The sequence below is a fragment of the uncultured Anaerococcus sp. genome (genome assembly GCF_963512375.1).
GTDB lineage: Bacteria > Bacillota > Clostridia > Tissierellales > Peptoniphilaceae > Anaerococcus.
Genome location: NZ_CAUPMI010000009.1, coordinates 1 through 57,671, shown reverse-complemented (window position 1 = coordinate 57,671; position 57,671 = coordinate 1). Strand labels below are relative to the sequence as shown.

Annotated in this window: 54 protein-coding genes, 2 tRNA genes, 1 pseudogene, 1 riboswitch and 1 other annotated feature (1 of these 59 running past the window's edge); of the genes and pseudogenes, 41 read left to right on the top strand and 16 right to left on the bottom strand. The window is 34.4% G+C overall.

All coding sequences use genetic code 11. The features are described from left to right. Positions 1–886: the 5' portion of an ATP-binding cassette domain-containing protein gene (locus RRB46_RS05415; RefSeq protein WP_311537774.1), read on the bottom strand. 1,826 nt of this gene lie to the left of the window's left edge; only the first 886 of its 2,712 coding nucleotides appear in the window; it begins with the start codon at positions 884–886; the stop codon falls past the left edge of the window. Between the two features lie 105 nt (positions 887–991). Between RRB46_RS05415 and RRB46_RS05410 the strand changes: the two genes are divergently transcribed. From RRB46_RS05410 to RRB46_RS05380, 7 genes are all read left to right on the top strand, one after another. After that, a complete protein-coding gene (locus tag RRB46_RS05410; RefSeq protein WP_311537773.1) occupies positions 992–1,615 on the top strand; it encodes a class I SAM-dependent methyltransferase in 624 nt (207 codons plus the stop codon). Between the two features lie 18 nt (positions 1,616–1,633). Further along, on the top strand, positions 1,634–2,641 hold the full coding sequence (locus tag RRB46_RS05405; protein WP_311537772.1) for a hypothetical protein: 1,008 nt from the start codon (positions 1,634–1,636) through the stop codon (positions 2,639–2,641). Positions 2,642–2,705: 64 nt separating this feature from the next. Beyond that, on the top strand, positions 2,706–3,866 hold the full coding sequence (locus RRB46_RS05400) for a nucleotide sugar dehydrogenase (protein WP_297690286.1): 1,161 nt from the start codon (positions 2,706–2,708) through the stop codon (positions 3,864–3,866). Positions 3,867–3,870: 4 nt separating this feature from the next. Beyond that, entirely contained in the window at positions 3,871–4,548 is a 678-nt protein-coding gene (locus tag RRB46_RS05395) for a hydrolase (RefSeq protein WP_311537771.1), read from the top strand. Beyond that, positions 4,548–5,480, top strand: coding sequence for a P1 family peptidase (locus tag RRB46_RS05390; RefSeq protein ID WP_311537770.1), 933 nt, complete (start codon positions 4,548–4,550; stop codon positions 5,478–5,480). Before RRB46_RS05395 ends, RRB46_RS05390 begins: the two co-directional genes overlap by 1 nt. 364 nt (positions 5,481–5,844) lie before the next feature. Beyond that, positions 5,845–7,047 (top strand): cation:proton antiporter, encoded by a 1,203-nt coding sequence (locus tag RRB46_RS05385; RefSeq protein ID WP_311537769.1) that lies wholly within the window; start codon positions 5,845–5,847, stop codon positions 7,045–7,047. Then, positions 7,044–7,373, top strand: a complete 330-nt coding sequence (locus RRB46_RS05380; protein WP_265237587.1) for a P-II family nitrogen regulator — start codon at positions 7,044–7,046, stop codon at positions 7,371–7,373. The genes RRB46_RS05385 and RRB46_RS05380 overlap by 4 nt, the downstream gene beginning before the upstream one ends. 84 nt (positions 7,374–7,457) lie before the next feature. Here the strand turns inward: RRB46_RS05380 and RRB46_RS05375 are convergent, their stop codons facing one another. After that, complete coding sequence (locus tag RRB46_RS05375; protein WP_311537768.1) at positions 7,458–8,207, bottom strand: SDR family oxidoreductase; 750 nt, start codon at positions 8,205–8,207, stop codon at positions 7,458–7,460. Between the two features lie 158 nt (positions 8,208–8,365). Between RRB46_RS05375 and rpsF the strand changes: the two genes are divergently transcribed. The 5 genes from rpsF (at position 8,366) to RRB46_RS05350 (ending at position 12,119) form a co-directional block, all read left to right on the top strand. Further along, positions 8,366–8,650, top strand: a complete 285-nt coding sequence (gene rpsF, locus RRB46_RS05370; protein ID WP_106459874.1) for a 30S ribosomal protein S6 — start codon at positions 8,366–8,368, stop codon at positions 8,648–8,650. A 1-nt stretch (position 8,651) separates the two neighbouring features. Further along, the gene (locus RRB46_RS05365; RefSeq protein WP_311537767.1) at positions 8,652–9,194 is read left to right on the top strand and encodes a single-stranded DNA-binding protein; all 543 of its coding nucleotides are present in this window, start codon (positions 8,652–8,654) and stop codon (positions 9,192–9,194) included. A gap of 21 nt (positions 9,195–9,215) precedes the next feature. After that, on the top strand, positions 9,216–9,443 hold the full coding sequence (gene rpsR, locus RRB46_RS05360; RefSeq protein ID WP_106459876.1) for a 30S ribosomal protein S18: 228 nt from the start codon (positions 9,216–9,218) through the stop codon (positions 9,441–9,443). A gap of 310 nt (positions 9,444–9,753) precedes the next feature. Further along, positions 9,754–11,718: a sodium-translocating pyrophosphatase gene (locus RRB46_RS05355; protein WP_296127939.1), complete on the top strand. Its 1,965-nt coding sequence runs from the start codon at positions 9,754–9,756 to the stop codon at positions 11,716–11,718. 62 nt (positions 11,719–11,780) lie between these two features. Beyond that, the gene (locus RRB46_RS05350; protein ID WP_296127936.1) at positions 11,781–12,119 is read left to right on the top strand and encodes a hypothetical protein; all 339 of its coding nucleotides are present in this window, start codon (positions 11,781–11,783) and stop codon (positions 12,117–12,119) included. A 47-nt stretch (positions 12,120–12,166) separates the two neighbouring features. Here RRB46_RS05350 and RRB46_RS05345 read toward each other — a convergent pair whose 3' ends face one another. The 6 genes from RRB46_RS05345 to RRB46_RS05320 all read right to left on the bottom strand — a co-directional run bounded on the left by RRB46_RS05345 (position 12,167) and on the right by RRB46_RS05320 (position 15,159). Continuing rightward, the gene (locus tag RRB46_RS05345; protein ID WP_296127933.1) at positions 12,167–12,478 is read right to left on the bottom strand and encodes a type II toxin-antitoxin system RelE/ParE family toxin; all 312 of its coding nucleotides are present in this window, start codon (positions 12,476–12,478) and stop codon (positions 12,167–12,169) included. Further along, positions 12,462–12,731, bottom strand: coding sequence for a type II toxin-antitoxin system Phd/YefM family antitoxin (locus RRB46_RS05340; RefSeq protein WP_296127931.1), 270 nt, complete (start codon positions 12,729–12,731; stop codon positions 12,462–12,464). The genes RRB46_RS05345 and RRB46_RS05340 overlap by 17 nt, the downstream gene beginning before the upstream one ends. Positions 12,732–12,843: 112 nt before the next feature. After that, positions 12,844–12,933 (bottom strand) — tRNA-Leu (locus RRB46_RS05335). A gap of 41 nt (positions 12,934–12,974) precedes the next feature. Next, entirely contained in the window at positions 12,975–13,694 is a 720-nt protein-coding gene (locus tag RRB46_RS05330) for an amino acid ABC transporter ATP-binding protein (RefSeq protein ID WP_296127928.1), read from the bottom strand. After that, positions 13,681–14,385: an amino acid ABC transporter permease gene (locus tag RRB46_RS05325; RefSeq protein ID WP_296127926.1), complete on the bottom strand. Its 705-nt coding sequence runs from the start codon at positions 14,383–14,385 to the stop codon at positions 13,681–13,683. The genes RRB46_RS05330 and RRB46_RS05325 overlap by 14 nt, the downstream gene beginning before the upstream one ends. A 6-nt stretch (positions 14,386–14,391) precedes the next feature. Then, positions 14,392–15,159 (bottom strand): transporter substrate-binding domain-containing protein, encoded by a 768-nt coding sequence (locus RRB46_RS05320; RefSeq protein ID WP_311537766.1) that lies wholly within the window; start codon positions 15,157–15,159, stop codon positions 14,392–14,394. Positions 15,160–15,201: 42 nt separating this feature from the next. Further along, positions 15,202–15,433 (bottom strand) — a binding site (T-box leader). A gap of 94 nt (positions 15,434–15,527) precedes the next feature. Here RRB46_RS05320 and ispE point away from each other — a divergent pair. From ispE to thiE, 10 genes are all read left to right on the top strand, one after another. After that, a complete protein-coding gene (gene ispE, locus RRB46_RS05315) occupies positions 15,528–16,373 on the top strand; it encodes a 4-(cytidine 5'-diphospho)-2-C-methyl-D-erythritol kinase (protein WP_311537765.1) in 846 nt (281 codons plus the stop codon). Beyond that, on the top strand, positions 16,366–17,118 hold the full coding sequence (murI, locus tag RRB46_RS05310; protein ID WP_311537764.1) for a glutamate racemase: 753 nt from the start codon (positions 16,366–16,368) through the stop codon (positions 17,116–17,118). The genes ispE and murI overlap by 8 nt, the downstream gene beginning before the upstream one ends. Continuing rightward, positions 17,115–18,020, top strand: a complete 906-nt coding sequence (locus RRB46_RS05305; protein WP_311537763.1) for an exopolyphosphatase — start codon at positions 17,115–17,117, stop codon at positions 18,018–18,020. The genes murI and RRB46_RS05305 overlap by 4 nt, the downstream gene beginning before the upstream one ends. A 2-nt stretch (positions 18,021–18,022) precedes the next feature. After that, on the top strand, positions 18,023–20,206 hold the full coding sequence (gene ppk1 / locus RRB46_RS05300) for a polyphosphate kinase 1 (protein ID WP_311537762.1): 2,184 nt from the start codon (positions 18,023–18,025) through the stop codon (positions 20,204–20,206). A 229-nt stretch (positions 20,207–20,435) separates the two neighbouring features. Further along, on the top strand, positions 20,436–21,434 hold the full coding sequence (locus tag RRB46_RS05295; RefSeq protein ID WP_311537761.1) for a M15 family metallopeptidase: 999 nt from the start codon (positions 20,436–20,438) through the stop codon (positions 21,432–21,434). 8 nt (positions 21,435–21,442) lie between these two features. After that, complete coding sequence (locus RRB46_RS05290) at positions 21,443–21,814, top strand: RidA family protein (RefSeq protein WP_311537760.1); 372 nt, start codon at positions 21,443–21,445, stop codon at positions 21,812–21,814. A 624-nt stretch (positions 21,815–22,438) separates the two neighbouring features. After that, positions 22,439–22,924 (top strand): NUDIX hydrolase, encoded by a 486-nt coding sequence (locus RRB46_RS05285; protein WP_311537759.1) that lies wholly within the window; start codon positions 22,439–22,441, stop codon positions 22,922–22,924. Between the two features lie 137 nt (positions 22,925–23,061). Then, positions 23,062–23,163: riboswitch (TPP riboswitch) on the top strand. 405 nt (positions 23,164–23,568) lie between these two features. After that, positions 23,569–24,114 (top strand): energy coupling factor transporter S component ThiW, encoded by a 546-nt coding sequence (thiW, locus tag RRB46_RS05280; protein ID WP_106459889.1) that lies wholly within the window; start codon positions 23,569–23,571, stop codon positions 24,112–24,114. Beyond that, positions 24,083–24,898, top strand: coding sequence for a hydroxyethylthiazole kinase (gene thiM, locus RRB46_RS05275; RefSeq protein WP_311537758.1), 816 nt, complete (start codon positions 24,083–24,085; stop codon positions 24,896–24,898). The genes thiW and thiM overlap by 32 nt, the downstream gene beginning before the upstream one ends. After that, entirely contained in the window at positions 24,895–25,509 is a 615-nt protein-coding gene (thiE, locus tag RRB46_RS05270) for a thiamine phosphate synthase (protein WP_311537757.1), read from the top strand. Before thiM ends, thiE begins: the two co-directional genes overlap by 4 nt. Positions 25,510–25,573: 64 nt before the next feature. On the opposite strand, the gene RRB46_RS05265 is transcribed toward thiE, so the two are convergent. Beyond that, the gene (locus RRB46_RS05265) at positions 25,574–26,791 is read right to left on the bottom strand and encodes an FprA family A-type flavoprotein (protein WP_311537756.1); all 1,218 of its coding nucleotides are present in this window, start codon (positions 26,789–26,791) and stop codon (positions 25,574–25,576) included. A 203-nt stretch (positions 26,792–26,994) separates the two neighbouring features. Between RRB46_RS05265 and RRB46_RS05260 the strand changes: the two genes are divergently transcribed. The 5 genes from RRB46_RS05260 (at position 26,995) to RRB46_RS05240 (ending at position 32,317) form a co-directional block, all read left to right on the top strand. Then, on the top strand, positions 26,995–28,671 hold the full coding sequence (locus RRB46_RS05260; RefSeq protein ID WP_311537755.1) for an acyl-CoA dehydrogenase family protein: 1,677 nt from the start codon (positions 26,995–26,997) through the stop codon (positions 28,669–28,671). 71 nt (positions 28,672–28,742) lie between these two features. Then, complete coding sequence (nadE, locus tag RRB46_RS05255) at positions 28,743–30,536, top strand: NAD(+) synthase (RefSeq protein WP_311537754.1); 1,794 nt, start codon at positions 28,743–28,745, stop codon at positions 30,534–30,536. Continuing rightward, positions 30,526–31,326 carry a metallophosphoesterase gene (locus RRB46_RS05250; protein ID WP_311537753.1) on the top strand — a complete coding sequence of 267 codons (801 nt, stop codon included), beginning with the start codon at positions 30,526–30,528 and terminating at the stop codon, positions 31,324–31,326. Before nadE ends, RRB46_RS05250 begins: the two co-directional genes overlap by 11 nt. Beyond that, positions 31,317–31,390, top strand: a tRNA-Arg gene (locus RRB46_RS05245). Before RRB46_RS05250 ends, RRB46_RS05245 begins: the two co-directional genes overlap by 10 nt. Positions 31,391–31,807: 417 nt before the next feature. Then, the gene (locus RRB46_RS05240) at positions 31,808–32,317 is read left to right on the top strand and encodes a hypothetical protein (protein ID WP_311531524.1); all 510 of its coding nucleotides are present in this window, start codon (positions 31,808–31,810) and stop codon (positions 32,315–32,317) included. Positions 32,318–32,574: 257 nt separating this feature from the next. On the opposite strand, the gene RRB46_RS05235 is transcribed toward RRB46_RS05240, so the two are convergent. The 4 genes from RRB46_RS05235 to RRB46_RS05220 all read right to left on the bottom strand — a co-directional run bounded on the left by RRB46_RS05235 (position 32,575) and on the right by RRB46_RS05220 (position 36,897). Further along, positions 32,575–33,219: an ATP-binding cassette domain-containing protein gene (locus RRB46_RS05235; protein ID WP_296127887.1), complete on the bottom strand. Its 645-nt coding sequence runs from the start codon at positions 33,217–33,219 to the stop codon at positions 32,575–32,577. An 11-nt stretch (positions 33,220–33,230) separates the two neighbouring features. After that, positions 33,231–35,450 carry a hypothetical protein gene (locus RRB46_RS05230; RefSeq protein WP_311537752.1) on the bottom strand — a complete coding sequence of 740 codons (2,220 nt, stop codon included), beginning with the start codon at positions 35,448–35,450 and terminating at the stop codon, positions 33,231–33,233. A gap of 16 nt (positions 35,451–35,466) precedes the next feature. Then, positions 35,467–35,763: a hypothetical protein gene (locus RRB46_RS05225; protein WP_296127882.1), complete on the bottom strand. Its 297-nt coding sequence runs from the start codon at positions 35,761–35,763 to the stop codon at positions 35,467–35,469. Positions 35,764–35,979: 216 nt separating this feature from the next. Beyond that, complete coding sequence (locus RRB46_RS05220) at positions 35,980–36,897, bottom strand: helix-turn-helix transcriptional regulator (RefSeq protein ID WP_311537751.1); 918 nt, start codon at positions 36,895–36,897, stop codon at positions 35,980–35,982. 560 nt (positions 36,898–37,457) lie between these two features. Here RRB46_RS05220 and RRB46_RS05215 point away from each other — a divergent pair. The 5 genes and pseudogenes from RRB46_RS05215 to RRB46_RS05195 all read left to right on the top strand — a co-directional run bounded on the left by RRB46_RS05215 (position 37,458) and on the right by RRB46_RS05195 (position 39,848). After that, a complete protein-coding gene (locus RRB46_RS05215) occupies positions 37,458–37,823 on the top strand; it encodes a transposase (protein ID WP_311531531.1) in 366 nt (121 codons plus the stop codon). Positions 37,824–38,254: 431 nt separating this feature from the next. Then, positions 38,255–38,656, top strand: a pseudogene (locus tag RRB46_RS05210) (transposase); the annotation flags it as partial. 357 nt (positions 38,657–39,013) lie between these two features. Next, positions 39,014–39,433, top strand: a complete 420-nt coding sequence (locus tag RRB46_RS05205; RefSeq protein ID WP_296129367.1) for a GTP pyrophosphokinase — start codon at positions 39,014–39,016, stop codon at positions 39,431–39,433. A 52-nt stretch (positions 39,434–39,485) separates the two neighbouring features. Then, on the top strand, positions 39,486–39,659 hold the full coding sequence (locus RRB46_RS05200; RefSeq protein ID WP_311531533.1) for a hypothetical protein: 174 nt from the start codon (positions 39,486–39,488) through the stop codon (positions 39,657–39,659). Positions 39,660–39,674: 15 nt separating this feature from the next. Then, the gene (locus RRB46_RS05195) at positions 39,675–39,848 is read left to right on the top strand and encodes a hypothetical protein (RefSeq protein WP_296129365.1); all 174 of its coding nucleotides are present in this window, start codon (positions 39,675–39,677) and stop codon (positions 39,846–39,848) included. A gap of 56 nt (positions 39,849–39,904) precedes the next feature. Here the strand turns inward: RRB46_RS05195 and RRB46_RS05190 are convergent, their stop codons facing one another. Together RRB46_RS05190 and RRB46_RS05185 are read right to left on the bottom strand one after the other, a co-directional pair. Continuing rightward, entirely contained in the window at positions 39,905–40,591 is a 687-nt protein-coding gene (locus RRB46_RS05190; protein ID WP_311537750.1) for a thermonuclease family protein, read from the bottom strand. Beyond that, positions 40,584–41,003: a Fur family transcriptional regulator gene (locus RRB46_RS05185; protein ID WP_296129358.1), complete on the bottom strand. Its 420-nt coding sequence runs from the start codon at positions 41,001–41,003 to the stop codon at positions 40,584–40,586. The genes RRB46_RS05190 and RRB46_RS05185 overlap by 8 nt, the downstream gene beginning before the upstream one ends. 98 nt (positions 41,004–41,101) lie before the next feature. On the opposite strand from RRB46_RS05185, the gene RRB46_RS05180 reads away from it, so the two are divergent. The 9 genes from RRB46_RS05180 to RRB46_RS05140 all read left to right on the top strand — a co-directional run bounded on the left by RRB46_RS05180 (position 41,102) and on the right by RRB46_RS05140 (position 56,865). Next, positions 41,102–42,160, top strand: coding sequence for a metal ABC transporter solute-binding protein, Zn/Mn family (locus RRB46_RS05180; RefSeq protein ID WP_311537749.1), 1,059 nt, complete (start codon positions 41,102–41,104; stop codon positions 42,158–42,160). Positions 42,161–42,186: 26 nt separating this feature from the next. Continuing rightward, positions 42,187–42,846, top strand: coding sequence for a metal ABC transporter ATP-binding protein (locus tag RRB46_RS05175; protein WP_297689110.1), 660 nt, complete (start codon positions 42,187–42,189; stop codon positions 42,844–42,846). Then, a complete protein-coding gene (locus tag RRB46_RS05170) occupies positions 42,840–43,655 on the top strand; it encodes a metal ABC transporter permease (protein WP_311537748.1) in 816 nt (271 codons plus the stop codon). Before RRB46_RS05175 ends, RRB46_RS05170 begins: the two co-directional genes overlap by 7 nt. Before the next feature lie 434 nt (positions 43,656–44,089). Beyond that, positions 44,090–44,947 carry a CPBP family intramembrane glutamic endopeptidase gene (locus tag RRB46_RS05165; RefSeq protein ID WP_297689114.1) on the top strand — a complete coding sequence of 286 codons (858 nt, stop codon included), beginning with the start codon at positions 44,090–44,092 and terminating at the stop codon, positions 44,945–44,947. A 353-nt stretch (positions 44,948–45,300) separates the two neighbouring features. Further along, positions 45,301–46,023, top strand: coding sequence for a peroxide stress protein YaaA (gene yaaA, locus RRB46_RS05160; RefSeq protein ID WP_311537747.1), 723 nt, complete (start codon positions 45,301–45,303; stop codon positions 46,021–46,023). Continuing rightward, on the top strand, positions 46,020–47,141 hold the full coding sequence (locus tag RRB46_RS05155; protein ID WP_311537746.1) for an exonuclease SbcCD subunit D: 1,122 nt from the start codon (positions 46,020–46,022) through the stop codon (positions 47,139–47,141). The genes yaaA and RRB46_RS05155 overlap by 4 nt, the downstream gene beginning before the upstream one ends. After that, the gene (locus tag RRB46_RS05150) at positions 47,131–50,166 is read left to right on the top strand and encodes an AAA family ATPase (RefSeq protein WP_311537745.1); all 3,036 of its coding nucleotides are present in this window, start codon (positions 47,131–47,133) and stop codon (positions 50,164–50,166) included. Before RRB46_RS05155 ends, RRB46_RS05150 begins: the two co-directional genes overlap by 11 nt. Further along, positions 50,163–53,519: a PD-(D/E)XK nuclease family protein gene (locus RRB46_RS05145; RefSeq protein ID WP_311537744.1), complete on the top strand. Its 3,357-nt coding sequence runs from the start codon at positions 50,163–50,165 to the stop codon at positions 53,517–53,519. Before RRB46_RS05150 ends, RRB46_RS05145 begins: the two co-directional genes overlap by 4 nt. Then, positions 53,506–56,865: a UvrD-helicase domain-containing protein gene (locus RRB46_RS05140; protein ID WP_311537743.1), complete on the top strand. Its 3,360-nt coding sequence runs from the start codon at positions 53,506–53,508 to the stop codon at positions 56,863–56,865. Before RRB46_RS05145 ends, RRB46_RS05140 begins: the two co-directional genes overlap by 14 nt. A gap of 620 nt (positions 56,866–57,485) precedes the next feature. Here RRB46_RS05140 and RRB46_RS05135 read toward each other — a convergent pair. Continuing rightward, on the bottom strand, positions 57,486–57,671 hold a 186-nt coding region (locus RRB46_RS05135; protein ID WP_311537742.1), incomplete at its 5' end, for a hypothetical protein.

The window sequence follows — 57,671 nt, the reverse complement described above, 5'->3', positions numbered from 1 at the left end:
CATTTTTCTGGTTTTCTTCGATAAAGTCGCTTGCCCCATTGGATATTGAAAGAATCAGGGCTATGCCTATTATCCCAATTGATCCAGCAAAGGCAGTAAGGAGGGTCCTGGCTTTTTTATTTAAAAGATTGTTAAAGGAAAGACCTAGGGCTGTCTTAAGTTTAAGGGCAATCTTAGAAATCTTGAAATTATCTGTTGTATCAGAATCTTCGTAAGGATTTGAATCTGATATTATTTGACCATCTTTGATACCGATTATCCTTGTGGAATATTTTTCAGCAAGGGACTGGTTGTGGGTTACCATGATTACAAGCTTATCCTTAGCAATTTCCTTTAAAAGGTCCATGATTGCAAGGGATGTCTCGCTATCAAGGGCACCTGTAGGCTCATCAGCCAGAAGGATCTGAGGGTCATTTACTAGGGCTCTGGCAATGGCGACACGCTGCATCTGTCCACCAGAAAGCTCTGAGGGCTTCTTATAAATATGGTCTTTTAAGCCAACTCTTTCTAGGGCCTTGATGGCCTTATCCTTCATATTCCCCGTACCCTTATTAGATAGGGTTAGGGAAAGAATTACATTGTCAAGGACTGTTTGGTGGGAAATAAGGTTGTAGGATTGGAAAATAAAACCTATTCTAACATTCCTATAAAAATCCCAATCCTTATCGGTAAATTTCTTAGTTGACCTTCCGTCTATAATAAGATCGCCCTCATCATAGCGCATAAGACCGCCAATTATATTAAGGAGGGTAGTCTTGCCACCTCCAGACTGGCCTAAGATTGAAACAAATTCATTTTCTCTAAAAGAAATAGATACACCATCAAGGGCCTTCTGGGAAAAGCCCTGAGTGTGGTAAATTTTTGATATATTTTTAAGTTTTAACATATTTTTCCTTTCTGGTCTATTATACATTTTTTCAAACCTATGCAAAGGAGTATAATCTAAGCAAAAAGTACTTATAATAAGTGAGTTTTAAACTTGGAGGAGATAATGCTAGATAATAAAGGATTTGACTTATGGGCGAAAACTTTTGATCAGATAGTAGAAGAAACTGATGATGAAAAGTCCTATCCCTTTGCCGGTTATAAGGAAATTATAAATGAGATTTATAAGAGGATTTTAAATTCTAAAGCTCATAGGGTATTAGACCTGGGCTTTGGCACAGGAAGGCTAGCTCATGCCCTATATGACCAGGGTCTTGAAATTTTCGGCCAAGATTTTTCAGAAGAGATGCTAAAGCTAGCTAAAGATAAGATGCCAAAAGCAAATTTATACTTGGGAAATCTTGCTGATGGCCTAGCTAGTGGTTTGATTGATAAAAAATATGATGCCATTGTTGGAACATATTCCCTCCACCATTTGGATGATGAAAAGAAAGTGGCCCTTATAAAGTTTTTACTTACTCTCCTAAATGATGGCGGGAAAATTTATATAGGGGATGTCGCCTTTGAAAGCCGTAAGGATTTGGAAGCTTGTAAGAGAGAAGCGGAAAAATATTGGGATTATGATGAGATTTATTTTGTATATGATGAAATAAAAAAATCCTTTCCTGATATAAACTTTGAAAAATTTTCCTTTTGTGCAGGCCTTTTGACCCTTGCTAAACAAATTTAAGAAAAATAGAAAGATGATATGGGCGAGATAATAATTATAGGGACTGACCTAAAGGATTTTAAGAAATTACAAGTAAATACAAGGTTTTATAAGTATTTGGGTGCTGATTTTATAATTATAAGGCCCTTTGATAAGCTTAATGAGGCGGGGATAAAAGAGATTTTAAAACTAAATGATTATTATAAGAAGCAAGACTTGGGATTTGGCCTAGGCTTTCAACTTAAAGATTTGATGGCGGATTTACTTTCTAAACCTGCTTCAGCCATTGATTTTTCTGATCCGAAAATTAGAAAAAGCCTTTATCATTTTATTGAATATTTAATTAAGCATGGGATTTCATTTTTTAATTTAGAAGTCCTGGAAGATCTCAAAAGTCCAAGTGTCGGAATTTTTGAAGCTGTAAGAGAGCTTAACAAAAATACCTTTTTCAATAAGGAAATTATAAGCTTGGGGACTTTCAAAAACCAAAGTCTTGATATCAGGTCCCTATCAAATCCCAAGCTTCCTGGCCTTAGCCTAATTGGCTATAAAGGACAAGTAAGAGATTTACTTAAGCTTAGTTTAAATTTTAGGGAAACTGGGTCGCAACTCTGCTTGACTTATACAAATTTCTGGCAGGATGGAATTAATTTTAGAAATTATCCAATCTATGCAAAGAGGATGATTTACATGACCTTATTTTTCCTAAAATCTAGCCTTTATGTAAATGAGAGTGATTTAGATTTTGATGATGTGATATTTTTACGAAAGCTGTTTGCTCTTAAAGGCAAAATCGCTAGGGTAAGAAGCCTTAGGAAAATTCTCCCAAAAGAATCTGAAATTATAGCCTTCATTAGGCAGGGAGATGACGAAAAGATTTTGTTCTTAGCAAATAAGGGCCAAAATGAAGTCTTAATTGATATAGGCTACCAGGTTATGGATTACAAAGACTATCAATATTTGATAGGTTCTTATACATCAAGGAGTCTTTATAGAAATATCCTCTTAAGGCCCTACGAAGCAGTCGCTTTTATGAGGTCTAAATAATTGTAAAAGTAGCTAAATATTGTAAAATCAAATATAGATAAGTCAGGAGACATCAGGAGGAAATATGAAAATTGTTGTACTTGGCATGGGCTATGTGGGCCTTTCAAATGCTATTTTGCTAGCTCAATCAGAAGAGGTGGTTGGGGTAGATGTAAGTAAAGAAAAAGTTGACCTTATCAATAACAATATATCACCAATTAAGGATGATTACATAGAAAACTATCTTAAGAATAAAGAATTAAATCTAGTAGCAAAGACCAGTGGAGTAGATGATTTTAAAGACAGCGACCTAGTAATCCTTGCCCTTCCTACAAATTATGATGAGGAGGAGTCTTATTTTGACACATCCTTCTTAGACGATGCTATAAAGGAGATTAAGGCTATAAGGAAAGACTTGCCAATCCTTATAAAATCAACTATTCCAATAGGTTATACTCAGAAGGTGAACGACCTTTATGGATGTGACAATATAATATTTTCGCCAGAATTTTTAAGAGAGGGCAGGGCCCTTTACGATTCTTTGAATCCTTCTAGGATTATTGTCTCAAATGAAGGGGGCTTTGGGGAGAAAATCGGAAGTCTTTATAAGAAAGAAGCCCTAAATGACCCGGAACTTATTCTTATGGGCTCAAGCGAGGCTGAGGCTGTAAAGCTATTTGCCAATACTTACCTTGCCTTAAGGGTGGCCTTTTTTAACGAGCTAGATTCCTTTAGCTTGGCCAAGGGCCTTGACTCTAAAAATATTATAAGGGGTGTGTCAGCTGATCCAAGGATTGGTGACCATTACAATAACCCATCTTTTGGTTATGGTGGTTACTGCTTGCCAAAGGATACCAAGCAGCTTTATGCCAACTTTGCCGGTATACCAAACGCCTTATTTAAGGCAATTATTGATGCCAATGACATCAGAAAAGATTATCTAAGCAGAGACATTATGGATAAGAAGCCAAACTTAATCGGCATTTATAGGCTAGTTATGAAAAAGGGTTCAGATAATTTTAGAAAGTCTGCCATCTTTGACGTGATAGAAAATCTCAAAAAAGAGGGAGCAAATTTAATTATATATGAGCCAAATATTGACGGCGATGATTTTGAAGGCATGAAGGTAGTTAATAATATAGAAGAATTTAAAAAGGCAGACCTAATCTTAGCAAATAGGCTTGAAGACGAGCTTATAGATGTAAGGGATAGAGTCTACACTAGAGATTTATTTAACAGGGATTAAAATTATGACAGAGAAAAAATTCGTACCTGAGGTACATTCCAAACTTAGAAAATCATTTATATCAGTGCCAGAAGAAATCTATAAGGCAAGCGGGATCAAGATTTTTGATAAGAGAATTAAGTCTCTGCTTTTTACGACAGACCTTGCCATAATTAGAAATTCAAATGCGGACTCAATTATGGCCGTTTACCCATATACGCCCCTTAATTCTATAACAGAATCAATTATATCAATTGCAAGCGTACCTTGCTTTATAGGAGTGGGTGGGGGAACAACTCAAGGACCTAGGTCAAGAGCGATAGCCTATTATGCTGAGCTTGCAGGAGCCTATGGAGTGGTTGTAAATGGGCCGATTCCTCACGAAGATATAGAAGCGATTTCTAAATTTGTTGACATACCAGTCATAGCGACTGTGACCTCGCTTAAGGATGATTATAAGGCTAAAATTGCGGCAGGAGCAGAGATTTTAAATGTATCAGGAGGTAAATATACAGCAGACCTCGTAGCCCACATTAGGGCTGACATTGGAGATAAGTTCCCAATTATTGCCACTGGAGGTAAAGATGGTAAATCTATAATGGAAACTATCGATGCTGGTGCAAATGCCATCTCCTACACCCCACCTTCATCATCAGATGTCTTTGGGTCAATGATGGATAAGTATAGAAACGAGGACATTTAATGTATAAGGGATATTTTACTGATGTTGGAAATATTAAGCTAGGCCACGCCCAAGATTTAGAGGGAGGAACGGGACTAAGTATAATCCTTCCTGATCCAGGTAATACTGCAGGAGTCGATGTAAGGGGAGGGGCGCCAGGTACAAGAGAGACTGACCTTTTAAATCCCCTAAACCAAGTTTCAGAGCTAAGCGGTCTAATCCTATCAGGCGGATCTGCTTATGGACTTGAGGCCTCTTCAGCCTTGATGAAAATCCTAGAAAAGGAAGGCGTCGGCTTTAATGTAGGTGTGGGAGTTGTGCCAATAATTAGCCAGGCGGTCTTATTTGATTTAGCCTATAAAAATCCTAAGGCTAGACCAAATGCAGCCATGACCCAAGAGGCCTTTGATAAGGCGACCTACCAAGATAAAAGCCAGGGCCTTGTTGGGGCAGGATGCGGGGCTACAGTTGCCAAGGGCCTTGGGCCAGAACACTTGATGAAATCAGGCCTTGGCCAAGCATCAATTAAAAAGGGAGACTTAGTTGTATCTGCAATCGTGGCTGTAAATGCCTTTGGAGATATCTATGATTACCATAAGGGCCTTCAAATTGCAGGACCAATCCTAGATGGCAAGATGGTCAAAACTATGGATTACCTGGATCAAATCCTAGGTTCTTTTGCTGATATCAAGCCAACTAACACAACCATCGGAGCAGTAGCAACCAATGCGACCTTTAATAAGACAGAGCTTACAAAGATTGCTGGCATGGCTCATGATGGCTATGCTAGATCGATTAATCCAGTCCACACCATGATGGATGGGGATACAATATTTTCCCTTGCTACAAATAAAGTTAAGGCAGATATAAACTTAGTAGGTGCCTTGGCAGCTGATGTCATGAGCAAGGCCATTGCCAATGCTATTTATAGCTTAGGAGAAATTGAAAATTAGTATTTAAGTTAAAAAATCTAGGAGATACTAATCTCAAAGAGAAGACAAAATCCAAAAACGCTTATCCAACTACAGAAATTTAGAAATTCTAAATCTCATAATCCTGTAAATCGCAAACTCGCTAAGGCTCAAACAGTGCGATTTACGGTCGGATTATTTTGATTTGAATTTCTTGAAATTTCTTTCGAATGGAACGCTTCCTTTTGGATTTTGTCGCTTTTTAAAAAATCTAAGACTAGTCCACCTAGTCTTTTTCTTTGCCTATAAATTGACAAGATTAGCTTATATTTACTTGCATAGTATAATATATATGTATTATAATATATCTTATAAAATTATGAAAAAAGGATGGAGGAGGATTTTATTGGATATTCAGATTAAATTAGCCCTGATGATTTTTTTGGGAATTATTGGAGGCAAGATTTCACGAAGGTTTAAATTGCCAAATGTCACTGGTTATATAGTGGCTGGTTTGTTATTAGGACCTTCATTTTTAAATGTTTTAAGTGAGGCTAATCAACCTATGGTCGACTTTGTAAATGAGTTTGCCCTAGGAATTATTGCTTTTTCGATTGGAAGTGAGTTTAGGCTAGAAGATTTGAAAAAACTTGGCAAGGACGTCTTTGTAATTACAGTCTTTGAGGTCCTTGGGGTCTTGATTTTAGTATTTTCTGTCATGTATTTTATTTTGGACAAGTCTTTTGTTTTTTCAATTATCATAGCTTCTATGTCAGCAGCTACTGCTCCAGCAGGGACAATGATGGTTATTAGACAATTTAGGGCCTATGGGCCACTTACCAAGACAATTTTACCAGTTGCAGCCCTTGATGATGTCTTGGGAATTATAAGCTTTGGAGTTTCTATGTCCTTGGCCAAATTTGCAATCGGAGAAAAGAGCTTATCAATACCGATGATGATACTTAGTCCGCTGATAGAAATTGCCCTGTCATTTTTATTGGGACTTTTAATTGGCTTAGTCTTTACCTATTTGATTAAGAAAGTCAGAACAAAGGAAGATGAGCTTTCTGCAATTATTACAGTAATTTTATTATCAACAGGTCTTGCTAACTATTTCAAGCTTTCGCCACTTTTGGTGAATATGGTTGTGGGTGGAGTCCTTGTAAATTATCATAACAATTCAAGAAAGGTTTTTGATAATATCAATGATTTTGCCCCACCTATCAATCTCTTATTTTTCACCTTTGCAGGTGCTAAGCTTGACCTATCAGTCCTTATGTCAATAGGATCACTTGGAATATTTTATGCCTTATCAAGGGCGGCTGGGAAAATTTCTGGAGCATCGCTTGGAGCTAAGCTTGTGGGTGCTGAAGAGACTGTTGTCAAATGGCTGGGCCTTTCGCTTTTATCGCAAGGCGGGATTTCTATCGGTTTATCAATGATTGTAGCAAGAGAATTACCAGACTTTGCTAATGAGATAATCACAGTTATTTTATTTTCAGTCTTGGTATTTGAAATCCTAGGACCAATTCTTGCCAAGGTCTCAATTACAAAGGCAGGCGAGGTAGATGGTTTGAAAAGAAAGCTAGTAAAGGAGAAAAAGTCATGAAGGCACTATTTTTAGTTTTAAATAAGACAGAAAAATTAAATGACATCTTAGAAAAATTCGTAGAAGTGGGTGTTACAGGGGCGACAATCCTTGATTCCCAGGGTATGGGATCGGCCCTTATTGAAGGAGAAATACCACTTTTTGGTGGAGTTTTAAGGTCGGTTATGGATAATAATAGACCTTATAATAAGACGATTTTTACCCTTCTTGATGACGAAGACCTAAGGGCAGCAAAGGATGCTGTTAAGGAAGTCCTAGGTGATATGAACCAGCCTGGAGTAGGCTTGATGTTTTCTATAGATGTGGGAGATGTCGTTGGAATATAAAGATTAAGAGGCTTGAGCCTCTTTTTTCTTGCCCAAATAAAAAATTCCTAATCCAAAAATGGATCTAGGAATTTTTTATATATATTACATAAAGGTTGCCCCGTCACAGTAGAGGATTTCTCCAGATACGTAGGAAGCCATATCGCTTGCTAAAAATAGGACGGAATTTGCAACATCTTCTGGTTCGCCAATCCTTTTTAGCGGAATCATTTGTTTAACAGGTTCTATTTGCTCTTTTGGAAGGACTTTGACCATATCTGTGTTTGTAACACCAGGAGCAATTGCATTTACCCTAATTCCATGTGGTCCTAGTTCTCTTGCAAGGGAGATAGTTAGGCCATTTATAGCAAATTTACTTGCTGGGTAGGCAACTCCAAGTTGTTGGCCATTTTTACTTACCATTGATGAGAAGTTTACAATTACCCCGCCCTTCTTCTCTATGAAATGAGGCAGGAGCTTGTGAATCATATTGTAAGTTCCATTTACATTTATATTCATTACATTGGCAAAATGAGCAAGGTCAGCATCAAGGCTTGGTATATTATCTGAGACACCTGCACAGTTTACTAGGATATCAACCTTGCCGAAGTCACTTAGGACTTTTTCTACAAATTCTTTTACACTTTCTTCATCTGTAAGCTTTGGCCAGTAACCCTTAAAATTTTCCTGATCATATTTTTCGCTTAAGTTTGCAAGAGCCTTGTTTGCAGATTCTTCCCTTGAGCCGAGGACAGCAACTTTTGCCCCATTATCTAAAAATTTTTCTGCAACAGCATAACCAATACCTCTTGATGAGCCAGTTATGATTGCAACTTTTCCTTCTAATAATTTCATATTTGCCTCCTTTATTTCTTAATTAATACTTACCCCATTTAAACGATAAATATCCTAAAAGATATTATTTGACATAGAGATGCAAAAGGAGTATTATTACTAGGAATTCTCTACTCCGTAGTATAAACGGGGTCAATAGTCCATAGGGAGGTGAAAATATGAATATATATGAAGCAGTATTGATTTTCAAAACTGACTTAGCTGATGCTGACAGAGTAGCTCTTCTTGATAGATTTAAAGGTCATATCGAAGAAAATGGCGAAGTTGTATCAGTTGATGATTGGGGAAAGAGAAGACTAGCATATGAAATTAACGATCTTAAAGATGGTTATTACTATATCGTAGACTTCAAAGCTGAACCAGATCACATCAAAGAATTCGAAAGAAGATTAAGACTTTCTGACTCAATTCTTAGATATATGGTTATAAGAAAAGAGGACTAATTTGAATAAGGTTATACTGATAGGTCGCTTAACAAGGGACCCAGAGTTAAGGTACACACAATCAAACCAAGCGGTTTGTACATTCAATTTAGCTATTGATAGAAGATTAAGCAGAGAAAGAAGAGAAGAAGCGGAAGCATCTAATCGTCAAACAGCGGATTTTCCAAGAATCACAGTTTGGGGTAGACAAGGCGAAAATGCCTCTAAATACCTCAGTAAAGGAAGTCAATGTGCAGTAGAAGGTAGGATCCAAACAGGAAGCTACCAGGATAGAGAAACAGGTAAGACTGTATATACAACAGATGTTGTTGCCGACAATGTTGAGTTTTTAGGCTCAAGAAATGACGGCCAAAGATCATCAAATCACGGATCTTTCCCAGGTGACAACCAAGATACCTATAATAACAATTATTCTCAAACTAATAACTACCAAAATCAAAACTACAATCAACAAAACCAAGGTTCAAATAACTTTGGTGGCAATGATGACTTTTTTGATGATGACTTTACTGAAATCCAAGACGATGGAAGAATTCCCTTCTAGATTATAGAGAAAGGAATAACAATGGCAGTAAGAAGATTTAAACCAAGAAAAAAGGTTGATCCATTTGTTAAAGACCCATCTAAAGTAATAGATTACAAAGATATCGAAACTCTTAAAAGATTTATTACTGACAGAGGTAAGATTCTTCCAAGAAGAGTTACAGGTCTTAACGCTAAACACCAAAGAGAAATAACAAGAGCAATCAAAAGAGCTAGACAAGTAGCTTTATTGCCTTACGAAGAACAATAAGAATAATAAAAAATACACAAATTTCAATAAGCAATTAGAAGGGGTGCGCCGGCATCCTTTTTTATTTGTAATATTTGGCTTATTTAGAAAAATTGACCTTAATTTGTCAAAAACTTAAGCTTTTTTATAGTTTTTGGCTGAAATATAAGTATAATTAAGTATATAATATGGGACACTATGATTTTAAGGATGTTACTCTTTTATAGATATTTAATTGGCTTATAGCTTAGAAGAATTTTCTATAAAAGACTTTTGTAGTTAATTCTTAAATTATATAGACCATAAAATTTAATAATATTAAGGAGGAAGTATGTTTATAGAAATTTTATCCCTCTTTGTAGCTATTTTGGCCTTAGTCCTAATGGCTTTCAACATAAGAGAGAGGATATTACCTGTTTCTAAAGGCTCAGAAAGAATGAGCGAGATATCAGGTTATATCAAAAACGGAGCTATGACCTTTATTTCAAGTGAGTATAAGTTTATCGCTATTTTTGTAGTTGTAGTTTCAATCCTTATAGCAATTTTCCTAGATTATAGGATTATGATTTGCTATATAGTAGGTTCAGCTTTTTCAATGCTAACAGGCTTTATAGGAATGCTTACAGCGACAGAATCTAACGTAAGATGCGCTAATGAAGCCATGGAAGGTGGTAGATCTAGAGCCCTAAAGCTAGCCTTTACAGGTGGTTCAGTAATGGGTCTTGCTGTAACAGGACTTGGATTTTTAGGTCTTGTAGTAAGCTTTATGATCTTTAGAGATCCAGCAATTGTTATGGGTTATTCCCTAGGTGCCTCATCTGTAGCCCTATTTGCTAGAGTGGGTGGTGGTATCTATACAAAGGCTGCTGACCTTGGTGCGGACCTTGTAGGTAAGGTTGAAGCAGGAATTCCAGAAGATGACCCAAGAAATCCAGCAGTAATTGCAGATAACGTTGGAGATAACGTAGGTGATGTTGCAGGTATGGGAGCAGACTTATTTGAATCCTATGCAGGAGCAATCATCTCAGCTATAACCCTAGGTCTTGTATCTTATGGTGAAGTAGGACTTAAATTTACCCTACTACTAGTATCAATCGGAATCCTTGCATCAATTGCAGCAACAATTCTTTTCCTAGGAAAGAAACACAAGAGTCCACAATCAGCTCTAATGCAAACAATCTACCTATCAGGTGCTATAGTTATTGTAGCAGCTTTAATCCTTTCCTTATCATATTTTGGAAACTTAAAAGCAGCCCTAGCTATAATTACAGGTATCATAGTAGGTATTTTGATAGGACTATTGACAGAAATTTATACATCAGATCATTATAAATTTGTAAAGAATATAGCAGAAGAATCAAAAACAGGTGTTGCAACAAACATCATAGCAGGTCTATCAACAGGAATGCTTTCAACAGTTTATCCAATAATCCTTATAGGACTTGGAATAATTGTAGCCTTCTGGGCAGACGGAGTCTTTGGTATAGCTCTATCAGCCGTAGGAATGCTTTCAACAACAGCAACAACTGTAACAGTAGATGCTTACGGACCAATCACAGATAATGCTGGAGGAATCGCTGAAATGGCCAAACTTCCAAGCCAAGTTAGAGATATAACAGACGAATTAGACTCAATTGGTAACACAACAGCAGCTATTGGTAAGGGTTTTGCTATAGGATCAGCAGCCCTAACAGCCCTATCACTTTTTGTAACATATTCTGAAACTCTAAAGCTAGAAACAATCTCAATCCTAGATTCTAAGGTAGTAGCAGGAATGTTCGTAGGTGGTATGCTACCATTCTTATTCTCAGCCCTAACCATGAACTCAGTAGGTAAGGCTGCAACAGAAATGATTGAAGAAGTAAGAAGACAATTTAAAAACGACCCAGGTCTACTCGAAGGAACAAGCGAACCAGATTATCAAAAATGTATTGAAATCTCAACAGCAGCATCCCTAAAAGAAATGATTATACCAGGCGTACTTGCCATAGTAGTACCAATCTTTGTAGGAAAAGTATTCGGACCAGAAACCCTAGGTGGCCTTCTTGCAGGAGCTCTAGTAACAGGAGTATTACTTGCAATCTTCATGTCAAATGCAGGTGGTGCTTGGGACAATGCCAAAAAACACATCGAAACTCTAGATGGAGAATTTGGTAAGGGTTCTGAAGCTCACAAAGCAAGTGTCGTGGGAGATACAGTAGGTGACCCATTCAAAGACACCTCAGGCCCATCACTAAACATCCTAATCAAGCTAATGACAGTAGTATCAGTAGTTTGTGCAGGCTTATTTATCTAAAACATCAAACGGCGGTTTAAAAACTGCCGTTTTTTTGATATAATCAAATAAAGGAGCAAGTCATGAGCATATATTTATTTGAATACCTAGTCCAAATCCTAGGTGGCCTTGGCCTAAGCTATTTTAGGGGCTATGGGGACCTAGAATTCATATTTTTTATCATATACATAGCAGGCATCATAATGATGGTCTATCACAATTACAAAATCATGGACAAAAGCTGGATGGCCTACATAAACTTTGACCTAATCTTTGTAATAATAGTAATAGGAATCCCCAAATCATTTGACCTAAACGGCTTTGAAATACCAATCATGGTTATAGTAGGCTTAATTTATGCCTATTTGATGGATAAGAAGAAGCATAAAGAAGTTGAAGGTAAGGGTGATATTTTAAAATAGCTAATGATAGGAGATATGGATATTAAAAAACCACCCGTCTTGGGTGGTTAAAGTAAATTATCTATATCTCTTTTTGCATAAATCAGTCTTCTTATTTCCATTATATCTCCAATAACAACATAAAATATAGAAAAATTTCTTACATTAATTCGATAGTAAGGATATTTTCTAAATTTATTTGATTTATATGGAGAAACGATTAGTGGATTATCTAATCTTTTATCAATTGCATGCTCTATTTCATCAACAAGTCTATAGGCAGCTTCAGGATTCTGTAGGTTAGAAGTTATATAATTAGCTGCATCTATTAAATCTTTTTCAAATATTGGAAGAAATCTTAATTTATAGACTTTGTTCATCTATATTTTTCCTAACCTTATCGAAAACCTGGTCCTTTGAAAGCCTTGAGGTTGTACTGAGAGCTTGGTAATCTGCTTGGTCAAGTTTTTTTTCAATATTATTAGTAAGTTCAGAATACATATCAATGCTCATGAGAACCATGGTACCGTATCCATTCTTGGTTAAAAATATCGGTGAGCTCGAATTTTCAAGAGTTTCTTCTATTTCTCTAAATTTATTTCTTAAATCTGATATTGGCCTAATATCTACCATAATCTGCCTCCTTTTATCATTATTATATCATTATTTTATCATTAAAACAATAAGATGATTGGATAAATTTATAGAAAGTATTTTAAGTAAAAAAAATAGACCCTAAGGTCTATGGTGCGGGATAGAAGACTTGAACTTCCACGACCTAAAATCGGTCACAAGATCCTTAGTCTTGCGCGTCTGCCAATTCCGCCAATCCCGCTTAGTATCACTATTAAATGATACTATGGTTTTTATCTTTTGTCAAATAATTTTTCCTAAAAAGTCTTTAGCCCTATCTGTCTTTGGATTTGCAAAGAAATCTTTTGGGTCCTTGCTTTCTTCGACGATTTTTCCTGCATCCATAAAGATTAGCCTGTTTGATACCTCTCTTGCAAAGGCCATTTCGTGGGTTACTACAAGCATTGTCATTGAATCATTTGCAAGATCAGCCATTAGATTTAGGACTTCTCCTACCATTTCAGGGTCTAGGGCGCTGGTTGGTTCATCAAAGAGCATTATTTTTGGATTCATCATGAGGGCCCTTATTATTGCTATCCTTTGCTTTTGACCACCTGAAAGCTCATCTGGGTAGGAGTCTTTCTTATCTGATAGGCCGATTCTTTCTAGGAGCTCTTTTGCCTTTAATTGGGCTTGTTCCTTATCTAGCTTGCCCCTCAGGACTGGAGCTAGGGTTAGGTTGTCGATGATTGTCAAGTGAGAGAAGAGGTTGAAATTTTGAAATACCATGCCTATTTCTTCTCTTAGGCTATTGATATTTAAATCTTTTACATTCTTTCCTAAAAATAATATCTGGCCGCTATCTATCTCTTCTAGGAGGTTTAGGCTTCTTAGGAAGGTTGATTTTCCTGAGCCTGATGGGCCTATTATTGAGATTACATCACCTTTATTGACTTTTAAATCTATTCCTTTTAGAACTTCGTTGTTTGCAAAGGACTTGTGAAGATTTTTAACTTCTAACATGTTTTACCTTCCTTTCCATGGCTTTGAAGGCTTGCTCGATTAAGATTACTATTATTAGATAGATTAGAGCGGCCGCAAAGTAAGGGACGCTTGCCTTAAAGGTTTTAGATATTATTATTGATGCCCCACGAGTTAGGTCTGCTAGGCCTATGAAGCCTGATATTGATGTCTCCTTTAAAAGGGTTATGACTTCGTTGCCTAGGGCTGGTAGGGCATTTCTTAGCGCTTGGGGAAGGCTTATCTTAAAAAGCGCTTGCTTATATGAAAGTCCCAAGCTTCTTGCCGCTTCTACTTCTCCCTTGGCTACTGAATTTAGACCGCTTCTTATAACCTCAGACATATAGGCTGCTGAATTAAGGGTAAAGGTTGCTATGGCAATTATTACCAGGTTATCAAGACCTACTAGGATTACGTTAAACATAATTAGCAGCTGGATGGTTGATGGGGTTCCCCTTATGATTGTTATAAATAGGCCTGCTAGCTTATCTAGGAGATTAAGGGCAAAACCTTTTGGATTATCCCATTTTGGATTTAGGTCTAGCTTGGCTTTTTTGATTATGGCAAGGATTAGACCTAGGATAAAGGACAATATTAGGGATACTATACTCACTAGAAGGGTTATTTTAAGCCCTTCTAGCAGGTAAACATATAGGTTATCATCTAAGAGATTTGTCTTAATTAAGTTAAACATCAGGGCCTACTTATATTTTTTGACAATTTCTTCGATTGTGCCATCGTCTTGTAGTTCTTTGATGGCTTTATTTATTATCTCTTTTGCCTCATCTTCTTCCTTACCAATGGCAAAGGCATAGTCTTCAGATTCGTAGTCAGCTTCCATTATTTCTAGGTCATCGTTGGCTGCAAGGAATTTCTCAGCTGAAGTTTTGTCCATTAAGATTGCATCGATTTTGCCATTTTGAAGGGCAAGAACTGCATCAGGATATTTGGCAAAGGCTGATACCTTATCAAATTCTTCTTCAGCTATCTCATTTCCTACTGTACCAAGTTGGCTACCAATTGTTTTATCTTTTAGGTCATCTTTTGATTTGATTCCGCTATCTTTCTTTATTAAGAAAATTTGAGTGCTTGATGCGTAAGTATCTGTAAAGTCAACATTTTCAAGCCTTTTTGGGTCTACTGTCATACCAGCAGCTCCTATATCGGCCCTGCCTGAACCAATTGATGCTATGATGTTGTTAAAGTCCATATCTTTTATTTCAACTTCTACTTTAAGTTTATCTCCAATAGCCTTTACAATTTCTGGGTCGATACCAACAATATCTTCTCCATCATAAAATTCATATGGGGCAAAGTCTGCACTTGTTGCTACAGTTAATTTTCCATCTGCAAGGATACCTGGTAATTTATCTGCGCTTTCTGCTTCCTTAGCATCTTTGGCGTTTTCATTTGCTCCACATCCTGTCATTAGTCCTGCTAATAGGACACCGATTAATAGTTTTTTCATTATAAATTCCTTTCTTTTTTGGGCATAAAAAAAGCTCCTCCCTATAGGGACGAGTTTACCGTGTTGCCACCCAATTTCTCTTATTTCTCACAAAATAAGACTTAATAAGTACTATCATACCTTATGCTGTAAGGGGCATTCCCCTAAGGCCCTACTCTTAGTTCAGGTCTTAAGCTCAAAGACTCTCTTCATCCTACCCTTACCTGTCTTCTTCCACTCTACAAGACTCGCTAGAGGATTTATGTAAGATTACTCTTCTTATCATCGCTTGTTATGCTTTATTATATACCCTTTATTTTTCCTGTCAAGCTATTTAGATAAAGTATAGAAAAAATAATCATAAAGGATATAATAATTTTGAGGTATATATGATTAAAAAATGTTTTGCAAAAGTGAATCTGAGCCTTGATATTCTAAAGAAGAGAGCCGACGGCTATCACGATATAGATACAATCATGGCAAGGATTAGCTTATATGATAAGTTAGAAATTAAAAAGACAGGAACAGGTGAATTTGAATACCAGTCTAATATAGATTTAGGCCATTTGACAGATAATTTAATCTATAAGGCATACAAAAAACTAGCTCCCCTAGCTTATGAGAAGGGAGAAGACCTAGGTGTAGCTATCAAACTTAAGAAAAATATCCCCCTTGCTGCAGGCCTTGCGGGAGGATCGACTGATTGTGCGGAAACCATTAAGGCCTTAAATGAGCTCTGGGACCTGGGTCTTTCAAAAAAAGAAATGGCTGAGATTGGAAAAAGCCTAGGGGCTGATATTCCATTTTTCTTTGAAGAAAGCTTGGTAAGGGCTGAGGGAATTGGCGAGATAATAACACCTTTTACCAATAATCTTAAGATGAAACTCCTCCTTATAAATGATGGGACAGAAATCGCATCATCTTATGTCTATAAGAGGACAAAAACCTATGGTCATATCGATAATGAGGCAATCATTGCAGGTTTAGAAAAGGGTAAGTCTGAGATAATCGATAGTTTTGAAAATGTGATGGAGGCAGTAGTCCTTAGAGATTTTCTTCACTTAAATACTATCAAAGAAAATCTTTTGGCCAATGGTGCTTCTAAGGCCCTTGTTTCAGGCTCTGGGGCAACTGTATTTGGAATTTTCTTTGATGATAAGGCTCTTGATAAGGCCTATGAAAATCTCAAAGATTCCTATAACTTTGTAGAAAAGGTGGACCTTATAGATGACTAATATAGGCGTGTTTGATTCAGGACTAGGTGGAATTGCTGTTTTAAATGAGCTAGCCAAGAAAAATGACGCCAATTTCTATTACCTGGGTGATAACCTAAGGGTCCCTTACGGCAATAGACCAAAAGAAGAAATTAAAAAATTTGCTATAGAGCTTGTCACATTTTTAGAAAGATTTGATATAGACTTCTATATAATTGCTTGCAATACAATCTCAGTGACTTGCAAGGATTACCTTATAGAGCATTTCAAAAAGAAATTTATTGCCATCACAGATATGGCGGTTGAGGCAAGCCTAGAGTGTGATGGAGACTACTTAGCTCTTGCAACCAAGGCCACAATTTCAAGCCACTATATAAAAAATAAGATAGAGGCACAAAAGGATGGGAAAGTCTATGAAATGGCAGCTCTTAAGCTTGTAGATTTTATCGAAGAGGGATATCTTGAGGGACCTGACCTTGATGAGGCACTTAGAGAATATCTATATCCTGCCAATAATAAGGGTCTTGGAAATATAATTCTAGGATGCACTCATTACCCACTGATTAAAAATCAAATACAAAAAAATCTCACTTACCAGGCAAATATCATAGATCCTGCAATTTATTTAGCAGATAAATTAGATCTAGGATCTGGCCAAAAAGGGGTAAATATATTTATGACAAAGAAATCAGCTAAAACAGAAAGACTGATTGACCAAATAATGGAAGTTGATTACAAATTAAATTACCTAGGAGATATCAAATGATTTATGCAATAATGGATATTGGTTCAAATACCGTAAGGCTATCAGTTTATAAGGAAAAAGATGGCGAAGCCATTAATCTATTTTCAGAAAAAGAGCAAGTTTCTCTAAAATCTTTTGTAAAAAAAGGCAGGCTTACAGAAAAGGGCATAGCAAGACTCTTACACACTTTAGGGAAATTTAAGGCTGTGGTAGATAATTTTGATGATATTGATGGTGTTTATCCTTTCGCCACAGCTACTGTAAGGGATGTGGCAAATAGGGCTGATGTCTTAAATCTGATCAAGGATAATCTAGGCCTAGAAATTGAAATACTTTCAGGCGAAGAAGAGGCTAAGCTTGCCTTTGTAGGTGCGGCTATTTCAACAGAAGTGGCAGAAGGCGTACTTACAGATATAGGAGGCGGTTCTTCAGAAATTGTCCTAATAGATCAAGGTAAGGTTATAAAGTCAGTTTCCTTGTCAATTGGCTCTTTATCAGCCTTTAATGACTATGTCGATGGCTTATTTGCAGACAAATCTGATAGGAAAGAAATTGAAAAACGCATTGACCAGCTTCTTGAAGATAGCCTTATGTATGCAGAAGATCAAAAAATTCTTGCAGCAGTAGGTGGGTCTGCTAGGGCCAGCTTAAAATTCTACAAGGAATATTATAAGCTTGATGATAGCGTTAGAAGCATGGATGCAAGCGAATTTAATAAGATGCTTAAGGAAATCTTAAAGGCAGATGACAGGAGCAAGCTAGATATGATTCTAGCTGTCAAACCTGATAGGGTCCATACCCTCTTGCCAGGAATGATAATTTTAAATAAAATTTGTAAATTTTTCTCAATCGATACAATAAATGTTAGTCAAACAGGTGTTAGGGAAGGGTATGTCTATAGCAAACTTTTAGGAAGGAAATAGCTATGACAGACATAAGTTTTACGCAAAATAGGGAGTTATCTTGGCTTGAATTTAACAAAAGAGTCATAGATGAAGCAAGGGATAAAAATGTGCCCCTACTTGAAAGGCTTAAGTTTTTATCCATATATGATACCAACTTAGAAGAATTTTTTATGGTGAGGGTAGGATCTCTTACAGACCTATCTCACCTTAAAAAGGAACCTGTAGATGGCAAGTCAAAGATGACAGCCAGCCAGCAGATAGACGCTATATTAGACAAACTTGTCCCTATGTATGATGAGAAAGATGATATCTACGAAGACCTTGTTTATGACCTGGCTGAAGAAGGAATAAATATATCAAAAGTAAGGGACTTATCAGACAAAGACAAGAATCGCTGCAAGATTTACTTTGATTCAAAGATAGAACCAATTCTTTCATTTCAGATAATAGATAGGGTTCACCCAATGCCAAGGCTTGCAAATTTGAGCCTTTCAGTAGTATTTGATCTAGAAAAAAAGAAGGTAAAAAGTCAAAATACTAAGGAAACGATTGGAATAATTTACCTACCTGATAGGATTGAGAGGTTTATTAGGATATCTGAGTCAAATTATGTCTTTTTAGAAGATATCATAAAAGAATTTGGTAAAGAAGTTTTCGAGGGCTATAAGTGTCATAATTCCTATGTCATAAGTCTAACCCGCAATGCAGATATAAGTTTTGACGATGATGATTACGATGTAGATATGGACTTTAGGTCCTATATGAAGGGTAAGCTTAAGAAAAGAAAGAGGTTAGAGCCAGTTAGGCTAGAGGTTGATAAGGACTTAAGCCCTCTAGACCTTGAATTTTTATGCAAGAGCTTCACCTTGAACAAAAAATCTATTTTCACATCAAGGGCTCCCATGCAATTAGGCTTTATCTATGATTTTATAGACTCACTTCCAGAAGATTTTCAAAAAGCCAATTCCTTTGAAGAATTTAGTCCACAAGCATCAGCTATGGTCAATCCTCAAAGGCCAATGATAGAACAAATTCTAGAAAGGGACTTAATTTTATCATATCCTTATGAGTCAATGGATCCCATGATAAGGCTTTTAGAAGAAGCGGCAGAAGATCCAAGTGTAGATTCCATAAAGATAACCTTATATAGGATAGCCAAGGATTCAAAGATAGCAGCAGCCCTAATAAAGGCAGCAGAGGCAGGCAAGGAAGTAATCGCCCTAATGGAATTAAGGGCAAGATTTGATGAGAATAATAATATTTTGTGGTCATCAAGGCTAGAAGAGGCAGGTTGTAAGATTGTTTATGGCTTTGACCACTACAAGTGCCATTCAAAAGTATGTCTAATAACCAGGTATGAAAATGGAGAAATATCCTTTATTTCACAAATAGCTACAGGAAATTACAACGAAAAAACAGCCAAACTCTACACAGATTTTTCCTTCATGACAAGTGATATGGTAATTGGCCAAGATTGCAAAGATCTTTTTGATAATATCCTAATAGGAAATCTCGAAGGCACTTATAAAAAGCTCTTAGTTGCCCCAAAATCCATGCAAGTAGGCCTATATGATCTAATAGATGATCAGATAGATAAGGCCGAAAGGGGAGAAGAAGCCTATATAAGGTTAAAAATGAATTCCATTTCTGATAAGGTTTTAATTAATAGACTGGCAAAGGCATCTCAAGCAGGAGTTAAAATAGAAATGATGGTAAGGGGTGTAACTTGCATCCTGCCAGGAATTGAAGGTAAAACTGATAATATTGAAATTTACCAAGTAGTGGGAAGATTTCTAGAACATCATAGGATCTACCAATTTGGCAAGACCAATCCCAAAATTTATATATCATCAGCTGATTTTATGACAAGAAACATCAGAAATAGGATGGAAGTAGCAGTGCCAATAGAAGATTCTAGAATAAAAGAATATATACTAGATTTTACCGATATAATGTTTTCTGATGATGTAAAGATGAGAAAAATGGATAGGTCAGGTTTTTATAAAAAAGTAGATAATAATAAAAACATAAATGCCCAAGAAGTATTAATGAAAAAAGCCATAGAAGCTTTTGAAAATGTAAAAAATAAAAACCAATCAGACAATAATATAAATATCAATAAAAAGATTGATAAAAAATTGCAAGAGAAAAATAAGAAAAATAGAAGCTTTATAAGTAATCTTTTCTCTATATTTAAGAAATAGTCAAAATAAAACTAAAATTTGAGAAAATCCGGCAAATAAGTCGGATTTTTCTCATAATAGGGCAAAAAATATACTTTTTGCCCTAGGTTTTTTGCCCAAAAGATGTTATAATGAATATAGCAAGAGTAAACTGGCGCTAAATCTATGAATTGAAATATATTCATAATTATGCAATATTTTACTTATCCAAAAGACTCACAAAAATATTGAAATAAATAGAGGAAGAAAAATGTCAAACAAAGGAATAAGAGAGCTTAAGAGACGCAAAAGACGCGAAGCTAGAAAGAAAAGAAAGAGGGCAGCTTTGCTTGGTGTTGGTGCCTTACTTACAATTACCACCATCAAATTTGCCATACCAGAGAAAGATACCTACCAGATCAAAAGGCCAAGTGAATATAGAATAGCCTCGGGTGACCTTGTCAGAGAAACTAACGAAGATAAGAAAACACAAACAAGCGATGTTCACGTAGCTACAGAGATTGGTTTTAAAGATACAGATATAGCAGATGAGCTAAAAATTGCAGATAGCTCTTATCAAGATCAACTAATTGAATATGTTAAATGTATGCAAACTCAATATGCTTATCAATTTCCTAATGACTATTCAAAAACAGATAAATTCATTAAGGAAGGCGCATACTTAGGTTTTTATGGCTGTGAAAATGGCTTTGCCAAGGTAAAGATAGATGACACCTATTATTATGTAAATAAATATGGTTTAGCAAGACTAGCTAAAAATGAACAGATAAAGGTTGTAAATGGCTTAGCTTACGTAAGTGAAGCTTATCCATTGTCAGAAAACTTTGACCCTGGAGTAGACAAAACAGCCAGACGTGCCTTTGAGACAATGCGCCAAGATATGGCTAGGGAAAAGCTAGATTTAAGGATAGCATCTGACTATAGGGGATATGATCTTGAAAAAAAGATGTTTGATGCAGGCGAGGTAGATGCCTCAAAGCCTGGTACAAGTGAGCACCAACTAGGTGTGGCCTTTGATTTTTTTACCGAAGGCAGCAAATATAACGATAAATTTGAAGCGACAGCTCAATACAAGTGGCTAGTAGAAAATGCCTATAAATACGGCTTTATCGAAAGATATCCAAAGGGCAAAGAAAACATAACCCACCACAAGGCCCAACCATGGCACTTTAGATTTGTGGGTGTTGAAAATGCCAAAGAAATCTATGATAACAAGCTAACCCTTGAAGAATACTTAAAAATTAACTAGGAGGAAATATGAAAGCAATTAACACAGACAAAGCACCAGCAGCAGTAGGAGCATACGTACAAGCGATAGCAACAGATAACCTAATCTTCACATCGGGCCAACTCCCACTAGATCCAGCAACAGGAGAACTTGAAAGTGATATCAAAAAAGCTACAGAAAGAGCTCTAGAAAATATCAAAGCTATAGTAGAAGAAGCAGGTTCATCAGTTGATAAAATCATAAAATGCAATGTATTTCTAGACAAAATCGAAGACTTTGCAGACTTTAACCAAGTATACGAAGAATTCTTTGGTGACCACAAACCAGCAAGAAGCGCCCTAGAAGTAGCAAACATACCAAAGGGAGCAGTAATAGAGATTGAAGCTATAGCTTTGGCCTAATTTGTCCTGAAGGAAAATTATGGAAAGACTTATGTGGAGGCTTGAACTTGTCTTTATTTTTTGAAAGAAAATAAGCAGAAAGTTCAGCCGATACTATAGCCTTGTCCTAACGAACATGTAGTTTGAGTTATGGAAAGACTTATGTGGAGGTTCGAACTTGTCTTTATTTTCTGAAAAAAATAAGCAGAAAGTTCCGCCGATACTATAGCTTTGTCCTAACGAACACGAAGTGTGAGTTATGGAAAGACTTATGTGGAGGTTCGAACTTGTCTTTATTTTCTGAAAGAAAATAAATAGAAAGTTCCACCGATACTAAAGCTTTAATTTAAAAAAGTTTTTGGCAAAAACAGGATAGTTGCGACCAATTTTGAGTGAATTTTCATAGAATTTGTGGATGCATTTCAATAATTTTGTCAAAGCAATGTGAGTTCAAAAAATACTTATAAAATGAGATTTTTAGCTTTTTGATAATGAAACATTTTATGATTTGTTTTATGAGTCATTAAATAAATTGTTTAAAAATTCTCACTATATAAAAATTAAATCTAAGAAAAAACAAAGTTGACCCAGCAGGGTCATTTTGTTTTTGCAGGGAATTTGTAACTAAAGTTAAGGGAGAAAGAGATGGACCAGGATTATGGATTTAGAAAAGGGGATAAGTGGTTTAGGTATAGGGCTGCTGCCATTATAGTCGAAGAAGATTGCGTTTTGTTTGCGGGAAATGAAGCTAATGACTATTATTACTCCATAGGTGGAGGAGTCCATCTTGGAGAAAGTTCTGAAGAAGCAGTTAAAAGAGAAGTATTTGAAGAAACAGGAATCGATTATGAGGTGGATTATCTGGCTATAATCCATGAGAATTTCTTTGTAGGAAGTTCTACTTTAGAAGGCACCCTTTGCCATGAGATTTGCTTTTATTACATGATGAAGCCTAAGGGCAATAAGAATCTTAAGAGTAATAGCTACACCATGGAGGGACTTAAAGAATCTATGCACTGGATTCCAATTGATGAACTTGATAACTATAAGGCCTATCCATCTTTTATGAAAGAATATCTTAAGTCAGATCACTGCTGCTTAGAACATATAATTACAGATGAAAGATCCTAAGATTTTTTGCTAGTTTCTTAAGATATACTCTTTATTTAGAAAAAACTCTTCATTAATAAAAAAATTGATAAAGTAAAAACTTATTTATAAGGAAAGTTTCGATTTTCATTGACAAAAAAATCATTTTATACTAACATAGGTATAGACAAGGGAGTTCTTTAAAGATCTGAGAGGAAGATAAATCTTCGACCTTAGCTGATTTGGATAATGCCAACGTAGCTAGTCGCAATCTTATTTATGAGTTAATTCTTATCATGAAATTTTTTGAAACAGTCTTTGTGCTGTTTCTTTTTTTATCTCACTTATATCTTTGGTGCAAACTTTCTTGTGAAGATCGTTTAGCGGTAGATCGGGCAGACCACTTTCTATCGCTTAAGAAAAGATGCTTACAAAGAAAGGTTGTAATTTATAGAGAGATGAGCATTTACCACTTTAAATGATGCAGTGGAGGCGCTGGAATCTAAGTTTGTAGTTGACTTAGGTTTTTATAGGCTAAGTGGAGGATATAATCTTAGCAAGAATTTATTGCTATTTTAAATATCCTTTCACCAAATTTCAAAGATATGGGAGGAGAATTTGTTGAGTCGATAAAAAATTAGCCAATTTATAAAAATTAGACCCAAACTCCTCAAAAGGAGAGTAAAATGAAAGAAAAAAACAAAACTTATATCATGATAACTTTATCCATGTTTGTAACAATTGGAGTAGTAATTTCACCCATCCTCAGATTTGAAGGCTTTGCGCCAACGGCTCACTTTGTAAATATAGTTTGTTCAGTCTTTATGGGACCTTGGTATAGCCTTGCAAATGCAATCCTAACTGCCTTTATCAGGATGACTTTTTTAAGTATTCCACCTCTTGCAGTGACTGGTCAAGTCTTTGGGGCTGTCCTTTCTGGAATTTTATATAGAAAGACCAAGGGCTCAATAATAGCAGCAGTCATCGGTGAAATAATAGGAACAGGAATAATCGGAGCAATAATATCAGCACCTGTAATGACCCTATTTTTGGGAAATAAAAACATTGCCTTATTCTACTATATTCCAAGCTTTTTTATAGCAACTCTCTTAGGAGGATCAGTAGCTTTTATCTTCCTAAAGACCCTCCAAGGTTCAAATATGCTGATAAAGATACAAAATTCTTTAGGAATCCAAGCTTATGAAAAATCTAAAAGACCTAGTAAAAATTAGGGCAGAAATAAGAAAAAAAGATCCCCTAATCCATGCCATAACCAATCCCATAGCCATAAATATGGTTGCAAATTCAATCTTATTTGTGGGTGCTAAGCCAATTTGTGCTGAGCACCCTCAAGAGATGGAAGATATAACCCCAAAGGCAGATGCCCTATCAATAAATCTGGGCAATATCAACCAGCAAAGGATGGAAGCCATGGATAGGGCCTCTTTTTTTGCAAGCATGAAGGGTCTACCTATAGTAATAGACCTGGTAGGAATTGGGGCAAGTAAGTTAAGACTTGACTTTGCTAAAAATTTGCTTGATAAATATAAATTTACCTTACTAAAGGGTAATGCCTCAGAAATTATAGCCCTAGCTAAGGGAGCTTCTTCTGCCAAGGGAGTAGATGTTGGTAAAGATGATGAGGATAAGAGTCTAGAATATTTGATAAAAACTTGCCAAGACTTAAGTAAGAAATACCAGGCGGCAGTTCTTCTTACTGGTAAGATTGATATTTTGGTCAAAGACAATAAATATTACCTAATAGAAAATGGTTGTCCAGAACTATCTAATATAACTGCAACAGGCTGCATGCTTACAGGCTTGATTTCAGCCTTTATAGCGGTGACAGATGTCATAAATGCAAGCCTACTTGCCATGCTAATTATGGAAATTGGTTCAGAAAAAGCGGTCAAAGATAAACCTTACAGCTTTTTTATAGATCTAATGGATAAGATTGGGACAATAAGTGATGAAACTATAATTAATCATGCAAAAATCAAGGAGGGAGAAATTTGAAAAAATTATATTTGGTGACAAATTCTGATAAATACACAGAAGAAGAATTTCTTAGAAGAATAGAGGAGGCCCTTAGGGGAGGAGTGGATATCCTCCAGCTTAGGGAAAAGGAAAAAACTGATGGGGAAATCCTAGACCTCGGAAAAAAGGTCAAGGCCCTTTGTGATAAGTATAAGGTCCCTATGCTAATAGATGATAAGCCACATTTAGCATGGGCACTGGCTTGTGGGGTTCATGTAGGTGAAGATGATATGCCTGTAGGACTTTGCAGGAAGCTTTTAGGACCTGATGCCCTAATAGGAGCAACAGCCAAGTCAGTGGAAAAGGCCAAAGAGGCAGAAGATTCAGGAGCAGACTACTTGGGAGTGGGGGCGATTTTTGAAACTAAAACTCACGTCAAAACCAGGAGGACTTCTGTAGAAACTTTAAAAGAAATCAAGGAAAAAGTAGCTATAGATGTCTATGCTATAGGAGGACTTAATTTTGATAATGTAGATGTCTTAGAAGGATCTGCTGTCGATGGGATTTGTGTCGTAAGGGCTATAATGGATGCTGAAAATGTTTATGAAGAGACAAAGAAATTAAAGGGAAAAATCGAAGAAATTTTATAACAAGAACCCCAGGGCCAAACATTTTTAAGGATAGACCTGGGGTTTTGTTAATAAGAAAATATTATTAGATTTCTGTATTTTTGATATCTTCAGCTATAACCTTGGCAAGTTCTTTAAGTTCTGCTATTTGTGGTTCTTTTACTGCTGAATTTATTTTTACATCTTCGCCGATGTATTTACACTTAGCTGGTTCAAGGATTTCTTTTGAAATCTCAAGGGATCTTCCGCCCCATGACCAGTTGTTTAAGAAAGAAACTGTTCTATTTTTATAGCCTGTACCTACAAGCTCTCTTAGGAAGGCATCCATCTTGTAATAAAGACCAGCATTATAGTTGATTGGTGCAAATACTTGGTGGCTAAATCTGTGGCAATCTGCTATTGGATATGATGGGTCCCAATCACTTACATCATATAAAACTATATCTTCTACACCAAGCTTAGCTAGCTCTGCTGCAAGGATATCACTTGCTTGTTCTGTATCTCCATACATTGATGAGAATACTATAGCAACACCCTTATCTTCTGGGATAAATCCTGCCCAACGGCTGTATTTTTCAAGGATAAATTCGATTGATTCCTTATCCTTATAAACAGGTCCGTGTAGTGGAAGGATAGTGTTGATTGGAAGTCCTTCAACCTTTTTAAATAGGTTTTGAACCATCTTGCCTTGCTTACCAACTATATTTATATAGTAACGTCTAGCTTGCTCTAGCCAGTCACCTTTGTGGATAACCTTGCTTGCTTCGATATTACCAGCTATAGCATTGAAAGCACCAAAGGCATCTGCTGAGAAGAAGAGGCCTTCTGTTGTTTCATAGGTCATAAATACTTCTGGCCAGTGAACCATTGGAGCAAAGACAAATTTAAGATTTCTCTTACCAATATTTAGCTCATCGCCTTCTTTAATTTCATAATATCTGTCTTTAAAATTATCATTATAGAATTGTTCGTAGAATTTAAATGTTTTAGCATTACCAACAAATTTACAATTTGGGTATTCTTTTAGGACAAAGTCTATGTTTCTGCAGTGGTCAGGTTCCATGTGGCTTATAACTATATAATCAAGATCTTCACCATCAAGGGCTGCCTTGATATTTTCTAGATATTGTCTAGTAAAGGCTCCCTCAACAGAATCCATTAGGACATTTTTTTCATCCTTGATTACAAAAGAGTTATATGAAACTCCATTTGGAACTTCAAACATATTCTCAAATCTTGCAATTCTGCGGTCATTAACGCCGACCCAGAATATATTATCAAGTACCTCTATTATATTGTACATACGCACTCCTTTATTATTATTTCAAAATAACTATACCTGTTTTTTGGGAAATAGAAACATTTTCTTGACAATAAATAAACAATTGCAATTAATTATCATTTTTATGTTTGGATTGATAAAATATGGGTATCATTTTATTAGGATATAAAAGTTACAACACTTTATACAATATAATTTATTTAATAAAAACAAAAGGAGATAATATGGCATTTAATTTACCAAGAGATCTAGAAGAATTTAGAAAAGTAGTTAGGGCTTTTGCTGAGGAAAAGGTTAAACCTATAGCCTTCCATTTAGACCAAACTAAAGAATTTCCAGCAGAAATCGTAAAGGAAATGGGTCAAATGGGACTTATGGGAATACCTTTCGATGAAAAATACGGTGGAGCAGGCCTAACTAACGAACACTATTCTATAGCTGTAGAAGAGCTATCAAGAGTAGATGGTGGTGTTGGTGTAATTTGTTCAGCTCACACCTCACTAGGTACATGGGGAATCAATGAATTTGGTACTGAAGAACAAAAAGAAAAATACCTAAGACCTCTAGTAGATGGAACATATATTGGTGGTTTCGGTCTTACAGAAGATAATGCTGGTTCAGACTCAGCAGGAACAGAAACAACTGCAGTAGATAAGGGAGATTACTACCTATTAAATGGTAAGAAAATCTTTATAACAAACGCTCCAGAAGCCCAAACCTATCTAGTAACAGCAGTTACTGAACCAGGCAAGGGTAATCATGGTATATCAATGTTCATAGTTGATAAGGACTTTGAAGGCTTTACCTTCTCAGAACCATACGACAAACTAGGTATTAGATCATCAATTACTGCTGAGCTTCACTTTAAGGATGTAAAAGTTCCAAAAGAAAACCTACTTGGTGAACTAAACAAGGGCTTTAAATACGCAATGATGATCCTTGATGGTGGTAGAATTGGTATAGCAAGTCAAGCCCTAGGTATAGCTCAAGGTGCTTATGAATCAGCTCTAGAATACTCAATGAATAGAATTCAATTTGGTAAGGCAGTAGGACATTTCCAATACAACTCTTTCACCCTAGCACAAATGGCTACAGAGCTTAAGGCAGCTAGACTATTAGTTTATGATGCAGCTAAGAAGAAAGATGCTCACGTAAAAGGCTATGGTAAGGATGCTGCAATGGCTAAACTTTACGCATCAGACCTTGCTGAAAAACTTACATCTAAAGCCCTACAACTATACGGTGGTTCAGGCTTTATCAAGGGTGTAGATGTAGAAAGACACTACAGAGATGCTAAGATTACTCAAATTTATGAAGGAACAAATGAAATCATGAAACTTGTAATCTCAGGCTACATTTTACCAAAAGATAAGACAGCTAAAAAGGCCCCAAAACCAGTAGCTCAAGAAGCAGAAAAGAAACAAGAAATCTTTACAGGAGATCCAAAAGAAGCAGCTAAGAAATTAGTAGCAGCTCTTGTTGCTGATGGTTACAAACTAAAGGCTGACCCAGTAGACCTAGAAGGCTCAGTCGAAGAAGCTGATAGAGTAGTAGCTATAGGTATGGGTATTGGTGAAGAAGGCAACGTAGAAATTGCTAAGAAGCTTGCAAATCTAACAGGTTCAGTTCTAAGCGGATCAAGACCAATAGCAGAAGTTAAAAAATATATACCACTTAGACAATATATCGGACTTTCTGGTAGGAAATTTAAGGGAGACCTATATATAGGAATTGGTATATCGGGAGCAATGCAACACTTAAAGGGAATAGAAGAAGCTAAAACTGTTGTAGTAATCAATAATGACGAATCAGCTAAATTCTTCAAACACGCTAAATATGGTATAGTTGGTGACTTCCACAAAGTTGTTCCTGCCCTAATAGAAGAAATAGAAAAACTATAAAAATCTTAAGATGGGCCCTCCGGGGTCCTCTTTTTTTATCCATAAGGGGTAAAATAAGATTAGGTGATAAAATGAAAAGAAAAATAAAAATTAGGGCTAAAAATTTCCGCGTAGAGCTTGGAAATGTAAAAGCCAATCTTAGAAAAATAAAAGAAATAATTAAATCTTGTGAAGAGGAAAAGGTAAATATCCTTTGTTTACCAGAGCTTTGCCTAACAGGGGCAAGCCTTTACGACTCATATTTAGAAGGCGACCTTCTAGAGGCAGCTGAAAACGGCCTAAAAGACTTGGTAGAATATAGTAATGATTTCGATTTAGCCTTTACTATAGGCCTACCAATTAAGACAAAATACGGCCTTTATAATGCCGTAGCCCTAGTAAAAGATGGTGACCTAGTGGGTCTTGTGACAAAAAATAAGCTAAAAGGCTATGAAAAATCAATATTTTCTGATAAGCCACAAGGTACCTTTAAGGCTTTCGATTATGAACTAGATTACGAACCTTTTGTAAACTTTGTATCAGGCCTTAAAATAGGAATATCTGTAGGTGAAGATGACTTTGCATCCTTCCCAAAAGCCTTTGACCTTAAGAAGATGGGGGTTGATATTATTCTAAATCCATCAGCTTTTATTAGAACAATTGGCTCTGATGATGATCTTAGAAAGGATATAGAGTATTTATCAAAAGACCTTATCTATGTTAACGCCTCAGCAGGCCCAGGTGAGTCTTCAACAGACTTTGTCTATAGTGGATCAAAAATTTTAGCCAAAGACGGTGAAATTTTAGAGGGTGATACAGGAATATTTCTAATGGATATCCAGGAAATAGAATATGAGCCAAATTTCCATAATTTTACAGAAGAGAAGATTGATGTAGAAAAATTTCCATACCTACCTAAGGAAGAATTTTCTTATAAATATATGAAGGAAACCCTAGAGATAGGTGCCCTTGGCCTAATAAAAAGACTTGAGGCAATAGGTGCTGACAGGGTATTTTTGGGCCTATCTGGCGGCCTTGATTCGACCATGGCCCTTCTTATTATAAACAAAGCCTATGAATTTGCAGGCCTTGATAAGGAAAAAATCGGCCTTTACACCATGCCAGCCTTTGGCACAAGCGATAGGACCAAGTCAAATGCCTATAAACTTGCAAAAAGCCTAGGTCTTGACCTAAAAGAAATAAATATTAGCAAGTCTGTAAGTGCTCACCTTGCTGACATTGGCCATGATGGTATAACAGCAGACACAGCCTATGAAAATGCCCAGGCCAGGATGCGTACCCAAGTTCTCTTTAACCTAGCTAATATGTATGGGGGAATCGTAATAGGAACTGGGGATTTGTCTGAGTGTATGCAGGGTTTTGCTACCTACAATGGCGATCACATGTCAAATTATTCCCTAAATGCGACCCTTACGAAAACTGAGCTTAGGTATATAATTAAATCCTATGCCCACTTTACAGATAATAAGGACCTAGCAGAAGTCCTAACTGATATTTTAGCAACTCCAGTATCTCCAGAGCTTAAGAGCGAGGATAAGGGAGAAATCAGCCAAAAAACAGAAGAAATTATAGGACCTTACGAGTTAATAGATTTCTTTATTTATGACCACCTAACCTACCACAAAAAGGCTAAGGAAATCCTAGCTGATGCAATAATTGCTTTTGCTGATAAATATGATGAAAAGACTATCAAAAAATGGTTAATATCATATTTCAAACGCTTTACAGCAAGCCAATTTAAAAGGTCATGCGCAGTTGATGGTCCAAATATCACAGGCAGGTCCTTTTCACCAAGAGCAGGCTTTAGAATAGCCTCAGATATGTCTTACAAGATGTATTTGGAGGATTTAGCAGATGAAAACTAAAAATAAGGTTATTTTGGCAAGCCTTGCCCTAGCGGCAGGGCTTGGCCTAAAATACAACCACGACCAGTGCTTTGTAGCTAGGGAAAAGACAGAAACTTTTTATTCTGATAAGGTCGATTCAGATATAAAAATAACTCATATAAGTGACTTTCACTCAAATGTCCTTTCAAATCTAGATGAGGTCCTAGGAAATATAAAAAAATTTGACCCAGATCTAATATTTTTAACCGGGGATATGATAGATTATCCTACAGATGACAAAATTAAAAGAACTATGTATTTTATCAACAAGCTAGATGAGCTTGGCATAAAAACATACTTTGTAAGCGGCAATCACGAAGAGGCAAGCCAAGATTCAGAAAAATTCTACGAGTTAATCCAGGATTTAGGCATAAGATTTTTGCAAAATGAGGGAGAAAAGATTAAAATAAGAGATAATGACCTATATATTTATGGGACAACTTATTTTGGGGCAAATCTTGAGGCCTTTAATTCAAACAATGATTCCCTAAACCTAGTCTTATCTCATTTTTCAAAGAGAATAAGGGATAAGTATGACCCAAGAATTGACTTTATATTCTCAGGTCACACCCACGGAGGCCAGGTAAGAGCCCCCTTTGTAGGAGCTTTAATAGCGCCAGGTGAGGGGTATTTTCCAAAATACGATAAGGGAGAATTCAAATTTGGCTCATCCACAATCTATATAGAAAGCGGCCTAGGCAACACCTTCTTGCCACTTAGGTTTCTAAACCCAATCTCCTACACAAACATCACAATCAAGCGTCCTTAGTTTAATGGCAAAATAGGGGTGTCCGAAGCCCAAGATCAGGGTTCGATTCCCTGAGGGCGTGCCAAAATACTTATAGAAGTATTGAATTTTCAATGCTTCTTTTTGTGTTCCAACTTTTGAGGAATTTCACTTTTTCACTTATAAATGAAGCTTTGGACAAATCGCTTGTTACTGTATCCATACCATCATGTTAAAATCTGGTTTTGGGATTTCTCTATCTTTATTGAAAATCTAATCATGTTCTCTACTAACAATTTATTTATCTATTGACTATCAATTATTATGAATGTATATTTTAACCAGATTAAACAAATTTTATTTAAATATATGAATAAATTATATATGTTTTTTTATGTTATAAATGATAGCAGAGGTAAGTATAAAGGTAAAATTTACTACACCGGTATAAGTGGCCGATATTGGAAAACTTCAAGATTAGCTAATATGATAATAGAATCCGTTTTCGGGGGCAACTATATAAATGATTATGCATACACATTCAAATAAAAATATAATTTTATATTTCATTATAATTTCACTTATCTTTTTATCCAACTTAAATGGAAATAAAATATATACTATAAAATATGATGATTTAGAATCTAAAAACTCCCAAATACTAAAATCAGAAAATATTAACAACTATATTTTAGACGATAAAAAAGAATCAAACTACAGTGCCGTATACGCTTATAGATTAAATGATAATAAAGAATATGTATTTATTTATAGTAAATCATTAATATTTAATTTGTATCATTTAGATAATAAATTTATTTCTAAGGAAGATGAAATTAATACCTTGGCAAGCAACTTTAAATATCACAATCTATTAAAGATTGACAAGGTTAAAGATAAAGCCATTATATCTATGACTCCAAAGAAAAATAACGATATTAGATCAAATATTATTTATGCACTACTATTACTAGTTTTGATTATTTTAATAAGCTACCAAATACAGATAAAGCAAACCAAGCGAAAATCCTAACACTACGGTATTAGACTATCTATATTAAGTCAAAAAATAAAGCAAGTCCTATGTAAGACTTGGAGACTTTATAAGATTTTGTGTATAGAAACCTCCTGATTAGGGCAAAGAAAAACTAATCAGGAGGAATTTTTATGCCAAGAAAAGCCAGAAAATTGATACATAAAAAAATGTATCAACCTTTCCCTTATGTCAGGATTTAGGTTGATACACAAAATTATTTACAGACCCATTTACCTCCTACTCGATTTTTACTTTTATTTATTTAAGCTTATTATCCTATCACAGTTTTTAGCTAAATCCATATCGTGCGTTACAATAAGAATAGTTTTATCATAATTTTCTCTTAAGCTAAACAATATATCAAATACAGTATGGCTCATATTAGGATCAAGAGAGCCAGTAGGTTCATCAGCAAGAATTATATCACCTGGTTTTAGAATACATCTGGCAAGAGAAACTCTTTGAGCCTCACCTCCTGATAGAGTGTTAACAGGAGATTCAATTAGATTATCTATGCCAAGATCTTTTAGAGTGTTTCTTATATAATTTAACTTCTCCGATTTTTTTAAATTTGTATACTCCATAGAAATCAAAAGATTTTCTAAAACAGTTTTATGATTTATTAATGCGTAGGTTTGAAACAAATAATTGATAGTGTTTCTACGAATCATCATTGCTTTTTTGCTATTGATATCTGGCAATATCTGAGATTTTATTTTTATTTCACCACTATCTATCGTTTCTAAAAGACCTATCATATTTAAGACTGTAGATTTTCCAGAACCAGATTTACCAATAAGAGCTACTATCTCGTTCTTATCTATATCAAATGATAAGTCATTAATTATATTTCTGTTTCCATAAGACTTATTTAAATTTTTTATCTCTATGCTTTTCATAATCATCCCCCTTAAGACTTTAGGTAGTCTAATAACTTACTAAATTGATTTTTACTATATGTTTTATAAAGAAATATAAACTCTATCACAGCAAGTAAAGTTATAAGCAGTATTCCTATTTTTGACTGATAGATTGCTACTGCTATAAAGTCTGCCAATAAAACTATGATTACAAATATATTGATTTTCTTATATATTTTATTATTTGTATAACCTAAAAATCTTTTGATATTTATTTCTTCATCATTCATTATTCTAAATAGAACTATGCTAGAATAAAGTAAAATGAGACATATTGTTCCAATCATTATAATTAAAGACAAGAATATTCTTATGGTAGTTAGTAATGTTTTATAAATCCCATCTACATATTTTTCAATTGGTAAATATGAAGGTAAATTGTCAGATAAATTATATTTTCTTAAATAATTATAATTAGTGTAATTATTCTTAGCATCATAACTCAGCTTTACAAAGCTATTAGCTAACCCAATTGCATTAATGCTCTCAGATTCCCTAAATATCATATTCTCACTAGTAACGATATTTATAATAGGATCCTTCGTATAGTTAGAATCTTCTACGGATGTGTTATAGGTAAATAAATCTCTATCATTATTATAAGTATAAAATTTAAGAACTTTCTTATTCATATAGGCTGTCTTTATATCATCATCTCTAAAATCGACATTATCTCGTTCCAAAATAAATTTTTCCATCTTGTTTTTTTCATGACTACTATATGAGCTAGGTATTAGATAAATTCGAGATCCATTATAAGCTTCATTAATTACATTATCACCTATATTTATACCTATCTTATTTAGATAATTTGGACTAGCTATAAATTTCCGGAAGGCTTTATCTGGCAAGGACTTGTATACACCTTTTTGTTTTAAATCATAAATAGTTTCATCTGATGTAAATGAAGTATTAATTATATAAACTCCATCCTTTCCTTCAATTGATTTATACCAGTCATAAAAGTCTTGATGTATTGCTTTAGATTCTCTAGTAAAAGATTTTTGATCATCTCCTACATCTAGTTTATTTAAAATATATAGGTCAGATACTTCCTTCCAGTTAATTGATAGCCTCTTGTTCTCCTCTATCTCTTTGTAAGGTCCATCTATGTAAATTGCCATAAATACCATAGCTATATTAGATAGGAGAAATAAAGCCAACGCCATAATTATATATTTCTTGGTAGATATCCTATTTTTGATAGCATCTATTGGTGATATTGTAAGCATTACTATAGAAGATACACATACTAATAAAAGAATAATTATTAAATTAATTACACCATATAAAAACATCGTACTTATAAATGTAAGGCTTCTAAAAGAAAAGTTAGTTAAAATAAGGCCATATAATACAAGCATTACTGAGCTTATAGACCCTACATTAATGAATGGAGTAAAGATTTTAAACACATAATCTTTTTTACTATATCCTTGAAGTATGTAAATGCCCATTTCCCTTAAGCTTCTTACAGAATTTATAATAAATAAGGAAAACAGAAGTATTAATGTTAATAAAAAAAGTCCTATTAAGATACTTTCTCTAAAGGAATTATCTAAATAAGATCCACTTAAATTTTTTGAGAATTTTTCTCTACTAATACCTGTTATTTCAGATAAAGCTTTAATTATGATATCTTTATCTTCTTGCTTAGCACCAATAAGTCGGTAGTTTCCATTAATATTATTAGTATTTAAAGTTTGTGATGAAAGAGATTTAATAACAATATTGTCTCCTAAAACGAATTTAGGAATATCTCTTATCATATTAATACTAGAGCTTTCATATCCTATGCTTAAGTATTCGTTAGAGCTTAATAATTTGTTAATATCATCGTCTTTGACTAGCTTTTGACCTATAAAACTAAAATCAAGCTTATCTTTGTTACTATTATAATCTCCACCAAGCAATATTCTTTCTCCTATAGAGTCTCCCTTGCTACTGAGTATATCTTCAGTTTTTACTAATAAAATATTATTTTCATTTGCATATTCCTCTAAAAAATTAAGAACATTGATAGTTTTATCTTCTCCAATATATTTAATATCTATCACTGGGGCATCTTGGGGAGTTGTGTACAATTTATCTCTGTAGTTTTCATTTAGATAGTAAGTAGAAAGCAAGGAAAATATTATTCCTTGCAATACTACTACTAAACAGGTTATATACTTTAACCAATTATTATTCTTTTTTTCTTTACTATGCATAGTAAGACTTCCTTAATTATCTAGCATCCCAATAAGCTGTAGCACTACCTGTGCCAACAAATTTTTGAACATATGCATTGCCCTCATCAGGTGCTTTCCAACCTGAAAATTTGTTGTTAGCAGTAGCTGCATGGTCATAATATCTTGTAGAAACGTCAGAATAACTATATACCCCATATTTTCTTCCATGTTCCCAGTTAATAGGAGTACCTTTAAAATATACTGTTTCTGCATTTACTAAAGCTGGTGTAATAGCTAGTAAAGAAAAACTTAAAGCAAAGACTTTTCTTAATCTTCTAATTTTTTTATTCATAATCATACCTCTCTAAATAAATCTTGATAACTTTGTGTTTTTATTACTTCATCTGACATTATCCTTTGAGTACTAAAGTTTATAGTAGCTATACATAGAGATAATAAGCAGTAAAAAATTTTTCTCATATCTACCTCATAATTTTATTAGGTTAACCTATAAATAGGTTATCACAATTTTATTAATCGGTAAATACGATAAAAATCGTAGTCTATATTAATAATATTTTTGAATTATAAAATCCAGCTTTTGATTTAGGCTTTTATTTCCGTAAATATTTGCTAAGATTTTTGACTTTTCAAAGCACTTATATCCCTCATTATATTTATTTAGTCTACAAAGTATAAGTCCTCTTTGAAATATAGAGAGTATCTGCATTCTTAAATCATTTATTAAATAATCATTAACACTATTATTCAATATCATAGCTTTTTTATAATTCCCAGTAACTAAATTTACATTTGCAAAATTGTATATCAATTGAATTAATGTTTCTTTTTCGTAAAATTCGTATTTCATTAGTTGGTTAAAAATTTCATGAGAAAGATCTAAATTTTCTGTGTCATAAAATAAAGTTCCAATATTCATTAGCAACCTAGCTTGGAAATCATCAAATTTTATAGTTCCTAATTTTTTTAAATTAAACCCATCAGAATATATTTCCATTGAATAAAGAAGCGTTTCTATGGCTTTTTGATAATTTTTATAGAGGCTATCATCTACAAAAGAATTGTATAGCAAGTATTTTGATTTTACTTCTCTATATGTACTATCAGGTAAAAAAGAATAGTCTATTTCCGAAACTTTATTAAGAAGTTTTTGAATTTTTTTGTAGTCATAGACTAAAAGACTTTCTTCAATGCTATTATATATGGTCTGAATATTATTAATTGTAGAACCTTTTGAATTAGAAAAAATCTTGCTAAAACCATTTATATCTATCTTCAAAGATTCTAGAAGTAGCATTAAAGTAACTACATTAGCATCAGTATATCCATTTTCAATTTTTCTAATAGTATCCTTGTTTACCCCGCTTATATTAGATAGTTCTTCTTGTGTTATATTACTAAATCTCCTGATGTTTTTTATTTCTTTACCGATAAAAGGGTACAAGGATTTATTTTCTTTTTTCATATTCCCTTTCTATTACTTTATTCTTACTGTAAACTAAGTTATATTAAGTATTAGTTTTAAACTCATTTAATATAATTATATACAAAAAAAACTGATTGGCAATTATAAGCTGACCCCACAAAGTTGGACTTAATACTAGAGTTAGAACTAAACTAGCTCTGGTATTTCTTTTACCTTTCCTAGCCCTAGGGATTGGAAATTTTTATGCTGCATTTTTCTTTCTGTATTCTATTGATGATAAGTATCCTAATTATTTTTATTCTTGTAAATGTCAATCGAAAAATGGTCCACATATAGTAAAAAATTGACCACATTTGTCCTTTCCCCTAGGGGAAAGGCGGAGACTGTGTAAAATTTTGTGTATGGAAACCTCCTGATTAGGGCAAAGAAAAACTAATCAGGAGGAATTTTTATGCCAAGAAAAAGATCAGAAACAAAAAGAAGTAAAATAGCAAAAATGTTAATTGAAAAATATCAGTCTCAAAGTGCACAAGATATTCAATAAGCACTAAAAGATCTTTTAGGCGATATAATGGAAGAACTTTTAAAAGCTGAATTAGATGAGCATTGACTATGAATATGGAGAAAAACCACTTTCCCTAAATACAAGAAATGGTACAAGTAAAAAAACAGTTAGATCATCTTACGTAAATATAGATTTAAACATACCAAGAGATAGAGAAGGAACATTTGAACCACAATCATTAAAAAACATACCCTATAGGCCACAAGCTGAAAAAGACATATCAAGTCATATAAAAGATATTTATGGTTTTAGCATATCAGAAACAATGGTAAGTAGAATAACCAACAAAATACTACCAACCATGGAAGAGTGGCAAAATAGGCAACTAAGAAAAGTAACCAAAAATAAAACATATTTCCAAATGACTACGTACTATAAAAAAGCTTGTACCTTGCAATGATAGACGCTTAAATAAGTGGACCTATAGGATAAGTGGCTGGGATCAAATTTTATCCCAATTATCAATATTCTTTGAAGGGTGGTTTTAATCAAGCTAAAAAAGTAGTATGAGATCAGCTGCAAATTTTCATGAAAATTTGACAGTTTATTAAGCCCAAGTAAAATTAAGCAAACTCCATCACTATAGGAATGGACAAACAATGATACATAAAAAATGTATCAACCCTTACCTTTATGTCAGGATTTAGGTTGATACACAAAATTATTTATAGATCCCTTATGATAACATTAGGTGTTTTAAGTCAAGTCCAAAATATTTTGCTAGTTATTTTTACACAATATTATGGACTTGACATCATAGTATAAAATATTATGTGTAAAATAGAAAAAGAGAACTCAAACTTGTAAAGTTTTGTTAAGAAAAAAGTAAGAGCAAAGGATAAACTAGAAGTAGCAAATGATGCTAAACTAATATACAGCTCCGATAATATAGAAACAGCAGAAAAAAGATTGATTGAGTTTTTATCAAAATGGTCAATTAAATATCCTAAACTAAGAAAAATGTTAGAAGGTAAAGATAATTTATTCACCTTTATGCTATTTCCAAAAGCAATAAGAAGAAGCTTGTATACCAATAATATATGTGAGAATTTCAATAAGGACATAAAAAGAAAATTAAAACAGAAAGTTCAATTCCCAAATGAAGAAAGCCTTGATAAAGCAATCTATATACTAGTATCAGAATATAATAATAAATTTTCGAATAGGACCCATCTTGGATTTGGCTTGGTAAGATATGAACTAAAAATGATGATAGAGGAAATAAGTGATTGACCAAATACAATCAAATCTACGATTTAATTGTATCTGGTCAATTAAGATGACAAAATTTATAAGTTAGAGTTTACACAAAAAATTTGACAGTACCTAAATAATTAATAATAATTGGGTATAATATAAATGTAAGAAATTTCTTATTTAAATTCTATAAATATCGATATTTTACTTTAAATCAAAATTTTTATCTTTAATTTCAAATCCAATACTTATCAATTTTTCAAAATCAAATCAAATAAAATATTTCAAGGTCAAAATTTACATTAAATAGTTCATAAAATAGGAAAAATCAAATGATAATAATATTTCAAAAGCTTTAATAAATTGTGCCAAAGTGAAAGAAGGGGAGAGTTTATGTTTAAATATATTAGAGCGTTTTTAATTATGACAAAAGCCCACTATAAGCAAAGAGATAAAGGAAATCATCTATATATTTTTCACCCGATAAGAGTATCAAGAAAATGTAAGAAGAAAAGTGCCAAGCTAGTTGCCTTGCTTCACGATGTAATGGAAGATAATCCTAATTACACTCTAGAAAAATTTGAATTTTTGAATGAAGATGAATTAGAAGCCTTGGTATTATTAACTCACGATGAGAACCTTAGTTATTTTGCTTATATAGATCAGATAAAAACCAATAAAATTGCTAGAGAAGTTAAGCTTTCAGATTTAAAAGATAATTCAAATCTTAATAGGTTGTTGACAGTGACAGAGAACGATATTAAAAGATTAGTGAAATATTGTAAAGCACAAAGAATCTTGTTGATGGAATAATGTATTATAGCTAAAGTCAATTGAATAATTTTACTTTATAGGAAGGTTTTAAATGAATAGAGAATATAGAATAATAATGATCGCCCTAGATAAGGGAAATCCTGAAGATTATGATATTACACTTACAAAAAAAGATAAAGAAGCTATAGAATGGTACAAGAGGGAATCTGAAAAGGCGAAAAAAGAAGGGAAATTTATTGTTTTTTATGCTCCGGATGATGAATAAAACAGGAGGAGAAGGATGAATAGGGAATACCTAATTATCGGTATAGCACTAGGCCGTACAACAGCTGAAGCAAATAATATCATACTTACAGAAGAAGATAAAGAAGCCATAGAATGGTACAAAAGGGAATCTGAAAAGGCGAAAAAAGAAGGGAAATTTATTGTTTTTTATGCCCCGGATGACGAATAAAATAAAGAAATAGTTATACAAAACACGAAAAAGAACTGGTCAAAAATCCAGTTCTTTTATTTAGCCGGCCTAAAACCAGCTTTTTTAGCTTCTTCTTCGCTATCAAAAATTATAGCGTTTTTATCTTTTGTGTTTTTATAGCCATGGCTTCCCTCTAGGTGGTAGAGGCCTGAATTTTTGTTGGCTTTTACCTTTTTCTTGGTATTTTTCTTTCCATCAGACCAGATTCCTAAAGCCTTATCCCTAGCCTTATCTTCTATGGCTTCTAGCTGGTCTTGGTATTTGGTATCTGGCTTATAAAAGTTTGAAAAGGCAAGGCCTTCCTTTACCAGGATTCCATTTAAAGTTTTTTTGCCAATATCATCTGTGCTTGGGTTTACTACTGGCTCTTCTAGCCAGATATAACGCAAAAGTCTGTCGTACTTATCCTTGTCAGATATATCTTTTTCTAGGTAAATGTCCTTATCTTTTAGAGCTTTTTCTGTAAATTCTTTAGCTTCTGGACCCATAAATTCATCTGGATGGTCCCTATTTGCAATCTCGGGTGTATTAATTCCAACAAAACGGACTTTCTCTATATTTCCGTTTATATTTACCCTGATTGTATCACCATCGATAATTTGAATGACCTGGGCTTTGACATAGGAACTTTGATTTTCTTCAACCTTACTAGGTTGACTTTCTAAATCACAAGAATTAAGACTAAGGGCAAGGCAAAGGTATATTAATATCTTCCTAAGCATTTATCTTGGCCTGGCAGTCTGGACAAATCCCATAAAATTCGAAATTATGGCCTTCGATAATAAAGCCTGTTTCCTTTTCGATTTGGCCTTCAAGCTCATGAATTGGGCAATTTTCTATTGTAAATTTCTTATGGCAATGGCTGCAAGTTATAAAATGCTTATGATCTTCCTTATTTATTTGGTAATAATTTATTCCGTCAAGATCGCTTGTCTTAAAAAGAAGATTGCTCTCTTCTAAGATATTTAAGTTTCTGTAGATGGTAGAAAGGTCAATTGCAAGTTCATCTTTTATTCCGTCATAGATATTTTGGCTAGAAACAGGGCTATCAGCCTCTAAAATATATTCAAGTATTATCCTCCTAGCCTTGGTAATTCTTAGGTTCTTGTCTTTTAAGAGTTCGTTAAGCTTCATATTATCACTCCTTAGGATATTATTATACTTTTTATTTGACAGAGGGGTAATTTATTATATAATACCTATTGCAAATAACTTGCATAAAGGAGAATTATATGAAAAATAAAAATATATTAATGTTAATAGCCCTAAGCTTAGCCTTCACAGCTTGTGGTAATAAACCAGCACAAGAAGCAGATACAAAGACTCAAGTAGAAGAGCCACAAAAGACAGATAAGGAAGTAGCAAGCAATGAAATTTATGGATCTTTTTATCCTATTTACAATCTGACAAAACAAATAGCTGGCGATAAATTTGACGTAAAAGCTTTCAACTCTCTTACTAGCGAATCTCACGGCTGGGAGCCATCTGCTAAGGATATGGCAGAATTATCTGAAGCTAAATTATTATTTATCAATGGTGCTGGCATGGAAGAATGGAAAGATTCTGTTAAATCAAGTCTTGATATAGAAATGGTAGATACTTCAAAAGACTTAGACTTAATTAAGGCAAGCGAAGAAGACCATGACCATGACCACGAAGATGCAGATCATGACCACGACCACGAAGATGCAGACCATGACCATGAAGAAGCAGACCATGACCACGATCATGAAGAAGGCGAAGAAGGTCACCATCACCACCATCACGGAGAATTTGACCCACACATCTGGCTATCTCCAGTAAATGTCAAAGCTCAAGCTAAGGTAATAGCTGATAAATTATCAGAAATTGACCCAGCAAATAAGGATTATTACCAAGAAAATTACGAAAAAATCGCAGCAGACCTTGATGGAATAATCGAAGAATATACTGACAAATTCTCTAAAGTAGAAAATAAGAAATTTATAGTTCCTCACCAAGCTTTCGGCTATATAGCAAGAGACTTTGGCCTAGAACAAATTCCGCTTGCAAGTCTAACATCAACAGATGATCCAGATGCTAAGGCTATGAAGGAAGTAACAGACCTAGCCAAGGCAAATAAGCTTAATACAGTATTTTATGAAGCAGGCGGTTCAGATAAGGCAGCAAAGACTATAGCTGATGAAATCGGAGCAAAAGTGGCTCCACTTAACACCATGGAATTTGCAAGCAAAGAAGAACTAGACAAGGAAGTTAAAATCCAAGATATAATCAAAGAAAACCTTGAAAATATCTACAAATCTCTAGCATAATCCTATTTTAAAAGCATAATATATACATGAAGCTTATAGAAATAGAAAAACTAAAATTTGGATATAATGAAAATTTAATATTAAAAGATGTAAATTTAAGTCTTGAAAAGGGAGACTTTGCCGTAATTTCTGGAGAAAATGGATCAGGCAAGTCAACCCTCATCAAGCTAATCCTAGGTGGACTTAAAAAGGATAAGGGGTCTATAAGACTTTTTGGTATAGACATAGAAGATTTTAAAAATTATGACAAACTAGGCTATGTCCCACAGGTCAATGATTCTATAAAAATAGCCTTTCCTGTCACCTGTAGGGAATATGTAAGCCTAAACCTCTACAAGGATTTTAATATCTTCAAAAAGATCAAAAAATCAAATAAGGAAGATGTAGAAAATATCTTCACCAGCCTAAATATCAAAAATCTTATAGACAGGCCCTTCAACAAGCTATCAGGTGGCCAAGCCCAAAGAGTAATGATAGCAAGGGCCCTAGTAGCAAATCCTGACCTTTTAGTCTTAGATGAACCAACAGTAGGTATTGACCAAAAGTCCAAAGAAGACTTCCTAAAACTCTTAGTCCACCTAAACACCAATCACGGGATCTCAATTTTAATGATAACCCACGAGATGGAAATTTTGGGAGACTATGTGGATAAGATATTTAGATTAAGGGAGGGAGTCATATGTTAAACTATGATTTTATGAGAAGAGCCTTAGCCGTAGGCATAATGCTTGCCCTAATCATTCCCATGATAGGCATGGTCATGATAAATAGAAAGACATCCATGATAGGAGATGCCCTTTCCCACTCATCGCTAGCAGGTATAGCCATGGGACTAATCATGTCAATAAATCCCATGTGGACATCCCTTGTAATCTGTGTATTATCAGCCTTTGCAATAGAATTAATTAGGAAAAAATTCAAAGAATTTGGCGACATGGCTACAGCTATCATCATGAGCCTAGGCATAGGCCTTGCGGCAATTCTTTCAGACTTTGCCCCAGGAGGCAAATCCTTTGAATCCTACCTATTTGGCTCGATAACAACAGTATCATCAAGTGATTTAGTCTTGGTTAGTATAATATTTGTCCTAGTAAGCCTAGCATCCTTCTACCTCTACAATGCCCTGCTTTATATATCAATCAACCCCCTAATGGCAAGGCTAGCAGGAGTAAGGGTGGCGCTTATAAATTCAATATTTACAGCCCTAACAGCCCTAACCATTGCAATTTCAGCAAAAATAGTAGGAGCCTTGATGATCACATCCCTAATGGTAATACCAGTAGCAAATGCACTGATAATAGCCAAATCCTACAAGCAAACCTACATCATATCCCTAATATTTTCCATAATCTTTATGATTTTAGGAATCACCATATCCTACTACGGAGGCCTAAAACCAGGCGGAACCATAGTAGTACTAGCCATAATCTCTCTAATTATTACTGGCCTAATAAAGTTAATAAGCGATAAGCTAAAGAAAAAGATCTCTAAATAAAAAGAGGTCTTTTTTGTTTGAGGGGTATACATTACCTTCAATTACCTTCTAAATAAATATAAAATCTTTTATCAGAATTCATAATTGAAATTAAAATTATATACGATCAACTTATATAAATATTCAGAGATTCTATACTCTTAAGCATCTATAATTGTCAAATAAATATTCTACATCATAGTTTGTAAATCATTTTATATCAAAGAAAATAGCATTAAGATAGCATGGATTTCTAAATTTATAGTACATTTTGCTAAATTTAATTAGTAAAAACTGAATCGAGTTTAACTTAAGAAATATTTAAATATTGAGTTGTAAAGCATGGTATAATATTACAGAAGAATAATATATAGTGAAATAAACTAAAAGGTGCAATATAGGATTTTCCTATGATAAATTATTAAAAATATTAATATAAGACGGGAGAGAATATTATGGAAAATAAATATAAAATAAAGATTTTTTTTAAAATCATCTTAAGGATTTTTGTATTGTTGTTGGCAATCACAATTTTGACTGGCGGAATTATGCTTGCCATATCACTAATTTTTTATGGAAAGACCTACTTTAATAGTGACTATAAAAATGCGAACTTAGTGATGTTAATGGGAACCACGGGTCAATTATTGGCAGCTATATTTTTTGTGAAATTTATTTTGAAAAAGAAAATTGATTATATCTTTTTTAAGACAGAAGGTCTTGCCAAGAACATTTGCATCGGACTCTTTCTTGGCTTACTGCAAATTTCAATTTATGTCTTATTAGATATGGTAAGAGGGGCTATTGGATATAGAGGAATTAATTATGGTAATTTCAATTTAATTTTTCTTGCCTATTTTATAGGATTTTTTATCCAATCAACATCAGAAGAAGTCTTGGTAAGAGGAATCTTAACCAGAGTTTTATCTGATAAATTTGGAAGAACCGTTGCTATCATGCTACCTTCGATTGTTTTTGGACTTTTGCACCTGGGTAATGAGGGGGTTACAATTTTATCAACACTTAACACAATTCTAGTAGGCATATTTTTTGCAAAATTATTATTTTATAAAGAAAATATCATGTTAACTTCTGGCGTTCATGCGGGTTGGAACTTTTCCATGGCAATGATTTATGGCTTAAACGTAAGTGGCTTTAGTGGATTTGATAGCTTAATTAATTTTAGAATTTTAAATTATAACTTGTACGATAAAATTTATGGGCCAGAGGGCAGTATAGTGGTAACATTTATTGAAATTATAAGTATTTTTATTATATTTTATTTAGAAAGAAGAAAGGACGTAAATAAATAGACTATAAAAATTTTATTTAGGAATTAAACATTGAGACTCTATAAATAAGGGAGTTAGACAAAGGTGGAGGGATTATTTTTCAAGCAAAGATTGTGGTAACAAAAAGTTAATTGAACGTAAGAATAAAGAGGGTGAGGAATACTTTGAAAAATATCTCACCTTTACCCTAATAGAATTCTTTAATAGATCTTATGATCCAGAAAAAATAATTGAAAGAGAGCAATATTGGAAAAAGTGCTTTGATACAATTAATAATGGTTATAATGGTAATTAGATATAATTTCCCAGCTATTAAGTTGGGAAATTTTTTATCTTAGTATGTTATAATATTACTATATAAAGAAAGGATTTTTATGAAGATTATTATTTCACCAGCCAAAAGTTTTAAACATTTTGATAATATAGATACAGAGGGACTGCTTTTTCCTGAAAAGACTAGGGTTTTAGTTGATAAAATTAAGAAGCTTTCTATGAATGAGATGGGTAACCTCAATAAGACCAATGACAAATTGACTGAGAAGGCTTATTACGATTTCCAGGATTTTGACTTTGGAGAACTCCCAAATCCAGCGCTTTTTTCCTATGATGGCCTTGTTTTTAAGCAATTTAGTATGGAGGATTTTGATGATTTATCTTATCTTAATAGGCATGTTTATATTATTTCTGCTCTGTACGGCCTTCTTAAGCCAATGACTGGGATTCGTGATTATAGGCTTTATTTTGACAATACTATGTATGACCTTTATGAATTTTGGGGCAAGGACATTTATAATAAGCTCTTTGAAGATGATGACCTAGTTTTAAATTTGGCATCTAAGGAATATACCAAGACAATCAGTCCATTTCTTAAAGATGAGGATAAGTTTATCACTGTTGATTTTAAGGAAAATCGTGATGGCAAGCTTAAATCAATTGTCTCCTACATGAAGCAGGCTAGGGGAGCCATGCTTAGGGAGATTATTAAAAATAAAATTGAGGATATTGACCAGGTTAAAGAGCTTGTTATCAATGATTATAAGTATGACCCTTATAATTCTACGCCTGATACCCTTACCTTTGTGAGGGATAAGAGATGAAACTCCTACACCTATCTGACCTTCATATCGGCAAAAGCCTGGGTAATTTCTCACTCTTAGAAGATCAGAAATATGTCCTTGACCAAATATTAGAAATTATTGAAGAAAAAAATGTCGAGGCTGTTATGATTGCAGGAGATATTTTTGATACAGCCCTTGCAAGTGCAGAGGCCCTTGACCTTTATAATTATTTTATAGAAAAAATTGTCTTTGACCTTGATATTCCGGTCCTTGCCATAGCTGGTAACCATGATTCAGCCAAAAGGCTTGATGTTAATAAGAGATTTTATAAGACCAATAAATATTACCTGGCAGGGGAATTTAATAGGGATAAGGTAACACTTTTTGATGATGAGGGCCCTCTTAATTTTTACCTCTTGCCTTTCATGTCCCTTGCCAAGGGAGAGGTTCTTTTTGGGGAAAAGCTCGATGATTTCACTAGGCTTTATGAGCTTGCTCTTGAGGGGATAGATTATAATGATAGGAATGTCTTAATCACCCACTGCTATGCTTCCTATAGCGAAAGTACTCTAGAGACAGCCTACAATGAAGGACAAAAGCCCCTTGTTATTGGCGGGTCTGACATGATGGATGCTAGTCTTTTTGATAAATTTGACTATGTGGCCCTAGGTCACCTTCATTCTGCCCATTTTGTTAAGGAAGAAAAGATAAGATATGCCGGAACCTTTATGCCTTATTCCTTTGATAAGAAGGATATTAATAAGTCTGTGACCCTAGTTGACCTTAAAAAAGATAGGCTTGACATAGAAAAAATTCCTATTAAGCTTTTAAGAGAATTTGAAATAAGACAGGGGCTTTTTGATGATCTGATTAGAGAAAATCCGTCTGATTCTTATATCAAATTTATCCTAGATGATGAGGCGACAGTTGAAAATGCTATGGCCAAGTTTAAGGCCAAGTTTCCAAACGCAGTCCTTATAAATTATGCAAATAAGTCTGTCTTTGACATGGATGGTGAAAGCTTTGATATAGACCTAGACAATAAAAATCCCCTAGAGCTTTTTGCTGACTTTGTCGATTTTAAGGACAGCAGAAAGCTTACAGGGGCAGAAGTTGAAATATTAAAAGAAGTGATTGGAGAAGATTTTGAAGGCTAAGAGACTAAAAATGCGAGGCTTTCTGACCTACAAAAATGAAATAGAAATAGACTTTACCAAGTTTTTTGATAAGAAAATCTTTCTCATATCAGGCCCTACAGGATCAGGCAAGACCACAATTTTTGATGCCATGTCCTTTGCCCTTTACGGGTCTATTCCTAGAGAAATTAGCCAGGAAAATATGAGGAGTGATTATCTTAAGGAAGATGACCCTGATACCTTTGTAGAATTTGAATTTGAAATTGGGACAAAGACTTATCTTATAGAAAGATACCCAAATCAAAGGTCCATGGGAGCTAGAGGACCAAGGAATCTGGGCCATAAGGCAAGTCTTTTTGATATAAGCGATGAGAAGAAGCTCTTGGCAGATAAGCCAAGAGATGTAGAGCCCATGGTTAAGGAGATAGTGGGTCTTGATGTAGACCAATTCTCAAAGGTAATGCTCCTAGCCCAAGGCAAATTCCAAGAGTTTTTATCGGCAAAATCAGATGTAAAGGCAGCCCTACTTTCTGATATTTTTAAGACTAAAAAATACAGGGATATAAGTGATAGGCTCAAGGAAAAGGCCAAGGTCAGCAAGAATAAAATCAAGGAAATAGATGACAAAGTCTCAAATATTATCTCCTATGATGAAATATTAAAAGAAGCGATCAATGAGGATTATATCCTAGCACTTGACTTTAAAAATATCCTAAAAATTATAGGGGACAATGAAAATTACCTTGGACTTAAGCTAGATGAGTTAAAGAAGGAAGAAGAAAGACTAGATAAAAATATAAAAGAATCTTATAGGAACTTAGAAAAGTCTAAAAATACCAATGAAAATATAAGCTCTTACCAAAAATCACAAGCGGCTTATAATCTTTTGTATAAAGATTTTGAAGAAAAATCCAATGAAAAATCCGACCTAGACCTAGCAAGCTTTGCCAAATCAATCAAAATTTACGAAGAAAGAATAGAAAAGACTCAGGGAGCAATAGAAAATTTGACTAAAAGCCTAGAGGCAGATAAAAAACTTTTAGAAGAGAAAAATGCTGAAGAAAAAAATCTAGAAAAAGACCTTGCGAAACTTGATGACCTTGTCAAGGATTTAGATAAAAATAAACTTTTCCTAGCAGAAAAGGAAAAGACCTACCAAGCTCTTGGTGAATTTTTATCAAATAAAAAAGCCTATGAATCTATAAAAACAATTGAAAAAGAAAAGCAAGACTTAGAGGAAAAGATAAAAAATATAGATGAGAATCTAGAAAACTTAAGAAAAACCTATGGACAAGCCCGTGAAGATAAGGCGAAACTTAAGGAAGTAGGCCTAGAACTTAGGGAAAAATTAAGGGCCAGAGAAGATAAGCTTCTTAGCCTTAAGAAAGATCGTGCAAAGCTTGAAGAAAACAAGGCCTATGAGAAAGATATTGAAAGCTTAGGCAAGGAAAGAGAAAATTATCTTAACTTAAAAGATAAAGCGAGCCTAGATAGGGAAATTGACCAGCTGAATTATTTTATAGAAAGGCTAAATAAAGATGGAATCTGTCCTGTTTGTGGGACTAAGCATGAAGAAAAATTCCCCCTTCACAAGTCAGAGGGCTTAGATTTTGATAAGATAGTTGAAAAGCTAAACGACCTTAACCTATCCTTTGAAAAGATTAGGCTACTTATTGATAAAAACATCAAAGATTTGGAAATGGATGATAGCCTTGAAAATATAAAAAGTCTAATAAAGGAAAATGAAGACCTTATCAAATCCTATGATGACCTCTTAGGAAAAAATCAAAAGGAGATTGACCTTAAAAATAAACTATTACAAAAGACAGAGGAAGAGGGGAAGACCTTAAGTCTTGAAAAAACCAAGCTTGACCAGACCTTAAAAGGAATAAAGGAAAAGATAGAAAAACTTGAAGAGATAAAAATATCCTACCTTGCCCAAAAGGAAAAAATGGAGAACCTCAATGAAGGAGACCTCTTAGGAGAAATAAAGGACCTTAAGGAAGATATAAAAGAAGCAAGTGATTTTATAGACAAGACTAAGGCCCATGACCAAGAAATAAAACTTGCTCTTTCAAGCCTTAAGGCAGAAATTGGATCTTTTGAAAAAACGCTTTTAGAAAATAAAGAAAATCTCACAGCCTACAAAAAAGAATTTAAGGACAAAGTAGCCGAGAAATTTGAAAATCAAGAGGCCTACAGCTCCTACCTAGATAAATTTGATGACCTTGATCTTTTAAAAATAGAAAACCAAGAATATTTCAAAAATCTTGACAGGCTAAAGGCTAATCTTGATAATCTAAAGGATTTTAAAGACCTTGAAATCATAGATTTAGAAATCTTTAAGGAAAAAATTATAGACCTTGAAGAAAAGGCAAAGCTTCTTGCTGATAAAAAGCTTGCCCTAAGCCAAAACTTATCCTCCTTTAAGAGGGCGGGTCTTGAGATAAGGGCAATAAGCCAAGAATTTGAAAAGGAAAAAAATAAGTCTCTTAGCCTAACAAGGTTAGCTGACCTTGCAAGCGGGACAAGTGGAGCCAATAAGGGGAGGGAGAAGATTGACTTTGAAACCTACATCCTAAGTGTCTACTTTGATAGGGTTCTTAACTTTGCCAACAAGAGATTTAACAAGATGACAGAAGGCCAATTTACCATGCTTAGAAAGAAGGAAGCGACCGATAATAGGTCTAAGGCAGGTCTTGATATAGAAATCCTAGATGCAAATACAGGTAAGCGCCGCCCAGCCACAAGTCTTTCAGGTGGGGAATCCTTCCTTGCAAGCCTATCCCTTGCCCTTGGTCTTTCTGATGAAATTGGAGCAGAAAATGGGGGAATCAGGATAGATACCCTCTTTATAGACGAGGGCTTTGGGACCCTTTCTAAGGAATTTTTGGACAATGCCATCAGGGCTATTGAAGAAATTTCTAAGGATGACAGGTTTGTTGGACTCATTTCCCACGTGGATGAATTAAAAGATGCCATCGATGCCAAGATTTTAATAAGTTATGAACCAAGCGATGGCTCAAAGATAGAGGTGAAAGCATGATTTCATTAATACTAGCAAAAAAAGACCAAGATAAGGGTTTATATATTTACAAAGAAATAGAAAAAAGACTTGAGGCTGGCCAAAAATCTATCCTTATAGTCCCTGAGCAATACACCCTAGAAACTGATATAGACTTCATAAATAATATCAGCTTTTCTTCGGTAATGGATGCTAAGGTCCTTTCTTTTTCATCTTTTGCAGCCTTTTTCTTAGATAGGATTGGCAAGTCTAAGCTTAAATTCCTAAATAAGGAAGGCAAGCTCATGGTTCTTACAAATATAATGCACGATTTAAACGATAAGCTCACTCTTTTCAAAAATTCCTATGGTAATATTGACTTCATTAATTCGATTACAGATATAATTGCAAGTTTTAAGGACAATAATTTTGACCAAGAATTTTTTGAGTCTATAAAGGATGCTGAAATAGATGAGGCCAGCAGGATAAAATTCGAGGAAATTAGGCTAATCTTTGATGCCTACCAAGAAGCTCTCTCAGGCAAATTTATTGATAGTGAGGATATGACCTCTCTTTTAGCAGAATCCATAAAGGATGCAGACTTTCTAAAGGATTATCACTTTTATTTTGATAAGTTTGAATATATGGAAGAAAGGAAACTTGAGCTTATATCTGCCCTAACAAGCGAGGATATTGATATTACTATCGGCCTTAACCTAGATCCTAAAAATCTAAATGAAGCCCTTCCAAGGGCTGAAATATTTGACCCAGCCTTTGGCTTTTATAAAAAACTTAGATCTAATTTTAAGTGTGAAATATTAGAGATAGAAGAGGCTGAAAATAAGGCAGACCTTGACCACTTGCTAGATAATTTTGATATTTTTAATCCAAGGCCATATCTAGATAAGCCTAATAATATTAGGGTTTTAGAGTCTATATCGACAAGAACTGAGGTAGAAAACATTGCCCTTCTTATCAATAAATTAATCAAGACTAAGGACTTAAGATACAATGATTTTGCCATCTACATGACAGAAAATAGCGAATATGAAAATATCCTAGCTAAGACCTTTGATAGGTATGACATCCCTATATTTTTGGATAAGCGTAGGAAGATGAGTGATAATCACATTATAAAGACCTTTCTTGCCCTACTTAGGCTCAGGGTCAATAAATACAGAAAAGAAGACCTCTATTATATCCTAAATTCAAAGTTAATTGATTTTGGGAAAAACGGAGAGGAAGATTGCCACACCTTCGTCAAATTTATTGGCAAGAGAAATATAGCGGGTGCCATGTTTGAAGATGAGAAGTATTTTATTCTAGATTATGATTTTTATGAAAAGTTTTTGGCAAATGACCCAAAAAAAGAAGAAAAGCTTAAGAAAAAGGAAGAAGAATACAAGGCCATAAATAGAGTAAGGGATAAGATTTTAGAACTTTTAGAAAATTTAGATAATGAAGGTAAGATGCGAGATCTTCTCGAAGGTATCTATAAAATGATTTCAGATTCATCCATAAGAGCCGCCATTACAAGTTTTCAGGAAGAGTTAAAGGACCTTGCAGCCCTTGATGATTACAGGGAAAATGAGCAAATTTGGGATAAATTTATAGAGATTTTAGACCAATTAGTTTTAATTATGGGAGATAGACAGACTTCTCTTGCCAGGATTTATAGCCTAATAGAAGCCGTGACTAAGGATATAAAAATTGGCCTAATTCCACCATCTAAGGACCACTTGATTGTAAGTGATTTTAAGAGGGAGAGGGTTTCAAATAAGAAGATAAATATAATTTTGGGCCTTAATGACGCCTATTTTCCATCAGGAGAGTCGAAAGATTTTATTATAAATGATGATGAGAAGGAAGACTTGAAAAAGCGCGGGATTGACCTTAAATTATACGATAGGGATAAGGAGAGTCTTGAAAAACTAAGTCTTTATAAGATAATTGTAGGATCTGATAAGCTAATATTTTCCTATGCGCTGGCAGATAAGTCGAGCAAAGAACTTAAGAAAAGCTTGGTTTTAAATGATATTTTAAATATTTTCCCTCAGATGCAAGTAAAATCTATTACAAAACTTGAACCTAGCCTTGCTGCATATTCTATGGAAGGTCTTAAGAAATTTGCCCTAGAAAATTTAGAAAAAATCAAAAAGAATGAAAAAATAAGCAAGGAAGACTTAGATCTAAGCCTAGATTTCATCAAGTATTTGAAAGATAATTTAGAAAAAACCGACAATAAAAAAATCTACGATTCAATCTTTAAGGGACTCTTTTTTACCAATGACAAGGATCCGCTTAATTTAGACCTTGCTGGCAAGCTTTATGGGAAAAGGGCATATTCTGTTTCAGAAATTGAAACTTATTCACGTTGTCCTTACAAATATTTTATCTCCTACGGCCTAAGACCTGACGTGGAAAATGATTTTGACATTGACCAGATGGAAATAGGAAATATCGTCCACAAGTCACTTGAAGAGCTTTCAAGATTATTAAAAGAAGAAAATATCGACGATATCACAGATGAAAAACTCGATAAGCTTTTAGAAGAAAATTTCAGAGAAGGTATTGATTTAAATTTAGAAGCCTTGAGAAAAGATTCGCCTAAAAATGCCTATATCCTTGAAAATATGCTAAATTCTGCTAAGAGAAATGCAAGGGAAATTAAAAGGGGTCTTAAAAGGTCAGACTTTAAACTCTTTGCCTTTGAGGAAAGCTTCGATAAGGGAGGATTTTTTGACCAGGTCGATATAGATGGGGAAAACTACCTAAGGGGTAGGATTGACAGGATCGATAAGGCAGGAGATTTAATTAGGATCATAGATTATAAGACCGGGGCTAAGAGTTTTAAACTTGTAAATGTCCTAAATGGCCTAGACCTTCAGCTAATTGTCTACATGATGGCAGCAAGTGATAAAGATTTTAAACCTGTAGCCTCTTTCTACTTGCCACTTAGGGATGAGATAGAAAAGATGGATAAGGTTTCACTTACGGACCAGGAAAATCTCAAGGAAATCCTAGCAGATAAGTTTCAGATGACAGGTCTTTTGCTTAAGGTAAATGAAGAAGTAATTAGGCTTATGGATAGGGACTATGACAAGGATAAGCTTGCAGTCTTTGACCCAAAGAAAAATGAAATTGTAAGCCCAGAAGATTTTGAAATTTTGACAGACTTTGCCAAAGATTTGATAAAACAAATCATTGAAAATATCAAAAAAGGCCTAATCGACCTAAGGCCTGTCAGGGAAAACAAGCAGATAAAAGAATGCACTTATTGCGATTATAGGGGCATATGCAAGTTTGATGAGATAATTGATTCAGATAGGTTTAGGGATATAGACAAGTCCCTAAAAATAGAAGATATAAAGAGGGATGCTTATGACAGAGATTAAAAAAACCAAGGCCCAAGAAGCTGCCATAGACACAGAAGATAAAAATATAATAGTATCAGCTGCAGCAGGATCTGGCAAGACCTTTGTCCTAGTTGAAAGAATCATCAGTCTAATGAAGAAATATGGCATAGACATTGACCAGATGATAATTGTAACCTTCACCAATAAGTCTGCAATCGATATGAAAAATAAGATAAGGACCAGGCTAGAAGAAGCGGCAGATGACTTTGACCCAGCCTTTCTTAAAAGACAGATAAGGCTCTTAAAGACTGCTCAAATCAAGACTCTTCACGCTTTTTGCTCTGACATGATTAGGGAAAATTTCTATTATTTTGATAAGTTAAGTCCTAATTTTAAGGTCCTAACAGAAAATACCTCTATAATAATGAGGGCAAATGCTATAGATGAAATTTTTGACGAAGAATATGAGAAGATGACAGATGGCTTTAGGATTTTTTTAGAAAATTTCGCCCAAAATAGAAATGATGGGCCAGCCAAAGGTCTTATTCAAGATACTTACAACATGATAATCGGCCAGATTGACCCACTTGCTTGGCTTGATAAAAACACAAGGTCAGCAAATATCGGTGATAAGCTTAAGGAGATTTCAAAAAAAGCTCTAAGGGACATGAAGGATAAAGCCTTTAAGCTAACAATCATGGCCAATGAAAATGACATGAGGGAAAAACTCCAAGAGCTTGTAACAGATGATTATTCAATATTTTTAGACCTTGAAAATAATCTTGAATCCTGGGATGAATTTTTAGAGAAAATTGAAAAGGTAAAGTTTGGTAGACTTTCTTCATCTAAAAATGATGACAAATTTCTCTATAATATCCTAAGAACTGACAGAAATTCCTATAAAAATTCTCTAGATAAGCTTAAAAACCTGGTAAGAAATACATCTTCTGACCTCATAAGCCTTACAAGCCATAAGGAAGAAATCCTCTTAGGAGAGATTAATAGGCTTACAAGACGTTTTATGGAAGTTTTTGATCAGAAGAAAAAGGCCAAATCTTATCTAGATTTCAACGACCTCGAGCAATATTTTATAAGGCTTTTAGATAATGAAACTGCAAGAAATAAGCTAGTTGATAAGTTTGAATATATCTTTTTCGATGAATACCAAGATTCAAATGAAATTCAAAACTATATAATAGAAAAGCTTAAGAGGGAAAGAAGGCTATTTTTCGTAGGAGATGTCAAGCAATCAATTTATGGTTTTAGGAGGGCAAGGCCTGACTTATTCCTAGAAAAGCTTGATATTTACGAAAGGGAAGAAGATTCTGTTAGGATAAATCTAAATGAGAACTTCAGAACTGATAAGCTTCTCTTAGATTTTAACAACTATATCTTTGATAGGATAATGACCAAAGAGACAAGTGACATTGACTATAAAAACGGCGGCCACAGGCTAAATTTCGGAAGGGATAAGGAAAATCCAAATTCCAAAGTAGGCCTTACAGTTCTTGATAAGGCGGTAAATGAGGAAGATTATCTGGTTAAACTCATAAGAGATTTAGTAGGGGAAGGCTATGCCTATAAGGATATAGCGATTCTTTTAAGAAGCGGGAATAAGTCATATGTATATGAAGAAGCCTTCAAAAGGGCAGATATTCCTTATTTCAACGACATATCCAAGGTATCATTTTTGGCAGCAGAGGTTAATTTTTTCATAAATCTTTTAAAATATCTGGCCAATCCTAACGATGATATTGTCCTTCTTTCTGTCCTAAGAAGTGAAATTTTTAACTTCAGCGAAGATGACCTGGTAGAAATAAAGCTTAAGACCCAGTCATATAGGTTTTATGATTGCTTTGATAATTATGATGGGAATGAGCAAATAAAAGCAAAAATTGATAATTTTAAGCTGGTTATAAAGGATTTAAAAAATAAACTTGCCATTTATTCTCTTTTTGATTTCGCCAACTACCTTTTTGAAAAAACTGGCCTTTATGACTTTCTTTTGGCAAGGGATTTGGGAGCTGATAGGATAAATAATATAGAATCCCTAATCGACCTTATGGCAGAATACGACTCGGCCAATGATAATGGTCTTTATGGATTTTTAACCTATTATGAAAATATTTCAAAGACCCAAAAAGATAGCATAGACCAGTCAAGGGACCTATCTGAAGAAGAAGACCTAGTAAGGATAATGACTATCCATAAGTCAAAGGGGCTTGAATTTAAGGTAGTAATCCTTGCAGATTCATCGAGGACAATAAGAAATATGCACTCATCAAGACTTGCGATTTTTGATGATAAGCTAGGCATTGGAATCGATGTAGCTGATTATGATAGCAAGGTAAAGGTCTCATCTATAAATAAAAAGCTGATTGAAAATAAGCTTGTAGAAGAGGATAAGAAAGAAGAGATGAGAATCCTCTATGTAGGCCTAACAAGAGCTGAAGAAAGACTTTATATAACAGGAACAAAGTCGCAAAGCTCTCTAGCAAAGCTTTACCAAAATGTAGATTATCTTGAAATGTCAAGCCATCTAGACTGGATTCTCTCAAGCCTATCCTTTGATAAGATAGGTGAGAAAATTTTTGATAAAGACTACTTTACAAATGATTTTGAAGAAAGAGTGGAAATATCATACCTTGATAGCTTAGAAGAAGAAAAAGCCAAGGAAAATAAAGATATAAGTAAAATATTTGAAGAAATAAAACCTAGCAAAAACTATAAAAAAATAGAAGACCTAATGGATTTTACCTACAAGGGAGCAGATGATATAGGTGAGAGCCTTAAAAAATCAGTAACAGAGATAGCTAAAGACTTCAACAAAGAAGAAGAAGGCTACGAAAGATCATCCTTTGGAGAAAATTATTCAAACATAGACTTCAAAAAACCGGCCTTCCTAGAAGAAGAAAAAACCTATTCAGCTACAGACAAGGGAAGCCTAATCCACAAAGTCTTTCAGAAACTCCCAATGAAGGAATATGATAGAGAGAGTCTTAAAGCAGAAATAGAAATCTTAATAGAAAACCAAATAATAGAAAAAGAAGGGGCAAAACTTTTAGAAGTGGATAAATTTTTGGGATTTTTCCAAAATGATCTGATAAAAGAATTAATCAAGGAAGAAACACCTTACAGAAAAGAAGAATCCTTCCTAATGCAGTATGAGGATTATTACGTAAATGGTCAGATAGACCTAATCTTTGAAAAAGAAAACGAAATAATCCTAATAGACTTCAAAACAGATAAGATAAAAAGAGAAGAAGCATACAAAAAACAGCTAGAAATCTACAAAAAAGCCTTGGAAGAGGCACTTGGCAAAAAGGTAAGTATGGGGCTTATATATTGGTATAATAGTAAGGATGTTAGTGTTTACAATAAATAATGGGTATTTTAGGGGGCTTCCCCCTAAAAATTCCTTTTTTTATTTTTTAATAAATGGTTATTATTTACTTTAATTTTTCGTAATCTTATCTTATAACGAATTATTGTCATCAAGCTGATGACTTCGCCAAAGGGGGAGGGCCAAGGACCCTTTCGCATGGGTCCTCATCGCCCTCCCCCTTACACCCCCTCTTCGTTACACCCCGCAAGCGACTCCTTAGCGGAGGGCAAAATATGTAGATTTTTTTCAAAAATCTTCTTTAATGTGACGGATTACTTCGTATTTATCTAGCCTTGTTCTTACTGATTTAAAATCAAAAGTCCCCTAAAAATCACAATCTAGTCCATATTGCATTTTTGTAGTTACTTGTCGTCTTAGTATTAACAATATTTTTATTAAGTATGGTTGTCAGTGTGATTTTCCTTACGGTGACTTTTGCTTTTAAATCTCCCAATAGATGAGGTTATTAGATTATCTAGTCGCAATGTTTGCGAAGCAAACGAGCTTTAAAACTAATTAGACGTTAATATTCTCTCAGAATAAAGAATAACATCCCCAAGGTCGGAAGATTTTGTAAATGGAGATGCCGTTAAGAAAATCTCCTGACGCACGAGTGAATATTAAATTTCTGTAACTACTGAGATGTAGAGTGAATAAAAAAGAAATATTTGGACTAGATTGAGATTTTTAGGCATCGGAATGTCAAAATCAGTTTGAATTGGTCTAGCCTTTACGAAGAGATCTGTCTGCAAAGAGTGGCTTGCCGAAGGCAAGCTTCTGTTTATGCTCCCCGCTTTAGGGGCCGC

What these genes read in the sequence shown, in the direction of transcription:
- thiW (WP_106459889.1), top strand. Translation starts at nt 23,569, where the DNA reads ATGAAAGAAAAAAACAAAACTTATATCATGATAACTTTATCCATGTTT.
- thiM (WP_311537758.1), top strand. Translation starts at nt 24,083, where the DNA reads ATGAAAAATCTAAAAGACCTAGTAAAAATTAGGGCAGAAATAAGAAAA.
- RRB46_RS05260 (WP_311537755.1), top strand. Translation starts at nt 26,995, where the DNA reads ATGGCATTTAATTTACCAAGAGATCTAGAAGAATTTAGAAAAGTAGTT.
- RRB46_RS05215 (WP_311531531.1), top strand. Translation starts at nt 37,458, where the DNA reads ATGAGCATTGACTATGAATATGGAGAAAAACCACTTTCCCTAAATACA.
- RRB46_RS05340 (WP_296127931.1), bottom strand. Translation starts at nt 12,731, where the DNA reads ATGGTAGATATTAGGCCAATATCAGATTTAAGAAATAAATTTAGAGAA.
- RRB46_RS05350 (WP_296127936.1), top strand. Translation starts at nt 11,781, where the DNA reads ATGAGCATATATTTATTTGAATACCTAGTCCAAATCCTAGGTGGCCTT.
- RRB46_RS05205 (WP_296129367.1), top strand. Translation starts at nt 39,014, where the DNA reads ATGTTTAAATATATTAGAGCGTTTTTAATTATGACAAAAGCCCACTAT.
- RRB46_RS05410 (WP_311537773.1), top strand. Translation starts at nt 992, where the DNA reads ATGCTAGATAATAAAGGATTTGACTTATGGGCGAAAACTTTTGATCAG.
- RRB46_RS05155 (WP_311537746.1), top strand. Translation starts at nt 46,020, where the DNA reads ATGAAACTCCTACACCTATCTGACCTTCATATCGGCAAAAGCCTGGGT.
- RRB46_RS05305 (WP_311537763.1), top strand. Translation starts at nt 17,115, where the DNA reads ATGATTTATGCAATAATGGATATTGGTTCAAATACCGTAAGGCTATCA.
- yaaA (WP_311537747.1), top strand. Translation starts at nt 45,301, where the DNA reads ATGAAGATTATTATTTCACCAGCCAAAAGTTTTAAACATTTTGATAAT.
- RRB46_RS05230 (WP_311537752.1), bottom strand. Translation starts at nt 35,450, where the DNA reads ATGCATAGTAAAGAAAAAAAGAATAATAATTGGTTAAAGTATATAACC.
- RRB46_RS05345 (WP_296127933.1), bottom strand. Translation starts at nt 12,478, where the DNA reads ATGAACAAAGTCTATAAATTAAGATTTCTTCCAATATTTGAAAAAGAT.
- RRB46_RS05265 (WP_311537756.1), bottom strand. Translation starts at nt 26,791, where the DNA reads ATGTACAATATAATAGAGGTACTTGATAATATATTCTGGGTCGGCGTT.
- RRB46_RS05285 (WP_311537759.1), top strand. Translation starts at nt 22,439, where the DNA reads ATGGACCAGGATTATGGATTTAGAAAAGGGGATAAGTGGTTTAGGTAT.
- ispE (WP_311537765.1), top strand. Translation starts at nt 15,528, where the DNA reads ATGATTAAAAAATGTTTTGCAAAAGTGAATCTGAGCCTTGATATTCTA.
- RRB46_RS05400 (WP_297690286.1), top strand. Translation starts at nt 2,706, where the DNA reads ATGAAAATTGTTGTACTTGGCATGGGCTATGTGGGCCTTTCAAATGCT.
- RRB46_RS05330 (WP_296127928.1), bottom strand. Translation starts at nt 13,694, where the DNA reads ATGTTAGAAGTTAAAAATCTTCACAAGTCCTTTGCAAACAACGAAGTT.
- RRB46_RS05220 (WP_311537751.1), bottom strand. Translation starts at nt 36,897, where the DNA reads ATGAAAAAAGAAAATAAATCCTTGTACCCTTTTATCGGTAAAGAAATA.
- RRB46_RS05200 (WP_311531533.1), top strand. Translation starts at nt 39,486, where the DNA reads ATGAATAGAGAATATAGAATAATAATGATCGCCCTAGATAAGGGAAAT.
- RRB46_RS05235 (WP_296127887.1), bottom strand. Translation starts at nt 33,219, where the DNA reads ATGAAAAGCATAGAGATAAAAAATTTAAATAAGTCTTATGGAAACAGA.
- RRB46_RS05240 (WP_311531524.1), top strand. Translation starts at nt 31,808, where the DNA reads ATGATTATGCATACACATTCAAATAAAAATATAATTTTATATTTCATT.
- RRB46_RS05185 (WP_296129358.1), bottom strand. Translation starts at nt 41,003, where the DNA reads ATGAAGCTTAACGAACTCTTAAAAGACAAGAACCTAAGAATTACCAAG.
- RRB46_RS05295 (WP_311537761.1), top strand. Translation starts at nt 20,436, where the DNA reads ATGTCAAACAAAGGAATAAGAGAGCTTAAGAGACGCAAAAGACGCGAA.
- RRB46_RS05145 (WP_311537744.1), top strand. Translation starts at nt 50,163, where the DNA reads ATGATTTCATTAATACTAGCAAAAAAAGACCAAGATAAGGGTTTATAT.
- RRB46_RS05380 (WP_265237587.1), top strand. Translation starts at nt 7,044, where the DNA reads ATGAAGGCACTATTTTTAGTTTTAAATAAGACAGAAAAATTAAATGAC.
- RRB46_RS05325 (WP_296127926.1), bottom strand. Translation starts at nt 14,385, where the DNA reads ATGTTTAACTTAATTAAGACAAATCTCTTAGATGATAACCTATATGTT.
- RRB46_RS05180 (WP_311537749.1), top strand. Translation starts at nt 41,102, where the DNA reads ATGAAAAATAAAAATATATTAATGTTAATAGCCCTAAGCTTAGCCTTC.
- rpsR (WP_106459876.1), top strand. Translation starts at nt 9,216, where the DNA reads ATGGCAGTAAGAAGATTTAAACCAAGAAAAAAGGTTGATCCATTTGTT.
- RRB46_RS05320 (WP_311537766.1), bottom strand. Translation starts at nt 15,159, where the DNA reads ATGAAAAAACTATTAATCGGTGTCCTATTAGCAGGACTAATGACAGGA.
- RRB46_RS05250 (WP_311537753.1), top strand. Translation starts at nt 30,526, where the DNA reads ATGAAAACTAAAAATAAGGTTATTTTGGCAAGCCTTGCCCTAGCGGCA.
- murI (WP_311537764.1), top strand. Translation starts at nt 16,366, where the DNA reads ATGACTAATATAGGCGTGTTTGATTCAGGACTAGGTGGAATTGCTGTT.
- RRB46_RS05395 (WP_311537771.1), top strand. Translation starts at nt 3,871, where the DNA reads ATGACAGAGAAAAAATTCGTACCTGAGGTACATTCCAAACTTAGAAAA.
- RRB46_RS05225 (WP_296127882.1), bottom strand. Translation starts at nt 35,763, where the DNA reads ATGAATAAAAAAATTAGAAGATTAAGAAAAGTCTTTGCTTTAAGTTTT.
- RRB46_RS05405 (WP_311537772.1), top strand. Translation starts at nt 1,634, where the DNA reads ATGGGCGAGATAATAATTATAGGGACTGACCTAAAGGATTTTAAGAAA.
- RRB46_RS05140 (WP_311537743.1), top strand. Translation starts at nt 53,506, where the DNA reads ATGACAGAGATTAAAAAAACCAAGGCCCAAGAAGCTGCCATAGACACA.
- RRB46_RS05290 (WP_311537760.1), top strand. Translation starts at nt 21,443, where the DNA reads ATGAAAGCAATTAACACAGACAAAGCACCAGCAGCAGTAGGAGCATAC.
- RRB46_RS05195 (WP_296129365.1), top strand. Translation starts at nt 39,675, where the DNA reads ATGAATAGGGAATACCTAATTATCGGTATAGCACTAGGCCGTACAACA.
- RRB46_RS05165 (WP_297689114.1), top strand. Translation starts at nt 44,090, where the DNA reads ATGGAAAATAAATATAAAATAAAGATTTTTTTTAAAATCATCTTAAGG.
- RRB46_RS05170 (WP_311537748.1), top strand. Translation starts at nt 42,840, where the DNA reads ATGTTAAACTATGATTTTATGAGAAGAGCCTTAGCCGTAGGCATAATG.
- RRB46_RS05355 (WP_296127939.1), top strand. Translation starts at nt 9,754, where the DNA reads ATGTTTATAGAAATTTTATCCCTCTTTGTAGCTATTTTGGCCTTAGTC.
- rpsF (WP_106459874.1), top strand. Translation starts at nt 8,366, where the DNA reads ATGAATATATATGAAGCAGTATTGATTTTCAAAACTGACTTAGCTGAT.
- ppk1 (WP_311537762.1), top strand. Translation starts at nt 18,023, where the DNA reads ATGACAGACATAAGTTTTACGCAAAATAGGGAGTTATCTTGGCTTGAA.
- RRB46_RS05390 (WP_311537770.1), top strand. Translation starts at nt 4,548, where the DNA reads ATGTATAAGGGATATTTTACTGATGTTGGAAATATTAAGCTAGGCCAC.
- RRB46_RS05375 (WP_311537768.1), bottom strand. Translation starts at nt 8,207, where the DNA reads ATGAAATTATTAGAAGGAAAAGTTGCAATCATAACTGGCTCATCAAGA.
- nadE (WP_311537754.1), top strand. Translation starts at nt 28,743, where the DNA reads ATGAAAAGAAAAATAAAAATTAGGGCTAAAAATTTCCGCGTAGAGCTT.
- RRB46_RS05175 (WP_297689110.1), top strand. Translation starts at nt 42,187, where the DNA reads ATGAAGCTTATAGAAATAGAAAAACTAAAATTTGGATATAATGAAAAT.
- RRB46_RS05190 (WP_311537750.1), bottom strand. Translation starts at nt 40,591, where the DNA reads ATGCTTAGGAAGATATTAATATACCTTTGCCTTGCCCTTAGTCTTAAT.